This is a genomic window from Citrifermentans bremense R1, from assembly GCF_000426865.1.
Lineage (GTDB): Bacteria > Desulfobacterota > Desulfuromonadia > Geobacterales > Geobacteraceae > Geomonas > Geomonas bremensis.
On the sequence record NZ_AUGE01000017.1, the window covers coordinates 1 to 57,671 of the forward strand.

Genomic DNA, 57,671 nt, shown 5'->3' on the forward strand with positions numbered 1-57,671 from the left:
CCCAGTGTTCCCAGTGTTCCCAGTGTTCCCAGTGTTCCCAGTGTTCACAGCGTCCACAACGTCCACAACATTCCTCCTCTGTTGACACGGCCCCGGAATTCCTCTACTGTGCCATGGTGTGTAAATTTTGTACTCAGAGGAACAGTTACCCGTCATGGACCAGCAACTGAAAAAACTGGGCGACCGCATCGTCTCTTTCGGCAAGGAAAACCTGGACGAGATGCTGCACCTGGTCGGCGAAGGATCCCGGCTCGTCTCCGAGCAGGAACGCGTGCGCATCTACCTTGAGGATCTCACCAACGGCGCCCTTTCCTGTGCCTTCTCCTGCGGCAGCTTCGCCACCGAAATAAGGCAGGAAACCTTCCCCATCATCTCCGCCGAAGCCGCGGTTTCCCGCACCTTTGTTACCCAGCAGGTCGCGCAGTACCAGAACCCCGCCGAGACCGGTCTCCCGCTGGACCAGGAGTTCTCGCGGCGGTTCCAGATCGAGGGGACCACCATGCTCCCCATCACCAGCCTGGGCAAGTCGATCGGCGTCGCCTGTCTGGATGGCGGGACGCTCTCGCAGGAGAGGATCGACACCCTTATCCCGTTTCTGGCGCGGGCGGGCGAACGAGTGGACCAGGCCAGGAAATACCATCAGCAGTTGCTATTGGCCCGGCGCGTCGAACTTTACAAGCGGCGCGAAGCCGCCGGTTTCATGGTGCGCTCCGCCGTCAACCTGATCGACGGGCTCACGCTCGCCTCGGTGCTGGTCCCCGTCAAGGGGGCCATGGAAGTGCTGGCAAGCCACGCCCAGGATCCGGACCTGAAATACCGCTACGACAACGTGGGAGGCATCGATCTCAAGCATGGCACCTCGCTCGTTTCCCGCTACGTCAACGAAGACGGCGTGGTCACCGACCCGAGCCTTTTGAAGCCGATCTTCTTCCCCGACCTTTTTGACCAGTCCATCCAGCGCCGCGCCCTAACCGAAGAGATGGGGCTGCGCACCCTGTACATGGTGCCGCGGGTAGAACCCGAAACGCGTCGCATCATCTGCCTGATGAACTATTTCACCCGCGACGTCACCAGCTACACCGACTTCGAGATGGGACTTCTGCAGACCCATGCCGAGATGGTGGAGAGGGTCATCAACGAGGTGGGGGGTGAGCATCTCGAGATCAAGGTGCTTTCCGAGATCTCCGACCTGCTCCAGGAACCCAACGAGGGGCTGCACGGCTTCCTCACCAAAGTCCTCTCCAAGGCGACCGAGCTGATCGGCGCCGACACCGGCAGCATCGCCATCGTCCAGGAGCGCGAGGGGGTGAAGTGGCTGGTGGTTGAAAACGAGGAAGGGACCATCGTCGGGGCTAAGAACAAGGAATGGCTCAAGAAGAAGATCCCCCCCTTCAAGATCGGCGGTGCCGACCTTCCCCCCGAGGAGCGTAGCCTCACCGGCTACGTCGCCTGGACCAAGGAACCGAAGATCATCGAGCAGGTGGCCGACCAAAGCCAGCACGATGGGTTCCACCGCCCGATGAACGAGCTGATCCAGAGCGAGATGGCGGTCCCCGTCGTCAGCGACGACGAGGTGATCGCCGTCATCTGCCTCAACTCCCTGCAAGACGGGTACTTCACCGAAGAGCACAAGCGGATCCTGCAGATCATAGACCGGCTCACCTCGCGCCACATCTCGGACATCCAGCGCATCGAGAGGCTGCAGTCCGAGGTGAACAAGCTGCAAAGCGACATCGCCTACAAGGACCCGAAAGTCTCCTCCTACCGCCTGGGGAACATCATCGGCAACAGCCGCAAGGCGCAGGAGATCGTCGCCTTCATCAACACCGTGGCGCAGCCCTTATCCAACCGGATCGGCTTGTGGAGCAAGCACATATTGCAGGAGGCGACCATAGGCCTTCCCTCCATCCTGGTGCTGGGGCCTACCGGCGCCGGAAAGGAATTCTTCTTCAACAACCTGTACAACAAGCTCAACGAGCTTTACCGGCAGCAGATCAACCCCGAGGGCGAGCTTCCCGTGAAGAAGACCAACATCGCCGCCTACAGCGGGGACCTCACCTACTCCGAACTTTTCGGCCACATCAAGGGCGCCTTCACCGGCGCCTACAGCGACCGCAAAGGGATCATCGAGGAGGCCGCCGGAGGGATCGTCTTTTTGGACGAGATTGGCGACGCCGACCCGAAGACCCAGGTCCAGTTGCTTCGTTTCCTCGACAACGGCGGGTTCGTGCGTCTGGGCGAGAACCGCGAGCGGATCAGCCGCGTCCTCTTGGTTGCCGCCACCAACAAGGACCTGAGCAAAGAGATCGCCATGGGGAACTTCCGCGAGGACCTCTTCCACCGCCTGACCGAGCTCTCCGTCGTGGTGCCGTCACTGAACGAGCGGCGCGAAGACATCCCCGACCTCTCCACCCACTTCCTGGGAAAGCTCTACCGCACCTACAGAAGCCGCGAGGAAGAAGCGCGCGACGACGAGCCGAGCCTCTCCAAAGACGCCAAGGACGCCCTGGTAAGCCACAACTACAAGGGGAACATCAGGGAGCTGCGCAGCATATTGTTGCGCGCCCTCTTCTTCAGAACCGGCAAGATCGTCACCGGCGAGGACATAAAGAAAGCCATCAGGGACGGGATGCGCGAGCAGATGGCACCCGCCGCGGAAAGACTTTCCGAAGAAGTCGCCGGGGGGATACTCGCAGAAATAGAAGCAGGGAGCGATTTTTGGGAAGCCGTGTACCAGCCCTACTCGCAGAGCCAGATTTCCCGCGACGTGGTGCGGCTGATAATCGAGAAGAGCCGTGTGGCCGCCGGCAAGAACATGCCCGAAATCGCCAGGTATCTAAAAGCCATCACCGGCGATCCCCAGGTGGATGAAGAAGAGAGGAAGCGCTTCTTCCGGTTCAAGAACTTCCTTTACAAGACGGTGAAGATTTAAGCGATTTTAGAAGGATTGCAGCCAGCACAACAGAGCCCCCTGTCATACAGCGACAGGGGGCTTTGCTTTTTTGCCGGCCCCGCCCTGCAGAACACTAGTTGCGAAGGCCACTGCAGGAACCACCCTTAAGCACGGAGTTGGGGGAATGCTCGTATAGCACCTCTTACTGACCAACTGAATGCACATGCAATACTTAATTCATTATTTCTAATTTTTTCAATCATCAACATCACACTGCGCGGGCGTGCAGTAGTTACATTTCATGACCTGACACCTCCTATGAGTAACTCTATACTCGCACCCAAAGCGCCTGTGTCATATTTGTTTTGGTGCTGACTTGTGCTTGCAATTGCGCTTGCTAAAATACTCAACGTTTATCCAGGAACTTTTCGATTTAATCCTGTCATTCAATTTGGCGTGCCTTGCAGTGTCGCATCAAAAAGGATTCCGATCCAGAGTAAGGGAACCATCGGCAGATTGCAGCTCAAGAGAAAGGAAACCGAGGCAGCTGCGGCGTAGGCAGTGCCTTCCCATCAAAAAGTGTTGCTCCATCACACCAAACAAGGAGATTACGCATGAGACTTTCTGCAACGTTGGCCGGATTCATTCTGCTCGCTGCTTCCACCGCCTTTGCCGGCGCCCCCAAGACCTATCAGGTAACCGGTCCGATTCTGGAGGTGAAAGACGACACGGTCGTAGTTCAAAAAGGGAAAGAAAAGTGGGAGATTGCCAAAGATAAAGACACCAAATCCACCGGCGACTTGAAGGTCGGAAGCAAGGCAACGGTTACGTACACTATGAAGGCCGCTTCAATTGACGTCAAAGGTGATGCCAAGACCGCCAAGAAGAAATAGCTTTAATGGCTTGGTCGGGACAACATAGGTAGCACGAACGAACTCACAGATTCTTATCTGAACAAACTGTAGGAGGTTCCCAATGAATAGGTGTTTGACCAAAGGTTTGTTGAGTCTTGCTTCAGTAATTTTAGCTCTCGTACTTTCACTAAACGGAGCCAGTGCAGCCCCCAAGGCCCCGGCTTCTGCCAAAGCGAAGGGGGAGATAAATCAGCCCGCCACTGCAAAAATCGATCTTAATAGCGCGTCACAGGCTGAGCTGGAGAAGCTGCCCGGCGTAGGTTCCGTCACAGCGAAAAAGATCATTGCCGGAAGACCGTATGCCTCAGCAGCCGACCTTACCAAGGCAGGTGTTTCTGCCAAATCTATTGAAAAACTCACCCCGCTGGTAACGGTCGGTGCGGCTCCTGCCGCAACTCCCAAGACCGTGGCACCCAAGGCAGCAACTTCAACGGCCAAGCCCGCTAAAACAGTTCAGCAACCGCCCGCCGACAAGAACATGGTATGGGTGAACCCTGATTCAAAGATATATCACCGGTCAGACAGTGCATGGTACGGCAAGACGAAGAAGGGAAGCTACATGTCAGAAGCCGATGCTGTAAAGGCTGGATATCGCGAAGCCAAGAAGGGGGCGCAGAAGTGAACCAAAGGTCATAACACAACCAAAAGGTGAGGAGTTTACTATGGGACTGTTAGACGAGTTAACCAGCAAAGCGCAGAGTCTGTTCGGTAGCTCTGAAGGGAAAAGTCCGGAGCTTTTGAGCGGTATTATGGACATGATCTCAAACACCCAGTCGGGCGGATTAAACGGGCTGGTCCAGACGTTCAAGGATAACGGCCTGGGCGACATAGTATCATCATGGGTCGGGACAGGCGAAAATCAGCCAGTCAACGCGGACCAGATCAACAATGCCCTTGGCAGCGAAACGATTCAGAATCTTGCTGAGAAGGCAGGAGTATCGAGTACTGAGATGAGTTCCATGCTTGCTGAGCAGCTCCCAGGATTGATCGACAAACTCACCCCGAATGGCGCCATTCCGGAAGGTGGTTTGCTCGATCAAGGGCTGCAGTTTATCAAGGATAAGCTGGCCTGACATGACTCTTCCGGCAATAGCAAAGGAGCCGCCTCAATAGGGCGGCTCTTTTGGTTGTAGCTGCCTTCATCAGGGACAGAGCGGAGGGACAGAGCTGGACGTTGTTGAGTTGATTGAGTTGCTTGCTTTATGGGCTAAGATCGTGACTTCCTCTACAGCAAAACGACTGTGCTGCATGCAATTGGTTGAACAAACTCGACGAACTCGTCCCCGTCCCCCTCGTCCCCCGTCCCCCTCGTCCCCCGTCCCCCTCGTCCCCACCTCAGTGTCCCTATGCCATCTTTGTTATGTTTTTACAGTCCGGATAACCAGTGCAACCATAAAAGTCACCAAACCGACCAGCGCGAACCTTCATCGGTTTGCCACACTTATCACAAGCAGGAGGCGGGACGTTCGATTGACCTGTCGATGCTGATTTTTTCCGGACAGGTTTATCGTAGTTCTCTTTCCAGTCGCAATCTTCGCAATCCCAATAAGGGCCATACTTACCCTTACGATATGAAGACCGTGAGTCACACATAGGGCAACGCGGGTTTTCAGCTTTTGACGATATCCCGTCGGCATTGTCTGCCTTAACACTACGATCTAGTGCCAAGAACGCTGACATCTGAAGACAGATAGCCTTGCCTTCGAGACGTGTCATAACTTCATCAGTACGGTTTGTATGTGAGAGTGCATTCAGTGAACCGTGCCACAGGATTTCATCATCGATAATCACTACCTTCTCATGGATTTCACCTCTGGTATCTACAAGGCACCCCATGCGCTCGAGGCCATCAAGAGCAGCCTTACCCTGTTCAACAGGGATGCTGCCATTGCTTTTTGGTGGTCTGGTTATACAGCGTATCATAACGCCTTCAGCCCTTTTTTGACGAAACACCGATTCATATGTAGCAACCCGTTGTTCCGTTACGAAGCCCGAATATACGGCAATGCTCTTTTTGGCTCGCTCAAAATCTACTGCACACACCTGGTCGAAGCTGTTCTGGTCGAATAGCCCGAACTTTTCAGCATCTACTGACAAATTGAACGGTCGTCCCAGACGGCGCAAGTCCTCCATGACTGGGTACATCGCCAGAACATCAAGGACATCTACGACTGTACCGCGCCCCTGCATTTCAGAAAGGATATCCCTGAGAATTGCGTGGCTCGGCAGCTTCTTGTCGAGATATGCCAGATTAGCAAAGACAATAAGATTGTGCTGGGCCCTGCTTACGGCGACATTGAAGAGCATGGCACCTGAGTCATCATGATGGTCAGCATCAAGGAAGATTCCGGCCCGCTGTTCACCATGGCTATCCGGTATATCTATAATCATCACCTGTTTTTCATCACCTTGGTAACGGTGCACGGTACCGGCCTCTACTGTTTCTTTTAACCGTGAGCCTTCGAACACCCGCTGTAACACTTTAGATTGAGCGGCGTAAGGAGTGCACACACCCACACGGTTGGTTCTCTCGCCGTTGTTTTTAATTTCAGTGAGATGGTCGCATGACTCGAAGAAACTGCACAAGTTTCTGATTGCCAAGGCGTTCATAAGGTTATAGCGTGACTTGAACTGGTCACGGTTTACAAAGGGCCATATTGAAGAGGTGTCGACTATGGTGAGCGGGGTATTAAAAGGCGCAGGCGGCTGGCGTTTTGTTGACTCCCTTTCAGAGGCTGTCAGTAGAGCGCCCTTGTACATGCGGTGGGAAATCAGCTGACATATCTGGTCGTCCATGCGGTACTGCTCTTTGAGCATTGCCACACGCTTGCAGGTTTGCTCCTTATGCATCTTTTTGTCAATCTGACAGGCTCGGAAGACGTCGCCACCAATAGTGTCATGAATGACTTTTTGCTCCGTCTGGACGATAGGAGCAAGCTGTCTGAAGTCGCCAGAAATAACGACCTTCTCTTTGGCTAAACCAGCAGCGTTAAAGAGTGCTGGCAGCATCACCATTGATGCCTCATCAACGATAACAACATCAAATGAGCTGAACATTTGCGGGCTAAGGTAAGCCTTGGTAACTGTGGCTCCGACTATCAGAGCCCTGTCCAGAATGGATTTCCTGATGTCTTCAAGCTGCTTGTTAATATCAGATATTTCTTCTGAGATAGGGCGTTTCTGAACTTCAGCCTGTTCAAGTTGTTGCTCAACCTGTTTACGGTCGACGCCAGCCACTTTTTGTTTCTCTAGTGAGATAGCATTATCTATTTCATTGGTGCGGCCTCTAAACCCAACAAGCTTTTCTCCGCAAGCAATAAGCTCTCGCTCCTTACTCAGAAATGCTGTACCGGTATCTCTGATGTCCTTCTCAACAACATCGAGTGAGCGCATAAAAACACGCCGAATTGTGCCAGCGTTCTGAATATTCTGCCTCTCTTCGACAAGCGTCTTTTGTTTGTCCTCAAGAGTCTTTTTCTTTTCAGTAAGTGAACCGTACTCCGCCTGAACTTTCTGAAACGATGCGGTTGCCTGGCTCTTATCGACGTTTAGCCCGTCAAGAACCTTGAACATCTTCATCAGTTCAGTGGCACGTGATACCTGAGCGTTTATCCGGTCGAGCTGTATTTCCAGCACGCCTTTTCGCTCTATGAGCAACTGCGACTTTCGTTCAACAATCCCTTCAAGAGTAATATGGCTTGACCAGTCATTTTTAAGTTCAGTGTGAGCAATCTGTCCAACACGCAAAATCTGACCTTCCGTTAAGGCCAGATGGTTCTGCTTTTTAAAGAGCTTGCAGAGCTTAAGCAGAACCTGGTCGACTGCTTGATTCGTGTTCGAGCAGAGCAATATCCGCTTCTGTCCGTCTATCAAAGCGTGGCACAAGGCACTGAGTGTCATCGTCTTGCCGGTTCCGGGCGGTCCCCATAAGTAGAAGACCTCATTGGCGACAATCTTGGCGATAGCTTCCTTCTGATAAGCGTTAAGCCCTTTTAGATAATCGGCTGAAACAAAAGCAGGTGCCAATTCATCGCCGGTATTGGTTATCACGGCTTCTGCCAACCTTACGTTGAATGAGGCAGCTTCACCTTTGATTATCTTTTCCAGACGAGCACGAAGCGCCTCAAGCATGGCAGTATTATCAATCTTGACGATACAGGCAGCAATACGTGGACCAAAGTCATCCTTGAGCGATATGACGATTTTATTGCCCAAAAACGAAACGATGCGCCCTTCAGATTGAGAACCACCGATGATAACGACAACTGCAGCACCTTCAAACAGCTCAGCATCCTCGTTATATGGGAACTGGTAGCCGTGCTCCTTGCCATCAAGCTGCATATGAGTACCGTCTTCGAGGACGACCTGCTTGTAGGCAGTTTTCTGCTTCCGCATTTCAGCGACAAGTGCCTTGAGGCAGGCCTCATAGCGATCAACGGTGGAGGCGTCTTTCTTAAGTTCTAGTTTAAACACGGTTTTAAGCTCGAACACCCTTTTGCTCGGTACATCATCAAGCTTGCCTGGCTTACGCATCTTGCCCATACGACGCTCACGAGGTGGCTCTTCCTCCGTCTTCTTAGCCCCAGCACTTTTACTACCTGAAGCGGTTTTCGGTTCAGAAACCGGCTCAGCTGGTTTACTTGCCTTTGGCGGCGGCGTAACTAAATCCTTAAACAGGCTTTCCTGCGCAGGTTCTGGCTTAGGTGATTGTGGGGCTATACCTGTTGTAGAGGAGGAAGTGTGAGTTTTTGTATCGGTCGAAGTTGTCTTTGCGCCAGAGAGCATGTCCTCTACAACAGCGCGGAGTGCCTTCATCTGGCGAGTTGTGCGGAACTGAAGCTCAGCAAGGATATCCTTGAGAACCTTGGAATTACCCTTGTTATCTTCTACGGCTTGTTTTAGTTGTTCGCCTGAGAGGTTGATGTACTGTCGGGACATATGTTTAGCCTTGTTATAGAGAACAGATTAGCCGTGGAACGCAGAAAATACCTTAATGGATGAGCAACTAACACGGTTGACAACTGTAGTTGAAGCATTACGCATTTTTATCGTTTTTAAATATCCCTTTCTTGCTTTTCGTACTTTGACGCGAAAGAGAAAACGTCAAACGCCTCTTCCCGTACCCGCCACCGCCTCCACGAAATACCAACACTCAAGTTTTTTCCATCTTTTTATGCCTTTGGCCAACGCCTTTGCGTGACCGGCGGAGCGCCCGACGCCTTTCAGCTTTCTCCCGCTCTTTTAGGTGGACCCCAGTAGGGACAGAGCGGGACGTTGTTGAGTTGATTGAGTTGCTTGCTTTATGGGCTAAGATCGTGACTTCCTCTACAGCAAAACGACTGTGCTGCGTGCAATTGGTTGAACAAACTCGACGAACTCAACTACGTCCCCCTCGTCCTTATACCTCCACAGAATACTCAAGGATTAGATTTTGTAAATTTTACAGACGCGACCCCTGTCTTGCCCCTGTCTTGCCCCTGGCATGACAGCCTAATCCCCTTTATACACAAGAGTCTGCTTGCATCTTGGGTAGTTCATGCATCCCCAGAAGTGGCCCCCAGCACTCCGGCCTTTCGTAGACTCCCTAAGAGCCATTTTGACATCACACTGAGGGCATGTCGGAGTGCTGTAATCACCTTCAAGGGCGACATTCAAGAGGTGCTGCTGTTTATCCTCGGATAATTTTCGAATCAACTCTAAAAATCTCTGCCCAGATACAAGCGTCATCTTACCTTTGCCAAACTCCTCGGCCTCACTTGTGAATTCGCCTGAAGTAATGACCATGCCCATCTTAACCCGGTCAGCCGCCATCACACCGAAAAGCTCTCGCACGACCTTGATGCCGACTTTGTAGGTATTCCATGCTTTGCACTGAACAATGCCAACAGCTTCCGGAGTTGCGGCTTTGTGGACACGAATATCAACGCCACCGTCCGCCCCTGTCTTTGTTTCGACTGCAACATAACCGTTCATGCTCAGGAATTCTTTTGTGACCTTCTCGAACCGCCGCCACTCGATGACCTTGAGAACCGTATCGTCCCATTTAGAAGGAGTGGGCTTTACGAATTGCGGCGTGACTGGCCCTCCAATATCGAAGTTGTTTATGGTCGTGCTTGGCTCACAGGAGCTCGACGGTACTCCACTCCTTACCGGCTCAGAGCGGTGACTTTGGCGTGTAGAACTTCTAACGGGGTACGGCAACGGCGGCCCGTCCTTCTTCTTCATTTGAACAATAAGATAGATGACCAACCCGACTATGCCGACGAGAACCAGGACAGAAAGGGTTATAGCAACGGCAGAGGACAACTGGTTCCTGAAGACCGGATTTATCATAGCGAGGAAAATCAGGACGCCAACGATCCCCGCTAGAGCTTCTGCAGGCGATTTTTGATTACGTCGTCTCGCCATGTCAGGCGTTGATGCTGTTTTTGAGCATCATGCTTGGCTTAAAGGCAAGGATTCTACGGGCCTCGATGGTAATTTCTTCTCCTGTCTGCGGGTTCCTGCCGCGACGGTCGGCTTTCTGTTTAACCGTAAAGTTCCCTAAACCGTGTATTTTGAGGTTTTCGCCGGATTCAAGAGTGCTCTTCATCACGTCGAAAACCAACTCCACCATTTCAATAGCGTCCTTCTTTGAAACCCCTGTCTTACCTGCCACCCGCTCGACGATTTCCGCTTTGGTCATTTCGCCCTGCTCCTTTTGAAATCTACATAACGCCATGATGGCCATTTAATTCTGTATTAAATCAATAAAATTAGGATCTTGGGCCAACGCTGTTCACAAAACAACCCGCCAATGGTTCACACCAAAGACCTGCCCATTTCGTTCAGCCATGTTCAACAGAAATTGAGCAATATTTACTCCACCGTCTTCGATATGGGAGCGGCAGGTGTCGTATATATCAGAAACTTCGTTGTTCACTTCTTCCTTGTACCTAGGGAGCAAATCGAGTTCTCGGTAGTGAGATTCAATTAGGTTCCATAGGTCGTCATCAACGATATCCGGGTGTCTAGCTATTGAAAAAACTGCGCCGACCGCCAAGGATCTCGGAGCGGTTTGCAATTGAACATGCAAATATTGCACGTCAGGAATTGGGTCCAAATAATAATTAATACGGGCGCAGCGGGACGCAGGTAAGTTATGTAAGTTGTTTCCGCCCTGGAAAGAAGGATGCCTCCTTCGTATGCGCCCTTCTCAACCTTTTGTGAGAGCTCCCCGCTTTGGGCGCTCATAACGGCTGTCCCGCCGATTGACGAGATGAACTAGACACTTCTTCCGGCAATCCCTTTTACGGCACCCAGTATATCGGCGGGTAACACGAAGTTTTTCGTGTTCGGCGAAGCGGAGAGCTTTTGTATGGCATTCACATAGCGGTCGCCCAGGAGGAAAAGGGCGGGGAGTTCTTTGTCGCCTACTGCTACGGCAATGTCCTGGATGGCCTTGGCGGAAGCTTCGGCTAGCATCATCTGGGCTTCGGCTTCTTTCTTGGCTGCTTCGAGCTTGCCCTCGGCTTCACGGATCATCGCTTCTTTTTTACCTTCTGCTTCCAATATCATGGCGCGCTTCAACCGCTCGGCTGTCGCCTGCTGCTCCATGGCTTTCTGCATGGACTCGGACGGCTTGATGTCTTGTATCTCTACTGACTTCACCAGGATGCCCCAGTCGGTGACGTCGTCGGAGATGATGTCCTTCAGGCGGGCCTTGATGATGTCCCGCGAGGAGAGGGCAAGGTCCAGTTCCATCTCGCCGATGATGGCGCGCAGCGAGGTCATGACGAGGTTCTGGATGGCGTACTCGTAGTTGCTGATGCCATACACTGCCTTCACGGGATCAACGATCTTGATGAAGGCGATGGCGTTAGCTACGATGACTGCGTTGTCCTTGGTGATGGCTTCCTGTGCGCCGATTTCCAGCGGGATGTCCTTGGTGGTCAGACGATAGGCGACGATGTCGACGTAGGGAATAATGAAATTGAGACCGGGCTTAAGTGTGGAGTGATACTTCCCGAGACGCTGCACGACGAACTCGAACCCCTGCGGGACGAGCCGCACGCCCATGAAGATGGTCACTACCACGACTGAAAACAATATTGCGAACACTACTGCTGCTGGCTCCATCACTTATCCCCTTTTGCTATTTTTTCGACCTTCATGACATGTCCTTCCACGTCGACTACCCGGACGCGATCTCCAACCGCTAAAGGATCATCGGCCACACACGGCCACTCGTCCGCTCCCATCAGCGGCAGATGGAACTTTACCGTTCCCTTGTCGTATTGCTGGGCGCCACGTATTACCAGCCCCGTCTCGCCTATCACGGCTCCCTTTGACGATCCGGCCTTGGTCCTGTCGAGGCGGGTATTGAAAAAACGGAACCAGGCAAAGGTGAGCAGTGCCGATGCCACGGTCCAGATGAGAATTTGAACGGAAAGGGGACAACTCGGAAGGGAGGCCAGGACGATGCTGACAATAACAGCGCCGAGACCGAACCAGATGATGGTGAAGGAGGGAATGATTAACTCGAGCCCAATGAGAATTAGCCCCAAGATGAGCCAGTGCCACCACACAATGTTCACAGAAGCCTCCGCAACGATTGAAGAAAAACTACTATCGCTGCGGCAGCATACCACCGGCATTAATGACAAACAACCCAAAAAGCTGTCAATGGAATCAGGCGGGAGGAAGGTGGCCTAATCTGCCGTATCCGCGTTATCCGCTAAATCCGTGTGCGATGCCGTTAGCTTGTATGTCTAACCAAGGCAAATCCCATGGCGCTCACCCATTCATACAGACACCGGGCCTTGTCGACTACCCCGGAAAGTGACCGCGTAAGATCAAGGGCGTGACGTCTCTCCATGCGACAGTCGTTGCTGCATTACTGCATGTCCGATCTGCCACGCTTCTTCCAACGACACTATGCTTGCTTCGGGATGCCGAGACAGCCACGAAGCTGCAGCTTCAGCGGAACTGATGAAGTGCACCCCACTGCAAAAGCTGTTACGGACGTTGCAACAGCCCGCTTTCGTTGAAGGCGCCACCATCGAAACGGTAACTCCAGCCGGAGACGGATCGACGACTCCCGTCGGAGTTGCCGTCATCCGTACCGGGATGCCCGTTACCGGGCAATGCGATTCCACCTGCGCTGCCTGTTCCAGCGCCACGGGATACATGAGGGCATCCAGGGCACACCAGGTGTAAAGCTGATTGCCGCAGACCGTAAAGGAATGCGGCGTAGGCATGAGCGACAACCCGCAGGCCACCACGTCGCCTTTCTCGTCGTACACCGTGTCGGCAAAGGACGCCAACGCACCCTCGACATCGGAGAGAGAACTGTTAAGAGCGTTCGCAATAGTGGTGCGGGATACAGGCCGCCCCTTCGCCAGAGCACGGAGGAGGAACAGCCAGACCCGTGGGTGGTCACAGTGCAAGCCAGCCAGTACATCGTGTAAAGTGCCTCCTGCCATCGTCCCTCCCTCTCCTGGAAAGCTGCCATTATTCATTCAGTTCCCTTATTGCCTTGTTCACACCACGAACGCCGAAAAGGCAGCATCGGGCCAGTGGAACTGATAACTTACCACGCCCCCTGCCCTATGAGTCACGCTGAGCTAAGACATAAAGACGTGTGCAATGAGCATTTTATGCCTTAAGTGACTGTGTCATATTTGTACAGGCGCTGGCTTGTGCTTGCAATTGTTTCTGATAAAGTAATTTTCGTTTTCGGGTATGCCTGGACATAATCTGCACCGCAGTAATTAATCATCACACCACACAAGGAGATTACACATGAGACTTACTGCAACGTTGGCCGGACTCACTCTACTTGCAGCTTCCACCGCTTTTGCCGCCCCCAAGACCTATCAGGTAACCGGTCCGGTTCTGGAGGTGAAAGCCGACACGATCGTTGTTGAAAAAGGGAAAGAAAAATGGGAGATCGCCAAGGATAAAAACACCAAAACTACGGGCGATTTGAAGGTCGGAAGCAAGGTGACGGTTATGTACACCATGAAGGCCGCTACCATTGATGTCAAAGGTGAAGCCAAGGCTGCCACCAAGAAGAAGTAGCTTTTTACGGCTTTAGTCGTGACAACCCGGGGAGCGCCAGGGGGCAGAGTTGGAATCTCTGATCCCTTCGCTCCTTGGGTGGTCGCAGTGCAAGCCGCCCTGAACATAGCCACCCCCTCCTTGAAAGTTGCCATTATTCATTCGGTTCCCTTATCTTGTATCGATCAGGTTGATCGAAGAAGGTCATGTCGGCATAGCCGGCGTAGATCCTCCCGGAATGGGGGACGCCCTGAGGAATGAAATAGCGATCCCCCTTCACGTATGACCGCTTTACCCCGTCAATCACCAGCTCGATCCTCCCCTCCAAAACAACACCCCACTGGCTTTCGTGCGAATGCTCAGGCAACTCCACATCCTCATCGAACTGCATGAAGATGATTTGATGGCTGTCCGCTTGGGAAAGATAGGCCGTTATGCCCTTCAATGGAATGTCGGCTTGCGGCAGGTTTCTTACAGGATCAGGAAAGAGTTCCGACACAGACTGTCTCCTTCGCTCAAAGGGGTGGGAGTTGCTGGGGCGATTATCCGGCCCACCTCTAGCTGCGTGGATAAGGAAGATCGGAGCGCCTTTTTCTTTTTCTGGTGCTCCACCCAACATAAATGGCATGCCGATATACTTATCTGGTGCTCCGTTTAACTTAGATGGAGCGTCCTTCAACAAAATCGGACCCCCATTTTATTTGTCTGGAGCTCCATCCAACATAAACGGCGCGCCGACTATCTAATGTGGTGCTCCGTTTAGGTTAGTCGGGACTCCATTAATTACTTTCGTGTCCCACGAGATAACTAAACCGGAGCTCCAGTTTTACTTTCTGGCGTGCCGCATAACTCAAACGGAGCGTCACCTTCGCCAACCCATGCTCCATTTCAGTAAAACGGAACTCCGACATTGCACATCGGCATGCCACTTACTGAAACCGGTGCTACGTTGCAGCCCATGCGAGCTCCCATTTCCCCCGACTGACCTCCTGGCTGTATCCACCCGCCCCCTCCAACTTCTTAAATGGCACTCTGTCAAAGTTAGTTGGAGCATCAACATTTTTATACGACACCCCGCTTAGCTTGATCGGAGCACCACTTTAGTTTGAATGGACCTCCATATTTGTTACACGGCCCTCCATATTTGTTAAACGGCGCTCCATTTAAGTTGCTCGGCTATCCATCTTGCTTAGTCGGCTCTCCGTCTAACATGATCGGACCTCCGGGTTCGGTTGAACGGACCTCCGCTTTAGTTAAAGCGGACCTTTGTTTTGGTTGACGGGCTCTTCGTTTCGGTTAAATGGCCCTCCGTTTTACTTGAACGGCGCTCCGGTTTAGTTGAACAGCCCGCCGCTTCGGTTACACGGCGCTCTGTTCCTGTCGAACGCCCCTCCGCTTCGGTTGAACGGGCCTCTACTCTTCAGCATCGTACCTCTCGCATTATTGAACGGCACATCAGATGTAGCGAGAAGACGTTGACACTTGCCCCTGATTCTGCAGTGTCGCGATTGCGGCAGACTAGCACGCGTGCTTGAGTGATTCAACGCAAATTAATATGCATCAAGGTGGTAGATTAATAAAAGCGGTGGGAAAAAGTGTGAAGGGGGTAAAGGAGGAAGAGCGTTGAACAACTCTCCGCTTCGGTTGGCTAGTGCGAGGGGGCGTGGGGTTGCCTCGGAAGATGTGGGCTAATTCGGCAAAGTGAAGTAGAAAGTCGCCCCCTTTCCTACTTCTCCTTCAGCCCAGATGTCCCCACTGTGGCGATGGATTATGCGCTGAGCGGTCGTAAGCCCGATCCCTTCGCCCTCGAACTCCGCAGTATGCAAACGCTGGAAGGCAATGAACAGGTTGTCCTTGTACTGCATGTCGAACCCTGCGCCGTTATCTTTGACATAAAAGACCGTGCTGTCGCCTCGCTTTGAACTGCCGAATTCGATACGCGCTGTTACGGTTTTGGAAGTGTACTTCCAGGCATTTCCAAACAGATTTTCCAGCAACTGTTGCAACAGCGTCCGGTCCCCCAGTATCCGCACATCCTCTTCCACAAAGGTTTTCACGGTCCGCTTCAACTCCGTCTCCTGGAGGGCGGTCAAAATGGACGCGGCCATCGCGCTCAAATCCACCGGTTCCAGTTTCAGCGCCGCCCTGCCTACCCGGGACAGTTCAAGCAGGTGGTCGATCAATCCCCCCATCCTGTTTGACGCTGAGCGAATCCGCACCAGGTAGTCCTTCACAGGGGCAGGCAGTTCATTCGCGAATTCCTCCATGACAATGGCGCTGAAGCTGTTAATGTGGCGCAGGGGGGCGCGCAGGTCATGGGAAACCGAGTAACTGAATGACTCTTGTTCCCTCATTGCTGCCTCTAAATTCGAAGTTCGTTCGGCAACCCGGCTTTCTAATAGATCATTTGCCAATATCAAATCTTGTTGTTTCTGCAAAAGCTCCTCGTGCAACTCTTGACGGTCCGTTACGTCCATAATCATGGCCTGTTTGGAAACAATCTTATTGTTTATCCTTATAGGGGCATTAGACACTTCGTACCAACGGTTGTCTTTGGGGCTCTGGACCACCCAACGATGGCTTTCGCCTGCGAAAATACGCTCATTTTTGCACCACGGGCAGATAGCATCAAGCCCGTGCAGAGCTTCATAACACAATTCGCCAAGGGCGTCGTGGCCAATACGCCGCTTCATGGCTTCATTGAGAAACTCGATCCGGTAATTGGCCGAGCAAATGTATATGAGGCCGTCGAACGCTGTCACCATAGCGCGGTAATACTCCTCACGCTTCCTGAGGCTCTCTTCCTCCCACCGCCGAAGTACCGCAACGGTCACACTGTCTGCCAACAACTCTACAAGTGCAATAAACCCTTTGGAGAATCGGTCTTTGCGTCGGTCATTAAACTGTATTAGTCCAATGATGTCTTCATTATGGTGCAGGGGAACCAGGGCTACCGATTCGTATCCATCGGCGCTGCACCTGTTGCGGGTTCCTGACTGCCTGTCCTCTTCGGTAGTACTTTCGAGCAACTCGCTAGTACTGTTTGTCCAGAAACTGCCATTTGGGGTAAAGAACGATTTATTGGCATCAAACCGTCCACACAGGATGTTACCGCACATGCATTCCAGAACTGGATGGCCGATGTCATCCCTTTTTACCTGGCCGGCCAAGTCTTTCGCGCACAGATAGTTCTCAGCGTTCACGAACTCCGATGGGAACCCCACCGTTTGGAAATAGGGGTAATCCTCTTCTTCGCGTAGCCGGACAGCGACCGCTTCACATCCAGAAAGTTCCTGAAAGAAGGGTAACAACGTCGACATGACCTCTTGGGAGGATTTTCCCGAGGCGAGTAGGTGCAGCAATCTGATCGACGCCAAAAGGTGGCGCTCGTCAAGTTCGCCTCTCATCTTGAGATCTTGTAACAACTCTTCTGTGGTCATTTTCTGTGGTCGCCTTGTCTCCAGCATTAGATGCTAACAAACACTTCCCAGCCGGTTCGACCTCAGGTTGAGAGTGCGGTCACGGGACAATCACACTATCACGCATAGTTGGGGGATATCAATTAGTATTTAACAAGGTGGAGTTTTGTAGAGGGAAACTGTGCGAAGGAGGCTGATGGGGGGGGAGGTGCACGATTAGGCAATAATTCAGAAGGATTGGTCTATCTCTTTTTCCATCACTTGCAGTAGAATCTTCCGACTATAGGTCATAAGAAGCGAAGCTCCAACGGAGGCTTACATGGACAAGGGGAAAATGGAATCAAGCGGAAGCTATGACAGGACAACCCTCACCCGCCGGGAATTTATCAAAGGGGTCGGGATAGGGGGTGGCGCACTTGTGCTGCTCGGACAATTCGGGGTCCATTCGGTAGCCTGGGCGCTTGCGGGAGACCCAGCCCTGAACATGGTGCTGATCGATTACGCCAAGTGCACCGGGTGCCGGACTTGTGAGGCCGCCTGTTCGTCGCGCAACCGGCCCGTGTCGCTCAAGGGGCAGGAACTGCCGGGACTTGGCAACCCTCGCTATGCGAACATCCGTGTCCACAGCTTCAATCCAGACGTGGACGTACCCAACGTCTGCGCCATGTGCGCCGATACCCCATGCGTGAAGGCGTGCCCGGTCGAGCCGGACTCCAAAACCGGCAGGCGCGCCCTCTACCGGGACAACGTTACACACACAATCCACAACGATTCCGCCCGGTGCCTCGGCTGCCGGAGTTGTGCGAAGGCCTGCGCCGCGCAGAGGACGGGGGTAATTTCTCCCGACCCGGCAACGGGCAAGCCTGAGCGCATGTGCACGCTCTGCGGTGGCGACCCGCAATGCGTCAAGCGGTGCCCCTTCGGCGCGCTCTCGTATGTCGAGGTCAGGCGTGACCGAAAGTTTTACGGGCTAGGTCCTGAAAAAATTGCGGCTGAACTGGCCAAAACCTGGTACGGCACGGCCGACTTCGGAGGGTTAAAATGAGCGGGAAACCGGGTTATCACGGCAAGATATTGAACATAGACCTTTCCACCGGGAAGATTGAAACGGTGCCCGTCCCCGCCGAAGACTTCGATAAGTTCGTGGGCGGGCAGGGACTGGGCATGAAGATACTCTGGGACCGGCTGAAGAAGCCGGGCGTCGACCCGCTTTCTCCGGAGAACCTGCTCATGTTCATGCCGGGGCCGTTTTCCGGGCTTCCGGTCCCGTCCTCGTCCAGGACCTGCGTGGTGACCAAATCCCCTATCACGTCGCCTTTGAAATCCGACTACACGCACCCGTCCACCGTCACCTACTCGAACATGGGAGGCTTTTTCGGACCCGAAGTCCGCTTTGCCGGCTATGACGGCATCGTGATCACCGGGAAGGCGCGGGTGCTTTCCTATGTCGTGATTGACGACGACAAAGTGGAGATTCGCGAAGCCGCCAAGTTCAAGGGGATGCGCACCGATGCCTTCGACCGGGCGTTCCTGGCGGAACTGGGGGACCGGCGATTCAAAACGGTATATATCGGCCCTGCCGGGGAGAATCTCGTTCCGTATTCCAGCATCCTGCATACCGCAGGGCGGGCAGCAGGCCGGGGCGGTACCGGCTGCGTCATGGGTTCCAAGAATCTGAAAGCCATTGCGGTGCGAGGCACGGGACAACCGACTGTCGCCGCTCATAAAGCGTTCCTTGCCGCGCTTGAAAACGCCAGACGCGCCCTCAACGGTTCCGCCTTCGCCAAATCCTGGGCGGAGCAGGGGACGGCGCGGGCCATCGTCGGCAACAGCAATGCCGGTACCGAGGCGGTTCGCAACTATCGCGAAGGGACTTTCACGGAGTCTGACAAGATCGGCGGCGATGCCGCCCGGCGCGATGTCTGGGTAAAGGACATAGCCTGTTACTGTTGTCCGCTCGCCTGCAAGAAAAGCGGTATGACAAAGGGTAAACACGGCGGGGTCGTCCACGACGGACCCGAGTACGAAACCGGCGTGATGCTCGGTTCGAACCTGATGATTTCCGATATGCCCGGACTGCTGAAGGCGATCACCACCATCGACGATCTCGGCCTGGATCAGATCTCCACCGGCAACGTCATCGGCTTTCTCATGGAAGCGTACGAGCGTGGGTTGATCAATCGGAGTTTTCTCGACGGCATCGACCTCAAATGGGGAAGTGTCGATGCGACGCTGGCGATGATCGAGAAGATTGCCGCCAAGGAGGGGGTGGGGGCTCTCGCCGCCGAAGGGGTGCGGGCCCTTTCCTGGCACATCGGCAAAGGGAGCGACAAGTTTGCCATCCAGGTGAAAGGGCTTGAGCTCGCTGCCCACAACATCCAGGCAAATCAGCCCCGGGGGCTTTCCTACGTGACAGCGTCGCGGGGGGCCTGCCACATGAGCGGAGACAACATTGCCATGCAGAACAGGCGGGCCATGATGGATTCAACCGGCATGTGCTTTTTCCCCACCTTCGAACCGACGCTGGAAGAACCGATGTTAGCGCTGCTCAGTGCCATAACCGGCCGGAAATTCGACAAGGCAGAGTTCGAAAAAGTGGGCGAGCGGATCTTCACCCTGGAAAAGCTGTTCAATTACCGCGAGGGGTTTCGCCGCGAAGACGACCGTCTCCCGGACCGTTTTTTCGAGGATGCCTTCACCGTTGGACCGAAAAAGGGAGCCGTGCTCGACCGGGAGAAGTTCGAGAGCATGCTCACCCAGTATTACCAGGATCGCGGATGGGATCCGGAGACCACCCAGCCCGGCCAAAAGAAGCTGAAGGAATTGGGGCTTGATTCCATTTAGGCTGATTCGCCGGTCTGCGGTGACTTATGCCAGTTCAACTTTCAGGTTTTTACCGAGAGCAAGGGCCCCTCTTTCGAGGGTTTGAAGGGTGACGGAGACATTGGTGGGATCAAGAAGTCGGTCGAGGGCAGTACGGCTGGTATGCATCTTCTCCGCCATGGCGGTTTTTGACAGGTTTGCCTGTCTCATTTCCAGTTCAATTTGATCTATCCCTGCAGTTTACTCAGCACGAATGAGAGGAGGAAACCGGCGGTGGTTATCAGGCCTACGATGGCGCCGCCTTCTTCGAATGCTTCGGGCATCATGGTGCTGGCTAGCATGGTGAGAATCGCGCCTGCTGCAAATGCCTGGATGCCACCGATGATGTTTCCGGAGACGCCGGCCAGCAGCATGTACCCCACCAGCGAACTGGCGGCTGAAATCGCCACTACCGCAGTCCAGACCAAAAGTATGAACTTCCTTGAGTGCCCGGCTTTCTGCATCCCGGAAGCTGAGGACATCGACTCGGGGATGTTGCTGAGGAAGACGGCGACAACCATGACGACTCCAACGGTCCCCCCCTTGAGTAGGCTGACTCCGATGGCAATGGATTCGGGTATGCCATCCATGAGGGCACCCAGCAGAATTGCCATGGAGGATCCTCCTGCCTGCTGCCCTTGGGACCGCTTCCGATGTTTGCCACCGTTTTTCTCGATTATCTGGTCACCCACGTAAAAGAGAATGGCACCGAGGGAGAGTCCGATGGAGGCGGCATCGAAGCCTCCGCTGCGGAATGCTTCGTCCATCAACTCGAAGGCGACGGAGGAGACGAGAACGCCGGCGCCGAGCGCCATAACAGATGAGATGACCCTCTTCGATGTCGGGACGTAAAGGCCGATGACGGCCCCGATGAGAAGGGAGCACCCTCCGACCAAGCCCCAAAACCCTGCCGCCAGCGCACTGTTTCCCATTGATACCTCCTTGCCCTGCGGGAGTCATCATCGGCAAGTTCAATATCCGCCAAAGACTGGGCCGGCGTCGAACCTGCGCTTCCAGTCGTCGTAGCCGATGACGTAGTTGTAGCCGCAGACGGTGGAGAGCTGACGGTTGCTGATGATGTCTTCTATTACTCTTCCCCCTGCGATGGTGAGATCGGCTGGACCGAACGGGTTGTATTTCAAGCCGTCGCCATCGAGAAAGACGTAGTCGCAGATGAAGAAAACGTCCTCGAAGATGTAGCAGGTGAAGCCCGGTGTATGCCCCCCGATATGGAAGGCCTCTATACCTTTGAGGACGAAGTTCTCTTGGAAGGTGGTGTCGAAGCTGAAGGGGCGGCAGATGTCGTGGGTGGAGTCGAGCTGGTGGATGCGCACCTCTGCCGCGAAGCGATCGCGGTAGAGATTGGAAGCGCCGAGGAAGTGGTGATGGGTGAAGAGGATGGTTTCGGCCGTTGTAAGCGAGGCGTCGAAGCATGACGGGCAGTCGATCCAGCACGCACCGTTGCCGGTCTCTATCCGGTAGGCGGCATGCTCGATGCCGAGGGCGGGCTGTGAGTTCAGCCTCGACACCTTTTCGTTCACCACGGTCGAGGAGACATGGAAGCGCGCGGAGCACTCTTCCGCGGTTATGAAGTGCTTTGCCGAGGCGCCGCAGAAAGGGCAATGGGCGGGATGGAACCCGATCATGTTGAAGCCGCACACCAGGCACACATGCTGTTCGCGATTCATAGAGGCCTCCGTTACAGGGAAAATGCAACAGGGCTGATTATCGCACCGCGAATGCAAAGGGCAACCAGGCTATGTACCGGTTGGGCAGAGCTTCAACTGCATGAATGTCGATCGGCCGGTTCTGCCTGACAGTCCCCCCTCCCCTCGCGGGAGGGGGAGCTTGGAGAGTCCCCTGTTAGTTGAAGAAGAACCGGACTCCGAAGGTGGTGGAGAAGTTGGTCGGATCGTAGGAACCGCTGTGAAAGCCGTCGTCAGTGATGTCTGCATCCGGCGCCAGCACGACCTTTGCTTCGGCGGTCAGAGCGACGTGCTTCTCAACGAAATAATCGAGACCTCCGCTCAGATGCACACCCAGCGTCGTGTCGACATGGCGCCTTCCCCCGAAATCCGAATCGAAGTCAGAAGAGATGATGTCCAAGCCCGCTCCAAGATAGGGAACGAGCCTTCTGTCACGCATGTTGGTGAAACGGTACTGGCCACCGAAGGAGATATCGGTGATGTCGAAGTCGCCGATTTCCGAATCGAAGGAAGAGTTGGTCACATCCAACTCGGCGGCGAAGTGATCGTCGATGCCGTAAAGAAGACCGCCCCCCACGACTAAACCGGTGTCGGTGTGGTTCGTTCCGAAGCCGAATTCAGCTTCGTTATCGGACGGGACGATAAACCCGACCTTACCCGTCACGCCCAACCTCCCCTTGATGCTGTCCGCCATCGCAGCGCCGGGAACGAGGGAAACCAATGCCAACAAAACTGCAAGAATTATAAATTTTTTCATCGTACTTCCTCCTTTGATTAGCTCAGAGCGCACAGAAACAACCTGTGGCCTGAGGCATGGAACAAAAAAAAGCCGGGCCACCTCTAATATCGGAAAAGATATTTTCGGCGACCCGGCTGTCTCAGTGAGACCCTATAGGCTTTCCGTCCCATCCTCGCGGAAGGTTTAGTATTGTCGTATATCTGTTGCAGTCACAAGCGGCGATATAAATACCCCAATGAGGAAATCTTGTCAAGGGGCAATGACCGCTCAATATAAAAGTCCCCCTCCCGTCGAGGGAGGGGGAGAGCAGCGCTGCGGACGGCGGGAAATGGCGCGGCAGTCAGCGTAACAGCCAGAGCGTGAGCGGAAGGGTGAAAAAGGAGAGGCAGGTCTGAACGGTGATTATCACGGCCATGCTGTCATGGTCTCCCCCCATCTGCCTGGAAAGGATGTAGGCCGATGGTGCGGTAGGCACACTGAAAAGAAGTACTGCGACTCCGGCGGCAACTCCGGACAAACCGGTAGCCGCCGCTAACCACCAGGCGATGACGGGTTTGCAGAGGAACTGAATCCCGCAACTTGTCAAAAGGGGCTGCCAATGCAGGGCTAGGTTACCCGGCTGGTATGCGGCCCCGACCGCCAAGAGCCCGACGGGAAAGGCTGCCTTGCCGATAAGGACCAGCGAACCGTCCATCGCCGCCGGCAGTTTCACCCCCGAGGCGTTCAGCCCGATGCCCAAGGTACATCCCCAGATCAGCGGGTTCCGCACCAGGTCGCGTGCTAACCGCTTGAGGTCGAAAACGCCGTGGCCGACTGCCACGGAGAAGGCGGAGACGCACAGAACGTTGATGATCAGTATCATGAACCCCGCCCCCAGAGAGGCAAGAAACAGCCCCTCCTTCCCGAACAGGTTTTCTGCAAGAGCCAGCGCTACGAAGGTGTTGAAGCGCACCCCGCCCTGGAACAGCGAGGTGAAGGCAGCCCCCCCCATATGCCGGCGCGTGAGCCAACCAAGCATCACGAACAACACACTGGCGAGAATCGCGCCGCCGACCGTAAGAAGTATATTCAACCAGGGAGAGGAGCCGATCTCTTTGCCGGCGAGGCTATGAATCAACATTGCCGGCATCAGGAGATAGTAGGTGAGTTTTTCTGCGGAAGGCCAGAAAGAGGAGGGAATGAACTCAGTGCGCCTGATGAGAAAACCTAAGAGTATCAGCGCTAGAACAGGCGTCAGTGCATTTATGATAACGGTCATACTCGTACCTCTTCATGTTGGACTGTGGAAAGAGGGTAGCATGACGTTGTCTTGAGAAAAAGTTGATAGTTCTTATGCGAGCCTTGAGTTTTACTTGAAGTTTACTTGCTGCGACAACTCGTCCAGAACCGCCCGGGTCAAGGGCTGGCGCGGATGTTGCCGCTTCTGGTACATGCCCACGCGCCGGCTTAACTGCGGGGTGCCGAAAGGGGTGAGGGTGAAATGGTTGGCGACCTGCTCCAGGCGCGATTTGCTAAGCGGCACCACTGCTATCCCCAGCCCTTCTTCCACCAACGCTAGGGCCATTTCCAGCGAATCGAATTCCATAACCTCGCGCGGACGGATGCCTTGCAGCATCAACTCATGATCTACCATGGCGCCCGCCCAGGCCATCTTGTCGAAACGCACGAAAGGAAAGCGCTCGAACAGCAGCGTGACGTCGTTGATGCGGGCCTCCTTGGGGGCAACCACGAAGAAGGGTTCTTCATCATAGGGAATCCATTCGTATTGCGGCGGCACGGCGTAGGGGGGCTCTGTCGTCAAGGCGGCGTCAAGGTCGCCCTCCTCGACTTTGCGGACCAATTCGATGGAGAGGCCGGAAACGAGTTTGACTTGCATGTCCTGGTAGCAAGTTCGAAGCCGCCCGAGTGCGGGGGGAAGCGAGCCCGTGATCACGGTAGGGACCGCCCCCAGCGTCAGCAGCCCCTGCACGCCGCCAAGCGGGGATAGGCGGGCTTTCATTTCATCGTAGATAAGCAGGACCTCTGAAGCCCGTTCGACAACGTAACGGCCGTTCATGTTGAGCTTGGGACTGCGGCCGGTCCTCTCGAAAAGCTGCACGCCGAATTCGTCCTCTAACTTCTTTACCTGCAGGCTTATAGCCGACTGGGTTAGCCCCAATTGGTCGGCGGCGGCTGCAAAGGTGCCTTTGCCGGCAATGGCGGTGAGGATGCGAAGGCTGCGTAGAGACACGATTCTCTCCTTTACGGGCTCAATCTCTCGCTTCAACGAAGAGGTGGGAAAGCCGGCTCTTCAAAGCGGCGAGATCGAGTTCGCGCAGGCCGAATTCCTGGCCCAGGACCTGAACCACTTCATCGAACGTGGTTAATTCCCGTTCGGTCTCTCTGCCTGCGGCTACCGTGCGAAAGAGTCGATCGCGCAGGGTTACCCGCCCGCTATCGGTCACCAGAGCGGCAACCAGACCTTGGGTGAAATACGAGTTGGGGTGGGTCGATGTGTAATGATTGGCTGGGATGTAGTCCTGGGAACGCACCGGGCAAGGGAGCAGGCTGTACATATTTTTCCATTCTGCATGGACAAGCCGGGACAGCATGGTTTCCCCGTTGTCGGTCGCATCCAATCGGAAACGGTCAGGACCTTGTATGGCGACCGCTCCGGTGACCCACGGCAACGGCTCTCTCAACGTCCCTCCCCCGAAGCCGACATCGCAAAGGTAGGGCCGATCTTCCACGAACACCCGCAGCGTCATATGCGTCAGCAAAGGCGCCGGTGCGCCGCTGGCCCATACCCGCCCGATCAGGCGCTCGATCCTGTATCCAAAGTCTTCAAGCAGATGGGCGAGGAGGCCGTTCAACTCGAAGCAGTAGCCGCCTCTCCCCTGCTCAACCACCTTGGCAAAGATATCGCCGGGTTCGAGGCTGATGCTCTTTCCTTCCATAACCGCCACGTTTTCGAAAGGGACCGTTTTGGTCATCGCAGCATGCAGCGCCTGAAGGCGCTTCATGGGGGAGTCCGGGAGGGATTGAAGGCCAATTCTTTGGAGGAAATGATCAATATCCATGTGCGTCTGCTTTCCTTATTTCAAGCTTTGTATGTCTCCAGGTGTCGATTCAGTCTTGCTCGTATGGTTGGTCGGCGTTGGCGAAAGGAGATACTTTTCACCGCCGATTTCGATGCCCGGCCAGGAACAACCCGTGGCTGCCAACATTACCGATATCAATACAAATCTTTCAGGGAAATTGAAAGACATATTGTTGTCTCCTTGTGGGCATCAGCGCCTGGACGCAGCGATGTGAATGCCGAAGTCGGCTAAGGTTTCCTAGACGATCCACCGCTATGGTTCACTGAGGGGGAATATGGAACTCGATGCGGTCCTGCGGGTCGCTGCCGGGCTCACAGACACGGAAGGAGCGGCGGGGTTTGCGGTTGCGCAGGTATTTGCGGAACTTCCATTCGCGGTACATCTCAAAGCAGACAAAGAGGAGAACGGCGGCAATCGCATAGATCATGGGAACTCCCACCCACCTTCGGGCACCCTCTCCCAGAGGGAGACGGGACTGGGAAAAGATCGGCAAGTGGGATTGAAAAGGGGAGCCTTGCGGCTCCCCTTTTGATTGACTACATCTTGGTGACGGTGAAATCCACGCGGCGGTTCTTGGCCTGGCCGGCTTTGGTCTTGTTGTCGGCGATGGGCTTGCTGTCGCCGAACCCTTTGGCGGAGAGACGCTTGGCATCGACGGCTTTCTTGTCCACCAGGTACTTCACTACGGCATCGGCGCGATCCTGGGAAAGCTTCTGGTTGGCCTCGGGCTTGCCGACGTTGTCGGTGTGGCCGTCAACCTGTACGTGGAAGCCGGGGTAGTCGGTCATGATTGCCGCGATGGCGGTCATGGTCTTGTCGCAGGAAGGATCGATCTCGGCTTTGCCGGTCTTGAACTTGATCGGGCCCTTTTCGTTCTGCACCTTCTTGAGCTTCTTGGTCACGGCACTGAGTGCGCCTTCCTTAGCGCTGGCAGCAACGCCCTTCCCTGCTTCTTTTCCCAGGCCCTTGAGAGCGTCAAGCCCTGCATAGGCAACACCGGAAACCATCAGCGACAGTACAGCAGCAATAGCAACTTTTTTAAACATACACCCTCCTTTGTTGTTAGCCGGCTTTAGGCTTGCCAAAGCCCACCAAATATTATCCGGCATCTCCGCTGAGTCAATGATGCGAGAAAGAAAGATGCGTCGGATAGCAAGACGGCAACTGCTTAAACAAATCAAATAAAGGCATGTTATTGCCTATGCTGCGCTCTTTGTCAATGGGATTCAGTCTTGATTCACATCCCGTTTCTCCCCATCTCCACGTACTTCTTGACGGTGCGCCGGTCCAGGCGGGTCCTGCGGGCTACCTCTTCATAGGTGCCGAAGCCGGCATAAAGGGACAAGCAGTAGGCGGAGAGCAATTCCTCGGCGTTCATTGAACCTTCGGCTATCTCCTGTGAAAGCCGGCCTGCGGCATCCTGCTTCGGGACCTCTCTTTTCATTCCTTGATAGTGTCCGGTGAGGATGATCCTCTTTATTGCCTGTTCCAGCTCCCGCACGTTGCCGGGCCACGCGTAATGAGGCCCCAGGTCGCGCTTCAGAATTTTTTTCACCTGATGCTTTTCCCGCCCCGGCATCTCCCCGGCAAGACGCGAAAGAAGAACGCCCAGCAGGTTATCCAGTTCCTGCGGGTCCTCTTTCAGCCTCACTCTGAGCGGCGGCAGGGTGATGACGTCGGAACAGAGGCGATAGTAGAGGTCGTCGCGGAACTTTCCGCTTTCGAGCATCTCGTCCAGCGAACGGTTGGTCGCGGCAACGATGCGCCCGCTGAAGCGCCTGGCCTCGTGGCTCCCCACAGGGAAGAAGATCCGCTCCTGCAGCACCTGCAGCAGTTTTATCTGCACCGGGACACTCACGTCGCCTATCTCGTCCAGGAAGATGACGCCATGCGGGGCGCAGCGGCTGAAGAGCCCTTCGTGGTTGTCGACGGCGCCGGTGAAGGAGCCCTTCTTGTGCCCGAAGAGTTCGGATTCCAGCACACCTTCGGAGTACTGCGACAGGTTTATGGAGACGAAGTTGCGGGTAAAGCTCTCGGTGAAAGCGTTTCTGGCGACGTCGAAGGGAATGAACCCGGAGCGCCCGATGGCGGCGGCCGCGGCCCCCTTGCCGGTGCCGGTTTCCCCTAAAAGCAGTATGGAGAATTCCTCCATCTTGTCCCAGAGGCCCGCCTCGAACCACCTTATGTCGTGGGTGAAGACGCAGTCCCAGAGATGCCGGCGCAAGGTCTTCATCGAGGGGGAAGTGCCCACCAGCCCGTTCTTGATGAAGTAAAAGGCGCGGCGCAACTGGTAGAATACGGCGAAGACGCGCACCGCATCCTGGTCGCCTATGCCGAAAGCGGTCAGTTCCCCAAGGACGTGCCGGGCGAAGGGGACGCGGCACTGCTTGTCCCCCTCCTTCAGTTGGGTCTTTATCAGCTCGTCGAAATGTTCCAGGTAGCGGTGGAAGACGTGGAAGAGGCAAACCCTGCGCATGACCTCGCGCCGTTGTCCGTCCAGGTTGCGCAGGTCGGCTACTCCCCTGTCGCGCAGGCTCTGCAATTGGGCCTCGATACGTGTCACTACCGCATGCAGGATCTCGTCGGCCGACGAATCAGGTGCGGCTCCGCTTATGGCGAGATCGAGATCATCCCTTGTTTCGCCAAATGGATTGGCAAATGCGGCGCGCGCCACTGTCTCTAAAAAGGTCCACTCTTTGTCTGTAGCTTTTGAGGATTTCATGCAGTGAATGTACTGGCTATGTACATTGAATGTCAATGAGGTTTTGGGAGCGGCTAAGTAGACTATGACACTCATTGCTGTAAAACAGGGAGTTACACTGTCAGAGTAATAAAAGCATCTATTGGCATAGTCCCTGTAATAGTGAGTGCAGATAACGAGATGGAAAGGCGGCCAAAATGCCGAACGACACGAGAAAGAACATCATCGACATCCACTGCCACACGGCGGGGATCGGGGCGGGAGAGAGCGGCTGCTTCGTGTCGCCTGCCTTGATGGGAAGTTGGAAGTACCGGTTCTACCTCCGCGCTTTCGGCGTTACGGAGCAGGAGCTGAAGCGGGAGGGGGACGGCTTGGTGATGCGCCGGACTTCGGAGCGCCTGGCGCAATCGGAGCGGGTGGCATCCGCGGTCATCCTCGCCATGGACGGCGTGGTGGACGCAAGCGGGAACCTCGACAGGTCGCGCACGGAGATGTTCATCCCCAACGAGTTCGTGGCGAAGGAAACGGCCAAGTACCCGAACCTCCTCTTCGGCGCCAGCATCAACCCGCTGCGCGTCGACGCCATCGAGCGGCTGGAACAGGCCGCCCTATCCGGTGCGGTGCTGCTGAAATGGCTCCCCGCCATCCAGCACATCGACCCGGCGGACGAAAGGCTGATCCCGTTCTACCTGAAGCTGAAGCAACTGGGACTGCCGCTTCTCACCCACACCGGGAAAGAAAGCTCTTTCACCAGCGCGAAGGAACAGCTGGGGGACCCGGAGCGCCTGAGGCTGCCGCTCACTCTCGGCGTCAGGGTGATCGCCGCACATACCGCCAGCAGCGGGAAAAGCCACGGGGAGGCCAACCATGAGCGCTTCCTGCGCCTGTGCCGGCAATTCCCCAACCTCTACGCGGATATCTCGGCCCTTACCCAGATAAACCGCCTGGGCCATCTGCAGCGGATCCTCAAGCAGACCGAGCTGCACGGCCGCCTCTTGTACGGAACGGACATGCCGCTTTTGAGGACGCCGCTCGTCACCCCTTTCGCTTACCCCCACGTGCTGCCGTTTCGGCGCATGGTGGAGATTGCCAGCATTGACAACGTGTGGGACCGGGACGTGGCACTGAAAGAAGCGCTGGGGGTGCCGGATTTGGTCTTCAACAACGTGCAGTGGATGAACAGCAAAGATGACCCGCGATGATAGCCGGCAAAGTTAACGCGGGAGTCCGTTCCCTCACCCCGACACTCCCAGAGGGAGAGGGAGAATGGACGGCAGCCGGTAGAAAACCCTGCTTTGCAGCAACCCAACGAGGTATGACATGACAGCGAACTCACGCTCCAACCCGCTTGCCTGGCTCAACGCGACCCAGTTCCTCGGGGCCTTGAACGACAACATACTGAAGCTTTTGATCATCTTCTTCCTGATCGGCACGCGGGACGCGGCCGAAGCCGGTGCGATAACGGCAGGAGTGGGCGCGGCTTTCGTGCTCCCTTTCCTGATCCTGTCGGCCCCGGCCGGTAGCCTCGCCGACAAACTGGCGAAGTCGAGGCTCATCTTCGGGGTGAAACTGTTCGAGGCGGCGGCGACGCTTCTGGCAGTCATCGCCTTCGCCCTGCGCCTTGAGCCTCTCCTCTACCTGGTTGTCTTCCTGATGGGTTGCCACAGCGCGCTCTTCGCTCCGGCCAAGTACGGGATCATTCCGGAACTGGTCCCCAAGGAAGGGCTCTCCCGCGCCAACGGGCTGATCGAATCTTTCACCTTCCTGGCCATCATCGTCGGCACAGCGCTCGCCTCGGCACTCACCCAGGCGGCAGGTGGGCGCTTTTGGCTGGCGGCCTGCGCCTGCCTCGCGGTGGCACTCACCGGGGTTGGCTCTGCAAGGTTGATGGGACATACGGTCCACTGCGACGCTTCCCGCCCGGTTGCCCTCCTCCCCACCCGCATACTTAAGACGGTGAACGAAATGCGCCGCGACCGCCACCTCATGCTGGCGGTCATCGGGCTCGCCTGGTTCATGTTCATCGGGGCCTTCGCCCAGCTGAACCTGATCGGCTACGGGATGGAAGAGCTCGGGCTCAGCGAGGCGCAGAGCGGCTACCTCTTCCTTGCCGCGGCCTTCGGCATCGGCTTGGGCTCGCTTCTCGCCGCGAAGCTCTCGGGAAGGGACGTCGAGTTCGGCATCGTGCCGCTGGGGGCTACCGGCCTCACCCTGGCGCCGGTGCTGCTGCACGCCGTCCCGGGCAACCTCGCCGCGAGCCTCGTCATCATCGTCGGTTTCGGCGTTTCGGCGGGGGTATTCAGCCTGCCGTTGCAGACCTTCATCCAGCTTCGTGCCGACGATTCCAATCGGGGGGAGGTGCTCGCCGCCTCCAGCTTCATCAATTGGGTGGGGATACTGGCAGCCTCCGGGCTCACCTGGCTTTTCAGCAGCCCGCTGGGTATGAGCGCGGCGCAAGGGTTCAGCATCGTCGGCGCCATGACCCTGCTCCTCACCGCCCTTTCCTTCCGGGCGCTCCCGGACTTCCTGCTGCGCTTCATAGCACTTGTGACCATGCGCATCTTTTACCGGATCAGGATCATCGGCAGAGAGAACCTCCCGGTGGAAGGGCCGGCGCTCCTCATCCCCAACCACGTGACCTGGGCGGACGCCCTCCTCCTGACGGCCACCAACCAGCGCCGCATCCGCTTCGTCATGGAGCGGAGCATCTACAACACGCCGGTCTTGAACGCCCTGTTCCGGCTCATGGGGGTGATCCCGGTCTCCTCCACGGACGGCAAGAGGGAGATGCTGCAATTCATCAAAAGCGCCCGCGCGGCACTCGACGAAGGGTACATGGTCTGCATCTTCGCCGAGGGCGCGCTCACCCGCAACGGGATGCTGGGCGAGTTCCGCGGCGGCTTCGAGCGCATCGTGAAAGACAGCGGCCACCCTATCGTCCCAGTCTACATCGGCGGCGCCTGGGGGAGCATCCTCTCCTACGCGCACGGCCGGCTTCTCTCCCGTCTGCCGGCGCTTGCCCCCTACCCGGTCACCATCCTCTTCGGGACCCCGATGCCGGCCAAAAGCCGCGCGATCGAGGTGCGCCAAAAGGTGGCGGAACTCTCCTGCGACTACTTCGAATCGAAGAAGGAGCAGCGCCGCCCGTTGCCGGAGTACTTCATCCGCACCGCGCGGCAACAGTGGAACCGCAACGCCGTCGCGGACAGCTCAGGCAAGAACCTTAGCTATGGCCGGACACTCGCAGGGGCTGTTGCGCTGGCGGGGAAAGTGGAGCGGGAGTTGGACACCGCGGAGCATGTAGGTATTCTGCTCCCCCCTTCGGCGGGTGGGGCGCTGGCAAACCTGGCAGTCTCCCTATTGGGGAGGGTCCCGGTGAACCTCAACTACACCGCGACGGAATCATCCTTTCGTTCCGCGATAGAGCAGTGCGGCATCAGCACGGTGATAACCTCGCGCGCGTTCCTGGAGAAGCTCCCCGCGCTGCCACGGCTTTCCGGAATGATTTACCTGGAGGACCTTGCCCCCGCCATCTCCGGTTGGGACAAGCTGACGGCCGTCCTGAAGGCGCGTCTCTTCCCCGTCCGCTTCATCTGCCGCAGCGGCGAATTCCATCCGGACCGGGCCGCGACCGTCATCTTCTCGTCCGGCAGCACCGGCGAACCGAAGGGGGTGATGCTCAGCCACCACAACATCATGTCCAACATCGAGGCGCTGCGCATGGTGTTCCGGGTCGACCTGAACGACAACGTCTGCTCCGCCCTCCCCTTCTTCCATTCTTTGGGATTCACCGGGACGCTCTGGTTCCCGCTGGTCTCGGGCTTTTCCGCCGCCTATCACCCCAACCCCATGGAAGGGGAGAAGATCGCCGCGGTCGCGCGCGAGCACAAATCAACGCTGCTCCTCGCCACGCCCACTTTCCTGCTCGCCTATCTGCGTCGCGCGAAAGTCGAGGATTTCGCCACCCTGAGGCTGGTGATTACCGGGGCCGAGAAGCTGAAGGTTAAGGTCGCCGATGCCTTCGAGGAGAAGTTCGGCGTGCCCCCCATGGAGGGATACGGGGCAACCGAGCTTTCGCCGGTTATCACCCTGAGCCTGCCTGACGTGGAGATCGACGGGGTCAGGCAGCATGGCTCGAAAGAGGGGAGCGTGGGGCATCCGATTCCGGGCGTCGCCATCAAGGTGGTGGATCCGGAGAGCGGGGCCGTATTGGAGCCGGGAGCGCCGGGGATGATCCTGGTCAAGGGGCCGAACGTGATGTCGGGGTATCTCGGGCGCGCCGACAAGAGCGCGGAGGTGCTGCGGGACGGCTGGTACCTGACCGGCGACATCGGCGTGATGGACGAGGACGGTTTCATCAGGATCACGGACCGTATGTCCCGGTTCAGCAAGATCGGCGGTGAGATGGTGCCGCACGGGGCAATCGAGGACGAACTGCACACGTGCCTGGGGCAAAGCGGCGTGGTGGCGGTGACCGCCGTCCCGGACGAGAAGAAGGGGGAAAAGCTGGTGGTGGTTTATACCAGAGGGGCCACCGACGCCGGGACGCTGCAGCGGATTCTTTCGGAGAGCGAGCTGCCGAACCTGTGGAAGCCGGCGCGGGATTGTTACCTGGAAGTGGAAAGCCTCCCGATGCTGGGGACGGGGAAGCTGGATCTGAAAGGGCTGAAGGAGCTGGCTGAACAACAAGGCATCGCACACGGATGACGCGGATGACGCGGATAACGGCGGATTAATCTCGGCTTTATCCGCGGTTTATCGGATTTTATCCGCGTCATCCGCGTGCGATGCCCTTGGGTCGGTTTTACCGGATGAAGTGGGTGTAGACCTTATCCTCTTTCTCCGGTGCCGGGACGGCTTCTTTGCCGTGCTGCACCAGTTTCATCATCCACGCCATGTTCTTGCCCAAGACGCGCATGATCTGCATCCCTTCTCCGTCCTGGAGCACTTCGCCGGGAGCCCTGCCGTGGATCACGTTCCAATAGTTGGAGGTCGCCACCAGCATCTCGGAGTAGTTGATGAAGTGGTTCAACTGGTCGGTGGTGGTCACCCCGCCTGAACGACGCACCGCCACGACGGAGGCGGCTACTTTGTGCCGGAACAGGCCGCCGTTGACACCGCCGACGAAGAAGGCGCGGTCGAGAAACGACTTCAGGGTCCCGCCGATCCCGGCGTAGTGCACCGGAGAACCGAGGATGATGGCGTCTGCGCTCTTCATCTTCTGCACCCACTCGTTCACTTCGTCGTCCTTCAGCGCGCACTGCTCGTTCTGGTGCTTCGCGCACTGCATGCAGGCGATGCAGCCGCGGATGGTCTTGTTGCCGACATGGACGATCTCGGTCTCTATCCCTTCCTTTTCCAGCTCGGCGGCGACGAGCTTGATGGCGTGATAGGTGTTTCCTTCCCGGTTAGGGCTTCCGTTGAATGCCACCATCTTCATATTGTGTTCCTCCATTCGGGTTGTATTCCCGGCTTTTTTTTGTATTGAGATGGGCTTTATACGACCATTCGTATCACATGGTCAATAGGAACTTATTGGGACGCTGCCGGCAAGCGAAAAGGGGGACAGGTAACTTTTTTACAAAAAGTAGCCTGTCCCCTTACCGTTTCTTGAACCCCTCCTTGACCTCTTTGAAGCAGGACGGGCAGATGCCGTGGCTGAAGTGCGCATCGGAATGCTCGATTATGTAGTGCTCCAACTGCTGCCAGCTCTCCTCGTCGGTGCGTATCTTCTTGCAGTAGGAGCAGATGGGGAGAATCCCTTCCAGGGTCCGCACCTTGGCGAGGGCCTCTTGAAGCTGCGCCACCTTGGCCGCCAGTTCGAGCTGTATCTGCTCGCGTACCCGTACGTCTTCCTCCAGCGCCTTGTTGGCCGACTCCAGCTCCGCAGTCCTTTCCCGCACCTGCTCCACCAGCCTGTCCTTCTCCCTGCGCAGATGACGGGAGAGGTCGTTGAAGGTTGCCGTGAGCTCTTTCAGTTCCTCCGCCCTCGACAACTGGGGGATATCCTGCCCCAGCTTGCTTTCGTCGCGCAGTATGGCGTCGGTCCGGTCTCGCAGGTCAGTGAGCGGGTTCAGCAGCATGCGGTTCATGGCCAGGAACTGCGCCGCAGACGACACCCCGAGGATGGCTAAGAGCAGCAGGCAGAGTTCGAAGGAGAGCTTGTTGGCGTTGGCGTACGCCTCCTGCAGCGGGATGCGTATCGATATGGCGGAGACCAGTTCGCCGTCCTGACGGCTGAAGCTGCGCTCGGGGCCGTACCTCGCCACCATGTCGGCAGGCGCCGCGGCCGCGGTGCTGTGGCAGAGCAGGCAGCTCTTTTCCATGCTCTCGCCGCGACGCATCACCACGAAGAAGGGCTTCCCGTCGATTTGCCGGACAAAGGACTTCACGGAAAGGCCAGCGTCTTTCCTGATCTCCTCCAGGAAAGCCCGTTCCACCGGATCTGCTTCGTTGCGGGGGCTGCGGGCATTGATCGCACACTCCTTGTAATAGATGTCGCTCTTGGAGAAGGCCTTGTTGTAAAGGTCGATCTCGCGCACCGCGTAGGTGGAAGACATCCACACCGGGTCGAAGTATTCCTTGGGGCGATATTTGTCGGTCAGGTGAAAAAGCTGCGGTTTCAGCTGATTGGAAAAATAGCTGTGGATGGCGAGGTTACGGTCCAGGATCAGCCTCGCCTTTTCCTGGGCCTCCACCAGCGCCTGGGCACGCTGCTGATAGTTGACCGTGAGGATTATGGCCGCGGAGACCATGAGAAACAGGGACACATGCAGCGAAACGAACATTCTGCGAGTCGTGGTCCTGAGCATAGTTGATGCCTCCGCAGCCTTCCCTTTTACTTGACTACACCCGCTGCAGTACCCGTGAAGGTGGACGTGCCGGCGTCGCTGCGGCCGGCGGCGACCCCGGTGAACTGCACGTTGCCGTGCGGGCCGACCGCTCCGCTGTTGCCGTTGCACTGGAGGCTCCCGGACCACTTGCTGTTGGTCGCATCCCACTGCTTGACGGTGAAGGTGGGGGAGAATCCGGAGGCGTTGACGCCGGAGCCGGCCACCTGGGTCAGCGTCGCCGCGGAGCCAGGGGTGGGGACGCTCACGTAGCTCCCCGAAATGCTGTCGGTGGCGAAGAGCTGGGGACGGCCGGTGGCGACCGGCGCGAAGAAACGGACGTTCTGGAGCGCGACGCTGTACTCGCTGTTGCCGCCGGAGAAATCCGCCTTCCCTACTTCCACCGCAGGTATCTTCAGCTTGTTCAACGCGCCTGGGTCGCTGGCGACCATGGACAGGAACTTGCTGGTCTCAAGCCACATCCCCGAGGTCATGGACTGCAGCGTCACCGGGTTGAAGGTCCCCACCGTCTCCCCGATGAAGATCCCGGTCTTCGGCGTCGCCGTGGGGCTCACGTTCACCATCTCGTACCATGCAGCCCGAACCCCTGCAGCCATCTGCCCGGCGCCCGGGTTCCACATCTGCCCCACCATGGTCCCCACCATGGTCAGGTTGGGATCGGGAAGGACGAAGTCGATGCTCCACGGTGTGTTGGCAGGCGGCCCCGCGCTGTAGGGGGCGTAAAAGCCGAACTGCCCGATGCCCCATTGCGGAGAGTTCGCCAGGAAGCTGCGGGTAAAGGTGTCGGCGCTCCCCCCGCCTAGCGTCACCCCGTTGCCGGTAAAGGAGCTGCCGGCGCCAAAGTTGGTCGTAGCCGTAATGATGCTGCCGGCGCTGTTGAGTGTGGCCGCGGTCACGGCAGGGGCCGCTTCGAGCTCTACCGGGAACATATCGCCATCGTTTTGCCAGATCTTGCTGAAGGGGTCGAGGAAACCGGAGAATTTCCCCTGCAGCACGCCGGCTCTGCCGGCCGGATCGATGTAGAGGGCGCTGGCTACGCCGATGATGCCGGGGTTGCCGGGACTCCCCCCCGCGGTGCTGACCCCGCCCACCATGTGCCCGTGGTAGGCGCCGCCGTCGGCGGTCAGGGCCTGTCCGGAGGGAACGTCGAAGGAGCTGATGGGCGCAGTGAAGATGTAGTCGGTATTGGTGAGTGCCTGGCTCGGGGTGAGGAAGCCGATCCCCTTGAAGTCCGCGGTGAGAAGCGGCGTGGAGCCCCACAGGGACATGCCGCCCATGACGCCGTTTACGGTGCCGTAGGAGGTAAGCGCCCCGCCGGAGTAGCGCTTGAGGTCGCCGACGATCTTGTTGAAGAAGGTGACCGGGTGCGCAATGCCTGCGGCGCTCCCGCTGAAGGTCGTGCCGCTGACGGTGCCTACGGCTATGCCGTCGAATTCGCTTCTGAACGAGGTGCCGGTCTCACCGATCGCGTTGACGTTGCCAAGCCAGGTATTGCCGGCGGTGCTGACACCGGCAACCCAGAGGTTCCCCATGACATTGCTGACGCTGGGAGAGGCTGCGTCCATGAGGGAGAAATTCTGGTTCTGCAGCGACCCGCTGAAGCTGCCGCTGACGTTCTGCGCCACCCAGAGGGATATCGGGCTGGCAGTCCTGTTGTAGAACTTGAGGATGCCGAAGCTGACGCTCCCCGTGGCGTTGCTCCCGGACAAGGTGAAGCTGTCGGCCCCAGCCAGGGACGGAAAGCCGAGACCGGCGGCCAGTGTCGGGTTGGCGAGGAAGCGGTTCACGTCGATGTAGACGCCGGTGGTGACGGCGCCGAAGGTCGTGGCATTGGCGCCTGAGTTCACGCTCCCCGTGAGCGTGCCGGTGAGGAGCCTGAGGCTCCCGGCAGCAAGGTCGCCCCATACGCCGTCGGCCTTGCCGGTGAGGGCCCCTTGTTGCCAGTTGCCTAGGGAGACCACCTTGACGGCGTTCTCAAGGTTGAAGATGCCGGCGGCGTCCACCGTGCCCCACTCCCCGTTGCTGGTCAGCACCAGCTGGCTGCCGCTCCCCGCGTAGGAACCGAAGGATTCCCTGGTCCAGATGCCGAAGCTCGGGTCAGCCGCCAGGTGGGCGATCTGCAGCACGTCGCCGCGGTCGGCAACGGTTCCGCTGTAGTTGAGGGCGGCATCGAAGAGGAAGCCTTCAGCCTGGTTTTTCCCGCCCATGTTGCCCGTCAGCACCGGACCGGTGAGCTCGACCATGGTCGTTCCCGTCTTGGAGTTCCACCAGTCGGCGGTGAAAGACGTGGGGACTAGGCTGCTCGTCGGGGTCATCTCGGTCAGGGTCAACGATCCGGTGCCGCTGACCTTGCCGGTCGCCGTGCCACCCGCAGCGCCCCCCTGCATCAGGCCGATCTTTCCAGTCGGGTCGACGTAGATCCCGCTCAGGCTGGTGTCGATGGTTGTGCCGGTTGCTGCGTTATCGATGGACCTCCCTCCGAAGTAGCCGAAGAAAGCGCCGCCGTCGGTCGTGGTTTGGGTGGCCGTGCTGTCGGAGAAGAAGCGGCCGAACCAGTAGTGATCAGGCTGCTGCAGAGGGAGCGTCGGATAGCTGCCGGTGAGGCTTATGGCAGCGTTCTTGGTGGCCCAGGGCGAGGTCGTGCCCGAGATCACCGGGGCGAAGCTTGGGTCGCTGACGATGGTGAGCAGGTTGGAGGCAGGATCTATTACCGAGAGCCGGGACATAAGCCCGCCGGCGAGCGTGCCGCTGAAAACCGGCGGTGTGCCGCCGGTTGTGCCGCCTGTGGTTCCGCCGGTGGTGCCGCCAGTAGTGCCGCCGGTAGTGCCGCCGGTCGTTCCCGTTCCATCAGCCGAGATAGTAGAGCCGCTTGTCGCAGCCTGGATGAACTGCTCATTTGCCTGGGTGCTGGCAGTTGTCACCGGCACCACGACGTTCGTAGTAGAGGTGGTGGTCGTCGTTGTAACCTGTGTGACAGGTGCCGGCGCCGGCGATGCGCTCAGCGCGGTGGTCGCCAAGGAAGGATCGATGAAGCTCGAACTGAATCCGGTGCCGGCGGCGGTGCTGGTCGACGTCGTAGTGGTCCCGAGGCTGGCGGTGGAGCTCGAAGTGGTGGTGCTGCCGGCAGTAGTCGAAGTAGTGGCGCTTTCTCCGCCTGTGGCCGTGGTCGAGCTGCCCGAAGTCGCGGTGGAGCCGCTTGCCGTAGAGTCGCCGCTGGTGGCCGTGGTGCCGGTATCGGAACCTGACCTAGTGCCGGAAGCGCCTTGAGAGCCGGACGATCCCGCATCGCCGTTTCCGGCGGGGGCGGGTGCCGCGCCCTGCGGCTCGCCGCCTTGCTTCCCGGTCGGGTTGACGTCGCTTTGGTGGCTGTTCATCTCCTTGTCGGAAACCGGCCGCGGCGGCGTCGGCGCGCTGCGCTTGGTGACGGTGGTGGCGGTGCCGGCCACGAGGGTGACTCCCTTGGAGGGCTGGGAGAGGCTCGCGGTGTGCACCACCCCCTGCAGAACCGCCACCCCGGTCACGTTGGCCTGGTGATAGACGTAAAAGGAGGTGCCGCGCACACCGGCTATGGCATTCGGGGTCCGGATCTCGAAGGTGCGCGCCGCGCCGCCGGCCGCCGCGGGAACGACCGTCGCCTGCACCTTGCCGCGGGGAAGGGCGAGCTTGCGGTTGGAGGCCGAATATTCGCCGACGTCGATGCGGCTTCTCTGGGCGATCTTGACGACGCTCCCGTCGTTGAAGGTGAGTTCGGCCCGGGCATTGCTCTTGGTGCGGACGAAGTCACCTTTCTGCACCGCCCCCCCAACCTTGGCGGCTACCGCCGGGAGCTGGCCGCCCGGCATGATGTCCACCGCACCTTCCACCACGGTGAGTTTTCCCACCACCTCGGCCAGTGCGGCGCCCGGGACCCCCAGGAACAGCAACGGAAGCAGCAGCGAGATCAGGACCAGCCTGCGCTGCACAGGGAAGCGAAGCTTCCAGTTGCTCTCGCGCTCGGAAGCTGGAGCCTGGGAACAAGGGAAGGTGTTGTTGCGCTCCCAAGCCCCGATTTCGGGATGGGAAGAATCGTTGTTACGTTCCGAAGCCGGGGCCTGGGGACGTGAAAAGTTGTTTCTGGCACTGATCATGGCTCTGTCTCCTAAAAACTGAACTCAATTCCCGTGCTGAAGGTGTTGCGGCTGTAGTCGTACACCTTGATGTTTGATTCCGCCTTGGTGTGCGAGTACTGGGCCAAGAGCGCTAGGTTCCTGTTCAGGTTCCAGCTGAGGCCGGCGGTTCCGAACCAGGTGGTATCCCGGCGCTGGACATCGAAGACGGTATTGGTCTTGAAGTAGTCCTGGGTGGCGACCTCGCCGGAGAGGTTCAACTTCAGCGCCGCGGCGAGCGGGATCACCCCATTTGCCGAATAGCGGTGCCCCCGGTTCTTCCAGTTCACCCCCCTGGCGTCGTCGTAGCTGAAGTCGTAGCGCAGGGCGGCCATCCCGCCCAGCTCCCCGTAGCTGAAGATGTATCCGGCGGAGGCGCCCCCTATGTTCGCGTCGCGGTCCTCGTCCTGCACCAGCGGGTCCTGCAGCATGTCGCGGCGGGTGAAGCTCGCGCCTGCCTGCAGAATATGCTGGGGCGCTGCCTGCCAGGACCAAGTGGGACGGACGGTGGCCAGGGACTGATACGCCTTCTCCTTCAGGAGCACGTGACTGAGGCTGATGGGGACCGAGAAGATCGAATTGCCGAAGGAGTGGCCCAGGTTGACGGTGAGCGAGTTGATGACGGTGCTGGGATTTTCTTCAGCCGTGTCGGTATCGCCGTACTTGGTGCTCTGCACCAGGTATTGGGCGCTCAAGGTGTAGTCGTTTTCCAGAAGCGGCGTGTAGTCGAGGCGGAAGTTACCCATGAAGGCGTGGTCGCGCTGACCGGTCGGGTTGCCGATCTGCGCCCTAGCCCCAGGGTTCGACGGGCTGGAGATGGCGTTGTCGTCGTAGAGGTAGTTGAGCCCCAGGGTCAGGTGCAGCGGCTGGTAGCTATCCAGGATGCGGGTAAAGGACTGCTCGTATTCCTTGGCGTACCCCGCTATCTCCGAATTGGGGTCGGCGGCGACCACCGCCCTCAGGGCGTCCCGGGCCCGGGTCAGCTTGCGCGAACCCGCCATGACCATGGCGATCTGGAGTTGCGCCGACTGGGTGAGGGACGGGTCGAGCCGCTTCGCCTTTTCGAACGCGGCGACCGCTTCCTCGCGTTGGCCCAGCCCCGAGAGGATGATCCCCTTAAAGAAGGCGCTCCGCGCCGGGTTCACCCCCTCGCTCTCCGAGCGGTTCGCCCACTGGAGCGCCTTCTCGTCATCCCCCTGCACATGCCAGGCGTCGGCCAGCTCCAGGTAGGAATCGAGCACCGGGGGCTTGAGCGTCGCCGCATCGGTCAGATCCTTGATGGCGCCGGGTATGTCCCCCCCCTGCTTGCGCGCCATGCCCAGGTAGAAAGCGGCAAGCGACGATTTAGGCTCTTCGGCGCGCGCCTTCTGCAAGAGGGCCAGCGCCTCCTCGAAGTTCTCCACGCGGTACTGGATGATCCCCTCATCGAGGGTTGATGCCTGCGCCGGCGCTGCGCAGGTGAATGCGGCTATGAGCGCCGCGGCGGCCAGGGATGTTTTGGTCACGTTTATTCCCTCCTAAAATCAAACCGTTGGTAAGGAGCACATCTGAGGAAATCTGAGAATATAAATCTGAGAGAACCGAAACGGAAGGTTAAGACAGTTCTCCGTCAAGGCAGTTCTCAGAAGTCCTCAGATTTTCTCCTTGCTAATGGTTTTGGGGTTGGGCTTTTATTTTTCCGTCAGCCTCACAGGTTCCATCGCCTTGCACTCGACGATGACGGCGGGAACGGTTCCATTGGTAACGGCCGTGTACAGCGTCACCGGCTGCTCTTTCCCCTTGACGATCACCCGGCTGATGCCGCTCAACTCGATGCCGGAGAGCGTCCCAGCCTCGATGGCGCCTCTGAGCTTCTCCACCGTCTTCCCGGTGATGAGGATCCCCGCGTCGAACCTGCGGGTCAGCGACTCGACCCGGCTCGCCAGGTTCACCTCGTCGCCGATGACGGTGTAGTCCATCTTCTTCCCCTCGGCGCCGATGTTCCCGACGATGACCTCGCCGGTGTTGATGCCGATGCCGCAGGAAAGCTTCGGTTTCCCCTCCCGGTCCCACTTCCCGTGCAGCTCCGCGAGCCGCGCCTGCAACTCCAGCGCGCAGCGCACCGCTCGCTCGGCGTGGTCGGCGCAGGGAAGCGGGGCGTTCCAAAAGACCATGATGGCGTCGCCGATGAACTTATCGAGGGTCCCCCCCCACTTGAGGATGACGTCGGTCATCTCCCCCAGGTACTCGTTCAACAGGGCGACCACTTCCTCCGGCGCGTGCTGCTCGGAAAAGGTGGTGAACCCCCTCACGTCGGAGAAGAGGATGCTTATCTCGCGCTTCTCGCCGCCGAGCCTCGCCAGCGCCGGGTTGTCGATCAGCTCGTTGACGATGGTCGTGGTGACGTAGCTTGAGAACATGGCGCGTATCCTGCGGGCGCGGCGCTCCTCGACCGTGTAGTTCCAGGCGGTCACCGACATGAAGAGGCAAAGGACGTTCCCCATCGGGCAGGCGAGGTTCACCCACACCCCGAAGCGGCTGAATAGGACGATCCCGGCGGCCGCGATGGCCGCACCGCCCGCCGCTACCGCCACCGCCCCCCACAAAAGGCGCAGGCGGCTCAAGAGCAGCGCCATGACCGACCCCGTCAGGAGCAGGAAGAGAAGGTCCTCCCCCTTTGTCGCTTTCACCAGGAACCGGTTCTCCAGGATGGAAGCGGCGATGGTCGCCTGTTTCTCCACCCCGGGCATAACCGCCGTGAATGGGGTCACCCTTAGATCCAGCATGCCGACGGCGGAGGCGCCGATGAAGACGATCCGGTTGCCGAACTCTTTCGCGCCCACTTTGCCGTCGACGATGTCGGCGATGGAAATGTGGCGCAGCGTCCGCCCCGGCCCGTAGTAGTTGATCGGCATGCGCCCCCAGCGGTCGGTGGGGATCACCGTGTTGCCGACCGCGATGGAGCTGGCGGCGTGCACCTGCAGCTTCTCGGCGGAGACCCCCTTGAAGAAGGCGGCGCTCTTGAGCCCCAGGGACGGGTAGAGGAGGCCGTCGTAGGCGACCACAAGGGCCTCCCAGCGCAGCGTCCCGTCGAAGTAATCGGGCAGCATGCTGATGTGCGCCAGCGACATGGCGCTATCCCGAAGCGGCTTCACCGGCAGGATCGGTACCCCGCCCGAGGTTATGGGGGGGAAGTTCCGGTACAGCTCGGGTTGGAAGATTGACGTAAGCGCCGACGGCTCCAGGTCCGGGTTGGCGCGCCCCTTGGAGGCGGTCTCGAAGTCGAAGACGATGGGAAGAACGACGTTGCCGGCGTCGGCTATGGCACGGGAGAGGATCCGGTCGTCCTCGTCGCTTTCGGGAAAGATCACGTCGAAGGCGATCACCGCCGCCTCGGCCCGCGCCAGCTTGTCCACCAGCCCAGCCATCACCTCGCGGCTCCAGGGCCAGCGCCCCAGCCTCGCCAGGCTTTTCTCGTCGATGACCGCTATCACCACCTGATCCGGCGCCTTCACCGGGCCGCGCAGATGGAAACGGAGGTCGTAGAGCTTCGCCTCGGTGATCTCCAGCGGGAGCGGATTCTCAACCAGCAGCAGGCAGAAGAGCGCGGTCACGGCGCAGCCGATAAGGAAGCGGATTGTGGCTGAGCTGAGATGACGACGCGATGGGGCAGCGAACGTTGAACGTTGAACGTTGAACGGGTTTCTCATAAGGGGTGCGCCCCGGGAAGGTGTCGCCTCTTCTCTGCGAGCAATTCCTTCAGTTCATAATCTATCTGCCGATGAGCTATACCTGTAACGTTTCGGAATTCTCCTTTTAAAACTTTAAGGGCAGCAGTGAAAAATGTAATTAATATACGCCAATCCGAACGAGAAGCCTCACTGAGAGAGTGCCGCTCCTAAAGAGGAACCATCTATGCCAGATGCAGATCAGCTCAAAGAGCAACTCGAGCACCGAAAAAGGTTCATGGAGAAGATCAATGAGATTCACTCCTCCGGCAACCTGAACACCATACTGATACAGCTGAAGGACAGCATCGCAGATCTGTTCAAGGCGGAGCGGCTGACTATTTATGTGATCGACCAGAAGCAGAAGATGCTCATGTCGAAGGTGAAATCGGGGGAGGAGATCCAGCAGATCACCGTCCCCATCGGCAACAACAGCCTCGCCGGTTTCTGCGCGCTCTCCGGAACGCTCCTGAACATCAGGGACGCCTACGACTCCCACGAGCTGAAGATGATCAGCTCGGGACTGAGCTTCGACGTCACCTGGGACAAGAAGAGCGGCTTTCGCACCAGGCAGGTGCTCTGCGTCCCGATGAAGTTCAACAACCAGATGATCGGCGTGATGCAGCTCATCAACAAAAAGGCGGGCGACGCCTTCGACGATACGGACCTAAACTACGCCACCGAACTCGCCACCTCCCTTTCCATAGCGATCCACAACATCTTCCGGCTGGCCGCCTCGGCCAAGCTGATCCGGAACAAGTCGCGCTACAACTACCTTTTGGACAAGAACCTCTTGGAGGAGGCAGACATCCAGAAGGCGACGGCGCACCCGGACATTGCCGCCATAGGCCTCGACCACGTGCTGATGCGGGACTACAACATCCCGCGCGAGGAGATGATCAAGTGCCTGAGCCTCAACTTCGGCACCGAGTTCGTCTCCTTCGATCCGGACCTGCCGCGGCTGGACGACGTGCTCAAAAAGACCAAGCCCGACCGCCTCAGGAAGGAGCGCTGGGTCCCGGTGAAGATCGATCACAGCGTGCTGCAGGTGGCGATGGAGGACCCGACCGACTTGGCCAAGCAGGACCTGATCAAGTTCGTTTTCCAGGAGTACAAGAGGATCAGCTTCGTCGGGGCCTTCAGGGAGGACATTGGGAAGTTCATCGACCACTACTACCATCTCGCTGCAGGGAGCTCCGAGGGGCCGACCGCCAGCATCTCCGACCTGTTGAGCAAGCTGGACAACGATGAGGACCCGGCCATCGAGCAGGAGGTGCAGAAGGTCTCGGAGCAGGACAGCGTCATCGTCCAGCTGGTGAACAAGATCATCTGCGAAGCCCACGAGAAAAACGCCTCCGACATCCACATCGAGCCGGCACCGGGGCGCGAGGACGTGACGGTGCGACTGAGGGTAGACGGCAGGTGCGCGGTGTACCAGCGCATCCCCTACAAGTACAAGCACGCCCTGACCTCCAGGATCAAGATCATGGCGGGGCTCGACATCGCGGAGCGCAGAAAGCCGCAGGACGGCAAGATCGACTTCAAGAAGTTCGGCCCGAAAGACATCGAGCTCAGGGTGGCGACCCTCCCCAGCGCCGGGCAGCTGGAAGACGTGGTGCTCCGGGTCCTCGCCTCGGGCGAGCCGATCCCCTTCGACAACCTGGGACTCACCGAGCGCAACCGGCAGCTGTTCACCGACTGCATCAAGAAGCCGTACGGGCTGATCCTGGTGGTGGGACCTACCGGCAGCGGCAAGACCACGACGCTGCACTCCGCGGTCTCGGTGATCAACACGCCGCAGACCAAGATCTGGACCGCCGAGGACCCGATCGAGATCACCCAGAAGGGGCTCAGGCAGGTCCAGGTGAACGCCAAGATCGGCTTCACCTTCGCCACCGCCCTGCGCGCCTTTCTGCGCGCCGACCCGGACGTCATCATGGTGGGGGAGATGCGCGACGAGGAGACCGCCTCGATAGGGGTGGAATCCTCCCTGACCGGCCACCTGGTCTTCTCGACCCTCCATACCAACTCGGCGCCGGAGACGGTGACGAGGCTCCTCGACATGGGGCTCGACCCGTTCAGCTTCTCCGACGGGCTTCTTTGCATACTGGCGCAGCGGCTGGCCCGCAGGCTCTGCAGCGCCTGCAAGGAAAGCTACCGCCCGACGGAAGGGGAGCTGAAAGAGATCATTACCGAGTACGGCGAGGCGGAGTTCGGGGCGCTCAAGATGGATCCGGACGCCATCACGCTTTCCAAGGCCAAAGGGTGCGCCAAGTGCAACGGCTCCGGGTACAAGGGGAGGCTCGGCCTCCACGAGATCCTCGATTGCGGGGACCAGATGAAGGCGCTGATCAAGACCAAGGCCGAGGTGGCGGAGTTGAGGAAGCAGGCGATCGCCGACGGCATGACCACGCTCAAACAGGACGGCATATTGAAATGCTTCCAGGGACTCACCGACATCCACGAGGTGCGGCGCGTCTGCATCAAATAAGTCAGATACTGAGCCTGAGCCTGCTTGTCTTTTTTAAGTCGATGCGGTATAAGGGCGTGTCCGTCAACGAAATCCCAGCCGGCACACCACCTATGATCAAAAACCACCTCACCCAAAAAAGCCTGTTGCTGCTGGTGGCCTGCGTCACCGTGATCAGCATCGCGTTCACGGGTATGCGCGTGCCCGACCTTTCGCGCCCGCACCGCGCGAAGCCGACCAACCGGGCCTTCATCGAGAAACAGTTCAAGAACTGCCAGGAGGAAGTGAAGAAGTCCTTCGACCTCTTAGCCCTCCCGGTGAAGCACTCCGTGCCGCGTGCCGATGTCCGGTACGGCGTTCATTTCCTGGCCGCTTTCGACTGCACCGGCATCAACCCCCTTTTCCCCAACCTCTCCCGGGCTCCCCCCACCCACTGCTCCTGATTCACCGCTATTTAAGTATTAGTTACACAGCCTCTGACGAGGGAGCAGTGCGCGCTGACGTGCGTCATTGCGCCAACAAAGGGAAATCCCCCCTGCCCCCCTTCGCAAAGGGGGGAACGCGATAGCCACGCACATGCTTTGAGGAAACTATGGGCTGTCTCCTCGGCATTCCCTGATGAAACCTCGCGATTCATCGAAGAATTCCGGGGACATGGGCTATTTGCCCCTCGAGCGCTGCAGAAGGGCCAACAAATATCCGCATCAGGGGTGCTTTCCGCGGAAAGCGGAAGATATACCAATCAATATCCAATCCAAGGAGAAAACGAATGAAAACCAATAAGACCCATATGAAGCTGCTCGTTCCCGTCCTTTGCGCCGGCATGTTCATCTACGGCGGCTGTGCCAAACAGCAAACCGTGAAGGCAGACCAGCCTGTCGCACCGTCGGCGACCACCGCCGCTACCGCCGCTGCCGCCCAGCCGGCAGCGAAAGCCGCAGCCGCGCAACCCGCCGCCACGCCGCTTCCCGCCACGAACATCACCAGCGACTCCATCCCGCCGCAGAGCCAGCAAACGACTGCCGGCAAGGCCCAGGCCGGCGCTTCCCAGGCGGCCGCGCTCGAGACCATCTACTTCGATTTCGACTCCTCCCTCTTGAGCGACACGGCCCGCGCCACCTTGGCGGCGAACCTGGAGAAACTGAAGGCGAAACCGGGGGCCGCGCTGCGGATCGAGGGATACACCGACGAACGCGGCTCCGACGACTACAACCTCGCCCTGAGCGAGCGCCGCGCCCAGAGCGCGAAGAAGTACCTGCAAGCGTTGGGCTTCCCCGCCAGCAAGCTCTCGGTTCTGGGTTACGGCGAGGAGAAACCTGCGGTCAAAGGTGAAGGCGAGGAGACCTGGGCCAAGAACCGGCGCGACGAGTTTGTCATCGTCCGATAGCAGCGGCAAAGCGGGGGGGCCGCAAAGCAAAGATGGCAGGGTCCCCCACCCCTAAGGGAGGGGGGATTTTCTCTCTTGCCGGTATGTAAGTCAGCGGTAGCAGTTGCGGCAGGGGTTCCCAAGCTGAAAAAGGGACTGGCTCCGCCAGGTGCCTGTCCCCCATACAGCTTGGGAGCCAGGATCCCTGCCCCAGCACACTTTGCTGCGCGGCTGAAAAAGAAAGAGGTCACATGAATTATCAAAAAAACAACAGGATCTACCGGCCCGCGCTGCTGCTCCTGGGCCTTTTATCCTGCGGCTTTACCTGGGGTACTCCAGCCAAGGACCCCTGCGTCGAGGCAGGGGAGGCGGTCCAGGAGATCACTCGGCTGAGCTCGGCCGACGAAAGGCTTGAGGCTGAGAAGAAGGTCGAAAAACTCTGCGCCGGCGGCGGTGCCGCACATTACCTGAAAGGGCTCGCCCTTGAGGCGGCTCAACGAAAGGAAGAGGCGGTTGAAGAGTACCGAACCGCCGTGAAACAAGAGCCCAAGCTTGCCGAGGCGCACGGCAGGCTTGGACTGTTGCTTTTTGAAAAGGGAGCGCGTGAAGAGGCATCGGTGGAACTGTTCGAGGCATCGAAGTCGAAAGCGGATCCAGCCTACGCGAGGGCCTTGGGAGACATCTTCCAGGCAGCGCAGCTGTACGCCCTGGCCCTTTCGCAGTATCAACAGGCGCTGCCGCAATCTGGCAACGACGCGAAGCTGCGTGTCGGCATGGCGCGCGGCTATCTCGGGCTCGGCGATCGTGCCAAGGCACGGGACCTGCTCGTCGAGGCGCTAAGGCTCGATCCGGCGAGCCTTTCGGCGCGCCTGGAACTGGCCGAGATTTACCAGGGGGACAAGCGGTACCAGGAAGCGCTGGAGCAGCTGCGCCAGGCAGGCACGGCCCATCCCGGGGACCGCGACATCCACTTCCGCCTGGCCCGCCTTTTGGACCTGATGGGAGAGGCGAAGCTCGCCGACGCGCAATACCGGCAGGCCGGAATGGAGCGGGCGTCAAGCCCCGAAGACCACATGAAAAAAGCAGCGCTGTACCAGCAAGGTACCGCGTTCCTGAAGGCGGCGCGTGAGTACCAGGCCCTGCTTTTGAAGCAGCCGGACGCGCCGGGGGTCCGCGAGAAGCTGGGGGATGCACTGCTTGCCGCGGGGCATGACGGCGAGGCCATAGCCGCCTACGGGGAAGCGTTGCGGCGCAAGGAAGGATCGAGCGCCGTCCTCTACAACCTGGGAACCCTCTATGAGCGCAAGGGAGATCTCGACCAGGCGATGCGCAACTTTTCCGAGGCGATACGGCTCGACCCCGAAAACGGCGACGCGCGCAGAAGGCTTGCCGATATCCACTCGGTACGCGGCGATTCGGACGCCGCCATCGCGCAGTACCGGGAACTCGTCTCGCGCCACGGGGACAACCCCCTGAGCTACTACAAGCTGGCCCGCCTCTACGAGCAGGACCGTAAATACAGCGAGGCTATCGCTGCATATGCCAAGGCCATCGAGCTCGACAAGGACAGCGAGGTCGCCCACCAGGGGATCGCGCGGCTCTACCTGAAGCGGAAACAGCCTGAGGAGGCGGAAAAGCACCTCGTCGAAGTGCTGAGGCTCGACCCGAAACACGCCGAGGCAAGGGAGCTCCTCATCTCGCTGTACGTCAAGGCGCGGCGCTACGACGACACAGTGAAACTTCTGAAAACCTCGGCCGAGTTGAACCCCGAAAGCGCCAACGATCAATACCGGCTGGGTGTCATTTACGCCTTCCGTGGGATCAACGACGGTGCGCGGGAGCAGTATCAGAAGGCGCTCGCGCTGAAACCGGACCATGCCCGGGCGCTGAACGCGCTGGGGAAGCTCTATCTCAGGATAGGCGAGAAAGAAAAGGCGCGGGAGGCGTTGGCGGCGGCACGCAAAGCCGACCCGGACCTATTGGAGCCGGTTGAGCTGCTCAGCAAGCTGGACCTCAAGAAGCAGCAGAAGAAGCAGGAGTACAGGAAACATCACGCCAAGAAAACGAAGGGGAAGAAGGTCTCGAAGGAGCACAAAGGGAAGTCGAAAAAGAAAAAGGGCCGGAGATAGAATGCGCAAAAACCTTATGGTGCAACTGACCCTCTTAGCCAGTGTCCTCAAATGGGCCTCCTTCGCCTCGGCGGTGGGGGTTCTGGTGGGATGCGGCACCGCGGCCTTCCTCCGCTCCCTGGCCTGGACCTCCGACCAATACGCCCGTTTCCCTGACTACTACCTGCTCCTTCCCGTCACGCTGGTCGCCAGCACGCTCCTGGTCCGCTGGCTCGCGCCCGAAGCCGCCGGCCACGGAACGGAAAAGGTGATCGAGGCGGTGCATCAGCGGATGGGGAGAATCCCGCTCATGGTGGTGCCGGTGAAGCTCGCGGCCACGGTGATCACCCTGGCTGGGGGAGGCTCCGCCGGCAAGGAGGGTCCCTGCGCACAGATAGGCGCCGGCCTTGCCTCGGGCTTCGCCTCGCTGCTCAGGCTCAACGACGTCGACCGGCGCAAGATCGTGATCTGCGGCATCAGCGCCGGATTTGCCACCGTCTTCGGGACCCCGATAGCGGGGGCGCTTTTCGGCGTCGAGGTACTGGTGCTGGGGCAGCTCTTTTACGACGTGCTGTTCCCCTCCTTCGTGGCGGGGATCGTCGGCTTCCATGTCGCCACGCTTTTGGGGGTCAGCTACCCGCATCTGGCAGTGACCATCTTCCCTAAGGTCACCGGCTGGAATTTCGCGGAGATGATCATGCTGGGGGTCTGGTGCGGCCTCATCGCGCTCATTTTCATCGAGATCATGCAGTGGGGGCACCGCCTGTTCGCTCGCCTTTCCTGGCACCCGGTGGCGAAGGCGCTATTCGGGGGGAGCTTGCTGGTACTGGTGGGAAGGTTCGTATCGCTGCGCTACCTGGGGCTTGGCGTGGACTCCGTAGAGGCCGGGTTAAACGGCGCGGTGCTCCCGATGGGCTCCACCTTCATGAAGATGTTGACCACCTCGATAACGCTTGGCTGCGGCGGGAGCGGCGGCGTGGTCACCCCTATCTTCTTCATAGGGACCGCCGCGGGGAACCTCTTCGCGGTGCTGCTGCACGAGCCGCTGGTGGCGACATTTTCGGCCATTGGGATGGCCGCGCTCCTTGCCGGAGCGGCAAACACGCCGATCGCCGCCTCGGTGATGGCCATGGAACTCTTCGGGGCCGCCATCGCCCCGCACGCCGCCATCGCCTGCATGGTAAGCTTCCTCATCGTCGGATACCGCAGCATCTATCCCAGCCAGATCCTGGGAATCGAGAAGAGCGGCTCGCTGAAGGTGGAAACAGGCAAGCCGATGTCCCAGTTCAACCCCGAGATGCTTGAGAGTGCGGCGATCTCGTTGCCGGGCTTCGTTCTCAAGGGAGTGAAGGTGATCCGCCGCCGCAGCTTCGAGAAAAAAAGAAAGTAAAGCCCCCGACTCCTACCCGCCCCCCGCAATCTGTGACCGCCAGCTTCCCCCTGATCCTCATGGGAGGCTGGCGGTTTCTTCCTCATTGTTTCCGCCTATCCCTGTTTTTGCCTGTTTCCCCCTCCGGCTTCGGCATTTGGACAAATGAATAACCCCGGCCGGCTGGATTAATAAATTCACATAAGGTATTCTATCTGTCGTTCCCGGGACGGCCAAGGCTGCCGCTGTAGTGCCGTCGCGCGGCAAAGCGGCACCCTGTCGGGATCCCAAGAGACGGAAACGGAGGTAGCGATGACTGATTCGAAGACGAGAAACGTGGTGATTACCGGGGCGTCGGCGGGGCTCGGGCGCGCCATCGCCCATGCCTTCGCCAGCGAGGGCGCCTGCATCGGGCTCATCGCCAGGAACCGGGAGCGGCTGGAGGCGGCCCGCGCCGAGGTCGAGCGGCTGGAGGGAAAAGGGATCGTACTGGTAGCGGACGTCGCCGACCCGCATCAGGTGGAGCAGGCGGCGGCGCGGATGGAGCAGGAATTCGGCCCCATCGACGTCTGGGTCAACAACGCCATGACCTCGGTCTTCTCCCCCTTCGACCAGATGACGCCCGAGGAGTTCCGGCGGGTGACCGAGGTGACCTATCTGGGAGCGGTGCATGGAACCATGTCGGCGTTGAAGCGCATGCTGCCGCGGGACCGGGGGATGGTGCTCCAGGTGGGATCCGCGCTTTCGGACCGGAGCATCCCGCTGCAGTCCGCCTACTGCGGCGCGAAGCACGGCATGCGCGGCTTCACCGACTCGATCCGCTGCGAGCTGATCCACAGCAAAAGCCGGGTGCACCTGACCATGGTGCAGCTTCCCGCCATGAACACCCCCCAGTTCGCCTGGGTCAAGTCGAGGCTCCCCAACAAGCCGCAGCCGGTCCCCCCCATCTTCCAGCCGGAGGTAGCCGCCGACGCCATCCTCTGGGCCTCGCACCAGCGCCGCCGCGAGATTTACGTCGGTATGCCGACGGTGAAGGCGATGTGGGGGAACAAGCTGGTGGCAGGCTTCGCCGACTGGTACCTCGGGAGGACCGGCTACCGCTCGCAGCAAACCGGAGAACCGGAAGACCCGAACCGCCCCTCCAACCTCTGGGAGAGCGTGCCCGGCCCCTTCGGCGCGCACGGTAGCTTCGATGATCGGGCCAAGGGAAGTTCGCCCCAGGTCTGGCTGGTGCAGAACAAATGGGCCCTCTGCACTATCGCAGCGGGGCTTGTCGCCGGGGCGGCGCTCGGCGCGAGAGCCAAGCGCAACCGCTAGGTGGCTGGTGACGGCGCAAATGGTGCGCCGCGGCATGGGAGGCAGAGGCCATGTACAAAAAGATCAGCGACTACGGGATCATCGGCAACATGCACTCGGTCGCCCTCGTCGGCAACGACGGAGCCATCGACTGGCTCTGCCTGCCGCACCTGGACTCCCCCAGCGTCTTCGCGGCGCTTCTCGACGCCGACGACGGGGGCTCCTTCTCCATCACCCCCGAGGGGGAGTGGGACTCGGTCCTTGGCTACCTGGAGGATTCCAACATCCTCGCGGGGCGCTTCCGCACCCGCAACGGAAGCTACACCTTGACCGATTTTATGCAGGTGCCGCCGCCGTCGGACCGGGAGCCGCAACCGCACGAGTTCCTGTTGGTGCGCCTGCTGCAGGTCGACCGCGGCCGGGTCCGGGTGAAGGTCAGCTTCGACCCGAGGTTCGATTACGGCAGGGGGAGGCCGGAGTTCACCATCCTCCCCGGGCAGGGTGTCCTGGCCGCGTCGGGGAGCGAACAGCTGCGGCTTTGCACCTCCGGCAAGCTTACGCTTAAAAACGGGCACGCGGAAGGGACCTGGGAACTGCGTGAGGGGGAGCGGATCGCCCTGCAGCTTTATTACGGGAGGTCGGAGCCGGACCGGTTTTCCGAGCTTGATGCCGAGAGGGTGCTGGTGGAGACGCTCGATTTCTGGCGCAACTGGCTGTACGGCAGCGGCACCGGATTTTTCAACGACCTGGGGCCGCACCGGGAGCAGGTGATCCGCTCGCTATTGACGCTGAAGCTCTTGACCTACCAGCCGCGCGGCACCATGGCCGCGGCGGCGACAACCTCACTCCCGGAGACCATCGGCGGGGTGCGCAACTGGGATTACCGCTATTCCTGGGTGCGCGACACCTCCATGGCTCTCGCCGCGCTCTTCGAGGTTGGGCACGTGAACGAAACGGAGCAGTACCTCGACTGGATCGAGAAGGTCATCGTGAAGAACAAGCAGAACGAGCTGCAGGTGATGTACCGGATGGACGGCTCCTCCGATCTGAGCGAATTCGAACTGCGCCACCTTGAGGGGTTCCGCGGCTCCAAGCCGGTCCGCATCGGCAACGGCGCGGCCCCCCAGAAGCAGTTCAGCATCTACGGCCATGTGCTGATCGGCGCCGACCACCTGGTGAGCCTCAACCGCGAGGTCACCGAAGAGATGTGGCACGGGCTCTGGCTCATGTGCGAATTCGCCAAGCATCACTGGCGGGAGCCGGATTGGAGCATCTGGGAGATGCGCAGCGATCCCAGGCACTACGTCCACTCGAAGGCCATGTGCGGGATCACCCTGGACCGTGGCTTGAGCATCGCGGCGCGGACCGGGCACCAACCCGGCGACGATTGGGAGCGGACGCGCGACGAGATCCGCGACGACGTGATGCGGCACGGCTGGAACGCACAGCGGCAGGCCTTCGTGCTCCATTACCAGACCGACGCGCTGGACGCGAGCTCCCTGCTCATGTCCATGAACGGCTTCATCCCCTACGAAGACCCCCGCATGCTGGCAACGGTCGAGGCGATCCGGCTCGATCTCTCCTACAACGGCTTCACCTACCGCTACCACGCCGACGACGGGTTGCCCGGCCAGGAAGGGGCCTTCCTCGCCTGCACCCTGTGGCTCATCGCCAATCTGGCCAACCAGCACGAGTTGGAGGAAGCGGAGCTGCTCTTGAACAAGGTGGACGAGGTAGCGGGCTCCCTGCACCTTCTCGCCGAAGAGTACGATCCCATCTGGCAGGAACAGCTGGGGAATTTCCCTCAGGCCTTCAGCCACGAGGCCTACATCACCGCAGTCACCGCCATCACCAAGGTAAGCGGCGAACTGCGCCGCAACCCGAAGCAGCAGCAATACCTGCTGTTGCAGGATGAAGAGAACGAGGTGGAGGCGGGCTTCGATCCGGTCCTTCTAGCGGAGCTGGTAGACGAGGTAGTGCGGGAGGGGGGGGACCATCCGGGTTACGGGAAAGACAGCGGCGGCCTCGCGGAACGGGTGGGGAAAGTGCTGGCCCAACTGCGGTGGTTCGATCTGGCGCGCTTGCAAGAGCGGCAGGAGAAGATCTCCTTCTGGTGCAATCTATTCAACCTCCTGGTCCTGCACTGGGTGCTTTCCCTGCAGGTGAAGGAATCGGTGCGGGAAGTCCCCCGTTTTTACCGCCGCCTCGGCTGTCGGATAGGGGAGGAGCTGTTCACCGCCGACATCATCCTGCACGGCATCCTGCGGGGAAACCGCCCATCTCCCGGCTGGCTCACCCCTCCCCTTCCGGCCGGCGATCCCCGCCTTGCCAACTCCATCCGGCTCAGCGACCCGCGCTTTCTCTGCGCCATCTGCACCGGGACGGCTTCCTCGGCGCCTATGGCCCCGTTGCGCCCCGAGAGCCTGGACGCTGACCTGGACGGCGCGGTACGGAGGTTCCTGGAACGGGAGGCGAAGGTCGATGCGGAGCGCAAGGTGCTGGTGCTGCCGCGGATCTTCAAGTGGTACGACGACTTCGGCAAAAGCCCCCACGACGTAGCGGTCTTCGTCGCCGGCTTCCTCGGGGAGGCAGCCGCCCGTCCCATCCGGGAGCATCCGGAATCCTACCAGCTAGAATATGCGGGGTTCGACTGGAGGGTGCCGACAGGTAGAGCGTAAAAAAAGGGGACAGGCTACTTTATTTTTTTAAAAAGTAGCCTGTCCCCTTTTTGTTGGATGGGTCATTTTGCCGGAGCAGGGAGGAGGGCGCGGGTGAAGGCTAGCTGCAGCAGTTCCGCCGTGTGCAGCGCCCTTTTCCCGCACCCCTGCTGTATCTGGGTGCGGCAGCTGAAGCCGTCGGCTACGATGTAGGTCTCCGCCCCCGCATCCCTCACCGCCGGCAGCAGGTTGGCCTCGGCTATCTTCATGGAGATTTCGTACTTCCCGCTTTCGAAACCGAACGATCCCGCCATGCCGCAGCACCCCTTTTCCGGCTCTTCTACCGAAAGCCCCATCTTCGCCAACAGCTCGTGCGCAGCCTTCGCGTGCAGGCTCAACACCGATTTCTCGTGGCAGTGCGCCTGAAGCAGGACCTTGCCCGGGAGGTCTGGGGGCGTAAGCCCTTCATGCTGCACGAACTCGCTCATGAGGAAGGTGTGCGCTGTCAGCCGCTTCCCGTCCTGGTGTTCGGGGAGCAGTTCCGGAAGCTCGTCGCGAAAGACAGCTGCGGTGCTCGGCTCCAGTACCACCACCGGAATCCCGCGGCGCACGTACGGGCTCAACAGGTCGATCACCTCTTCCAGGCGCTTCAAGGCGTAGTCGAGCATCCCGTAATCCATCGGTGGGCGCACGGCCGGCGGGTTCTCGTCGGGGACGCTCACCCGGTAGCCGAAGCGCTCCAGCACCTCAAAGGCGGCGTTAAGTATTTCTGGGTAGAAGCAGTCGTTGAAGATATCGGGGTAGAGCACCACCTCCTTCCCCTTTTGCTCCGGCTGCTTCTCCTGGCGCCGGTAGGCTGAGGTGAAGCTCTCGGGAGCGAAGGTGGGCATGCTCCGCTCGAAGGCGATGCCGCCGATCCACTTCACCGCCCCTGACAAAAGCGGGGCGTGGCTCACCAGGTTGGCCAGCCGCGGCATCCCCGCGCCGAGCCGTCCCCAGATGCCGAAGAGCCCCATGGAATAGGCGGGGCGGGGACGCAGGCGGTGATTGTAGTAATGGTGGAGAAACTCCGCCTTGTAGGCGGCCATGTCGACGTTGACCGGGCACTCCCCCTTGCATCCCTTGCAGGAGAGGCAGAGTTCCAGCGCGTCCAGCACCTCGGTGCTTCGCCAGCCGTCCTTGATGAAATCGCGCCGGAACATCTCGAAGAGAAGGTGCGCCCTCCCCCTCGTGGTGTGCTGTTCCTCGCGTGTCGCCTGGAAGCTCGGGCACATGAAGGCGTTGTGGGTCCGGCGGCACTCCCCTACTCCGACGCAACGCAAGGTCGCCCTGGCGAAACTGGTCTCGTCTGTGGGAAAGCGGAAGCGGGTCTCCGGCTGCCAGGGATCGTAATTCACCCCCAGCCTCAGGTTCTGGTCCGGGTGATACGGGTCCACCACCTTCCCCGGGTTCATCTTCCACTGCGGATCCCACAGACCCTTGAACTGCCGGAAGGCCTCGATCAATTCGTCGCCGTACATCTTGCGCAGATAGAGCGCCTTCGATTGACCGTCCCCATGCTCGGCGGAAAAGGAGCCGCCGTAGCTGACCACGAGGTCGGAGGCGTGGTCGAGGAAGGAGCTGAAGTTGGCCACCCCTTCCGCGGATAAGAGGTCGAAGGAGATGCGGCAATGGATGCAGCCGTCGCCGAAGTGGCCGTAGAGGGAGGCGTTCAGCCCGTGCCGGTCGAGAAGCTTGCGGAACTCGCGCAGGTAGGCGCCGATCTTCTCAGGGGCCACCGCCGCGTCCTCCCAGCCGGGCCAGCTAAGGGGGAACCCGGGGACGTTCGCCGTCGCGCCGAGCCCCGACTCCCGCACCTCCCAGATCATCTTCTCTTCCTTCTCGTCGAAGAAGAGCTTCATGCTGGGCGGGTCTTTCAGCTTCTTGAGCGCCTCCATGGCGTCTTTCGCCTTCCGGTCCGACTCCTCCTCCGTCTCGCCTCCGAACTCCACCAGGAGCCACCCTTTCCCCTCCGGCAGCAGTTGGATGTCCTCCGGGTGCAGCTTCTTTATCTTCATGAAGTGGATCAGGAGATCGTCCAGCCCTTCCAGGCCCACCGGCTCGAACTTCAGGATCTCAGGCACGTGGTCGCCGGCGGAGTAGACGTCGGGATAGCCCAGCAAGAGGATGGAACGGGCGGGGGGGCTGTGCACCAGGCGCACCTTCGCCGCCAGGATGGTGACGCAGGTCCCTTCGGTCCCGACGAGAGCGTGCGCCACGTTGAAGCCGTTCTCCGGGAGCAGCTCGTCCAGGTTGTAGCCCGAGACCCGGCGCGGGATCTTCGGGTACCTCTCGCGTATCCTCTTAGCCTGCCGGTCCCGTATCGACTTGAGCCCCGCATAGATCTCCCCGCGCCGCCCACCCTGGGCGATGATCTCCTCCAGTTCCCGGTCCGTCGTCTCTCCCACCGTCATCCGGACCCCGTCGTAGGTGATCACGTCGAGTTCCAGGATGTTGTCCACCGTGCGCCCGGCCATGACCGAATGGACGCCGCAGGAGTTGTTGCCGATCATGCCCCCCAGGGTGTTGTGGGTGTGCGTGGCGGGATCGGGCCCGAAGGTGAGGTGGTAGTTTTCGGCCTGTTCCCTGAGTTGGTCCAGGATCACCCCGGGCTCCACCCAGGCGAACCCCTTCTCTGGGTCGAGCTCCAGAATCCGGTTCAGGTATTTCGAGTGGTCGATGACGACGGCCACGTTGCAGGTCTGGCCGCAGAGCCCCGTGCCGCCGCCGCGGGATACCACCGGCGCGCCGTGACGGTGGCAGATCTCCAGGGTCTTGACCACCGCCTCGGTGGTTCTGGGGAGCACCACCCCGATGGGGATCTGGCGGTAGTTGGAGGCGTCTGTCGCGTAGAGGGCGCGGCTTCCGACGTCGAAGCGGACCTCGGCGTCCACCGCGTACCTGAGATCGGCCTCCAGCGCTCCCGGGTTCAGTTGGGTCGCGACGAATATCTCGTTCTCCTCAGGCTGGGGCATGGCAGGACCCTCCTTTGTTTGATCGTGCGCGGGGTCAGACCCTGAAGTGGCGGGCCTCCCCCTCCCTCAGTTCGATCCCGAGGCCGGGGCGGCCGCGGTCGGGCGCGAGCTTCCCCTCAACCGGCTGGATGAAGCCGTCGAAGAGCATGCTCTCGATCCTCGCATGGTCGTGGAAGTATTCCAGGTGCCGCAGAGAGGACGCGGCGCAGCAGGGGTGGATATGCAGCGAGGGGGCGCAATGCGCCGAAAATGGTAGGTGATGGCTTTCGCAGAGAGTCGCCGCCTGGAGAAAACCGGTGATGCCGCAGCGCGTGGCGTCCGCCTGCAGCACGT

General features: G+C 59.0%; 40 protein-coding genes and 1 riboswitch (1 of these 41 running past the window's edge). Of the genes, 16 read left to right on the top strand and 24 right to left on the bottom strand.

The window, feature by feature from the left end; translation table 11 throughout:
- Positions 1–154 precede the first annotated feature (154 nt).
- The 4 genes from K419_RS0111550 (at position 155) to K419_RS0111565 (ending at position 4,880) form a co-directional block, all read left to right on the top strand.
- On the top strand, positions 155–2,932 hold the full coding sequence (locus K419_RS0111550; protein WP_026841732.1) for a GPMC system transcriptional regulator: 2,778 nt from the start codon (positions 155–157) through the stop codon (positions 2,930–2,932).
- A gap of 575 nt (positions 2,933–3,507) precedes the next feature.
- Entirely contained in the window at positions 3,508–3,786 is a 279-nt protein-coding gene (locus K419_RS0111555; RefSeq protein ID WP_026841733.1) for a hypothetical protein, read from the top strand.
- An 82-nt stretch (positions 3,787–3,868) separates the two neighbouring features.
- Positions 3,869–4,429 (top strand): ComEA family DNA-binding protein, encoded by a 561-nt coding sequence (locus K419_RS0111560; protein ID WP_026841734.1) that lies wholly within the window; start codon positions 3,869–3,871, stop codon positions 4,427–4,429.
- Between the two features lie 40 nt (positions 4,430–4,469).
- Entirely contained in the window at positions 4,470–4,880 is a 411-nt protein-coding gene (locus tag K419_RS0111565; protein WP_026841735.1) for a YidB family protein, read from the top strand.
- A gap of 271 nt (positions 4,881–5,151) precedes the next feature.
- Here K419_RS0111565 and K419_RS21985 read toward each other — a convergent pair whose 3' ends face one another.
- The 6 genes from K419_RS21985 to merB form a co-directional block, all read right to left on the bottom strand.
- The gene (locus K419_RS21985) at positions 5,152–8,745 is read right to left on the bottom strand and encodes an AAA domain-containing protein (RefSeq protein WP_084154214.1); all 3,594 of its coding nucleotides are present in this window, start codon (positions 8,743–8,745) and stop codon (positions 5,152–5,154) included.
- Between the two features lie 552 nt (positions 8,746–9,297).
- Positions 9,298–10,215, bottom strand: coding sequence for a restriction endonuclease (locus K419_RS22790; protein ID WP_051293000.1), 918 nt, complete (start codon positions 10,213–10,215; stop codon positions 9,298–9,300).
- 1 nt (position 10,216) lies between these two features.
- A complete protein-coding gene (locus tag K419_RS0111580) occupies positions 10,217–10,492 on the bottom strand; it encodes an integration host factor subunit alpha (RefSeq protein ID WP_026841736.1) in 276 nt (91 codons plus the stop codon).
- A 578-nt stretch (positions 10,493–11,070) separates the two neighbouring features.
- Positions 11,071–11,925 carry an SPFH domain-containing protein gene (locus K419_RS0111590; RefSeq protein ID WP_026841738.1) on the bottom strand — a complete coding sequence of 285 codons (855 nt, stop codon included), beginning with the start codon at positions 11,923–11,925 and terminating at the stop codon, positions 11,071–11,073.
- Positions 11,925–12,383 carry an NfeD family protein gene (locus K419_RS0111595; protein ID WP_026841739.1) on the bottom strand — a complete coding sequence of 153 codons (459 nt, stop codon included), beginning with the start codon at positions 12,381–12,383 and terminating at the stop codon, positions 11,925–11,927. The genes K419_RS0111590 and K419_RS0111595 overlap by 1 nt, the downstream gene beginning before the upstream one ends.
- A gap of 258 nt (positions 12,384–12,641) precedes the next feature.
- Positions 12,642–13,271: an organomercurial lyase MerB gene (merB, locus tag K419_RS21995; RefSeq protein ID WP_051293003.1), complete on the bottom strand. Its 630-nt coding sequence runs from the start codon at positions 13,269–13,271 to the stop codon at positions 12,642–12,644.
- 319 nt (positions 13,272–13,590) lie between these two features.
- On the opposite strand from merB, the gene K419_RS0111605 reads away from it, so the two are divergent.
- Entirely contained in the window at positions 13,591–13,869 is a 279-nt protein-coding gene (locus K419_RS0111605; protein WP_026841740.1) for a hypothetical protein, read from the top strand.
- Positions 13,870–14,002: 133 nt separating this feature from the next.
- Here the strand turns inward: K419_RS0111605 and K419_RS0111610 are convergent, their stop codons facing one another.
- Complete coding sequence (locus tag K419_RS0111610; RefSeq protein WP_026841741.1) at positions 14,003–14,347, bottom strand: cupin domain-containing protein; 345 nt, start codon at positions 14,345–14,347, stop codon at positions 14,003–14,005.
- A 1,189-nt stretch (positions 14,348–15,536) separates the two neighbouring features.
- Positions 15,537–17,288: a sensor histidine kinase gene (locus K419_RS0111615; RefSeq protein ID WP_026841742.1), complete on the bottom strand. Its 1,752-nt coding sequence runs from the start codon at positions 17,286–17,288 to the stop codon at positions 15,537–15,539.
- A gap of 298 nt (positions 17,289–17,586) precedes the next feature.
- On the opposite strand from K419_RS0111615, the gene K419_RS0111620 reads away from it, so the two are divergent.
- Both K419_RS0111620 and K419_RS0111625 read left to right on the top strand, forming a co-directional pair.
- Entirely contained in the window at positions 17,587–18,312 is a 726-nt protein-coding gene (locus tag K419_RS0111620; RefSeq protein WP_026841743.1) for a 4Fe-4S dicluster domain-containing protein, read from the top strand.
- A complete protein-coding gene (locus K419_RS0111625; RefSeq protein ID WP_026841744.1) occupies positions 18,309–20,111 on the top strand; it encodes an aldehyde ferredoxin oxidoreductase family protein in 1,803 nt (600 codons plus the stop codon). Before K419_RS0111620 ends, K419_RS0111625 begins: the two co-directional genes overlap by 4 nt.
- A gap of 206 nt (positions 20,112–20,317) precedes the next feature.
- On the opposite strand, the gene K419_RS0111635 is transcribed toward K419_RS0111625, so the two are convergent.
- The 9 genes from K419_RS0111635 to K419_RS0111675 form a co-directional block, all read right to left on the bottom strand.
- Complete coding sequence (locus tag K419_RS0111635; RefSeq protein ID WP_026841745.1) at positions 20,318–21,061, bottom strand: ZIP family metal transporter; 744 nt, start codon at positions 21,059–21,061, stop codon at positions 20,318–20,320.
- A gap of 39 nt (positions 21,062–21,100) precedes the next feature.
- Positions 21,101–21,817 (bottom strand): hypothetical protein, encoded by a 717-nt coding sequence (locus tag K419_RS0111640; RefSeq protein WP_026841746.1) that lies wholly within the window; start codon positions 21,815–21,817, stop codon positions 21,101–21,103.
- Positions 21,818–21,992: 175 nt separating this feature from the next.
- On the bottom strand, positions 21,993–22,562 hold the full coding sequence (locus K419_RS0111645; RefSeq protein WP_264175614.1) for a porin family protein: 570 nt from the start codon (positions 22,560–22,562) through the stop codon (positions 21,993–21,995).
- A 133-nt stretch (positions 22,563–22,695) separates the two neighbouring features.
- Positions 22,696–22,772, bottom strand: a riboswitch (cyclic di-GMP riboswitch).
- A gap of 142 nt (positions 22,773–22,914) precedes the next feature.
- Positions 22,915–23,832: an AEC family transporter gene (locus tag K419_RS0111650; RefSeq protein WP_026841748.1), complete on the bottom strand. Its 918-nt coding sequence runs from the start codon at positions 23,830–23,832 to the stop codon at positions 22,915–22,917.
- Positions 23,833–23,922: 90 nt separating this feature from the next.
- A complete protein-coding gene (locus K419_RS0111655; RefSeq protein WP_026841749.1) occupies positions 23,923–24,804 on the bottom strand; it encodes a LysR family transcriptional regulator in 882 nt (293 codons plus the stop codon).
- Positions 24,805–24,823: 19 nt separating this feature from the next.
- Positions 24,824–25,633, bottom strand: a complete 810-nt coding sequence (locus K419_RS0111660; protein ID WP_026841750.1) for an arylamine N-acetyltransferase family protein — start codon at positions 25,631–25,633, stop codon at positions 24,824–24,826.
- Between the two features lie 280 nt (positions 25,634–25,913).
- Positions 25,914–26,081, bottom strand: coding sequence for a hypothetical protein (locus tag K419_RS23545; RefSeq protein ID WP_156912205.1), 168 nt, complete (start codon positions 26,079–26,081; stop codon positions 25,914–25,916).
- A 109-nt stretch (positions 26,082–26,190) separates the two neighbouring features.
- Positions 26,191–26,700, bottom strand: coding sequence for an OmpA family protein (locus K419_RS0111670; RefSeq protein WP_026841751.1), 510 nt, complete (start codon positions 26,698–26,700; stop codon positions 26,191–26,193).
- A 191-nt stretch (positions 26,701–26,891) separates the two neighbouring features.
- Positions 26,892–28,376 carry a sigma 54-interacting transcriptional regulator gene (locus K419_RS0111675; protein WP_026841752.1) on the bottom strand — a complete coding sequence of 495 codons (1,485 nt, stop codon included), beginning with the start codon at positions 28,374–28,376 and terminating at the stop codon, positions 26,892–26,894.
- A 176-nt stretch (positions 28,377–28,552) separates the two neighbouring features.
- Here K419_RS0111675 and K419_RS0111680 point away from each other — a divergent pair, with 176 nt between their 5' ends.
- Positions 28,553–29,557: an amidohydrolase family protein gene (locus tag K419_RS0111680; protein ID WP_026841753.1), complete on the top strand. Its 1,005-nt coding sequence runs from the start codon at positions 28,553–28,555 to the stop codon at positions 29,555–29,557.
- 118 nt (positions 29,558–29,675) lie between these two features.
- Positions 29,676–33,062, top strand: coding sequence for an acyl-[ACP]--phospholipid O-acyltransferase (locus tag K419_RS0111685; RefSeq protein ID WP_026841754.1), 3,387 nt, complete (start codon positions 29,676–29,678; stop codon positions 33,060–33,062).
- A gap of 97 nt (positions 33,063–33,159) precedes the next feature.
- On the opposite strand, the gene K419_RS0111690 is transcribed toward K419_RS0111685, so the two are convergent.
- From K419_RS0111690 to K419_RS0111710, 5 genes are all read right to left on the bottom strand, one after another.
- Entirely contained in the window at positions 33,160–33,795 is a 636-nt protein-coding gene (locus K419_RS0111690) for a flavodoxin family protein (protein WP_012528739.1), read from the bottom strand.
- Between the two features lie 160 nt (positions 33,796–33,955).
- On the bottom strand, positions 33,956–35,167 hold the full coding sequence (locus tag K419_RS0111695) for a Tll0287-like domain-containing protein (RefSeq protein WP_026841755.1): 1,212 nt from the start codon (positions 35,165–35,167) through the stop codon (positions 33,956–33,958).
- A 26-nt stretch (positions 35,168–35,193) separates the two neighbouring features.
- Positions 35,194–39,333 (bottom strand): FecR family protein, encoded by a 4,140-nt coding sequence (locus K419_RS0111700; protein ID WP_026841756.1) that lies wholly within the window; start codon positions 39,331–39,333, stop codon positions 35,194–35,196.
- A gap of 11 nt (positions 39,334–39,344) precedes the next feature.
- Positions 39,345–40,856 carry a tetratricopeptide repeat protein gene (locus K419_RS0111705; RefSeq protein ID WP_026841757.1) on the bottom strand — a complete coding sequence of 504 codons (1,512 nt, stop codon included), beginning with the start codon at positions 40,854–40,856 and terminating at the stop codon, positions 39,345–39,347.
- Between the two features lie 165 nt (positions 40,857–41,021).
- Complete coding sequence (locus K419_RS0111710) at positions 41,022–42,944, bottom strand: CHASE2 domain-containing protein (protein WP_226377689.1); 1,923 nt, start codon at positions 42,942–42,944, stop codon at positions 41,022–41,024.
- Positions 42,945–43,245: 301 nt separating this feature from the next.
- Between K419_RS0111710 and K419_RS0111715 the strand changes: the two genes are divergently transcribed.
- From K419_RS0111715 to K419_RS0111745, 7 genes are all read left to right on the top strand, one after another.
- The gene (locus tag K419_RS0111715) at positions 43,246–45,549 is read left to right on the top strand and encodes a GspE/PulE family protein (RefSeq protein ID WP_026841759.1); all 2,304 of its coding nucleotides are present in this window, start codon (positions 43,246–43,248) and stop codon (positions 45,547–45,549) included.
- Positions 45,550–45,641: 92 nt separating this feature from the next.
- Positions 45,642–45,971: a hypothetical protein gene (locus K419_RS0111720; protein WP_026841760.1), complete on the top strand. Its 330-nt coding sequence runs from the start codon at positions 45,642–45,644 to the stop codon at positions 45,969–45,971.
- A 326-nt stretch (positions 45,972–46,297) separates the two neighbouring features.
- Positions 46,298–46,915 (top strand): OmpA family protein, encoded by a 618-nt coding sequence (locus K419_RS0111725; RefSeq protein ID WP_026841761.1) that lies wholly within the window; start codon positions 46,298–46,300, stop codon positions 46,913–46,915.
- A gap of 230 nt (positions 46,916–47,145) precedes the next feature.
- Complete coding sequence (locus K419_RS0111730) at positions 47,146–49,023, top strand: tetratricopeptide repeat protein (RefSeq protein WP_026841762.1); 1,878 nt, start codon at positions 47,146–47,148, stop codon at positions 49,021–49,023.
- Between the two features lies 1 nt (position 49,024).
- Positions 49,025–50,392: a chloride channel protein gene (locus K419_RS0111735; RefSeq protein ID WP_026841763.1), complete on the top strand. Its 1,368-nt coding sequence runs from the start codon at positions 49,025–49,027 to the stop codon at positions 50,390–50,392.
- Positions 50,393–50,683: 291 nt separating this feature from the next.
- Positions 50,684–51,688 carry an SDR family oxidoreductase gene (locus K419_RS0111740; RefSeq protein ID WP_026841764.1) on the top strand — a complete coding sequence of 335 codons (1,005 nt, stop codon included), beginning with the start codon at positions 50,684–50,686 and terminating at the stop codon, positions 51,686–51,688.
- Between the two features lie 50 nt (positions 51,689–51,738).
- Positions 51,739–54,345 (top strand): glycoside hydrolase family 15 protein, encoded by a 2,607-nt coding sequence (locus K419_RS0111745; protein ID WP_026841765.1) that lies wholly within the window; start codon positions 51,739–51,741, stop codon positions 54,343–54,345.
- A gap of 62 nt (positions 54,346–54,407) precedes the next feature.
- Here the strand turns inward: K419_RS0111745 and K419_RS0111750 are convergent, their stop codons facing one another.
- Both K419_RS0111750 and K419_RS0111755 read right to left on the bottom strand, forming a co-directional pair.
- Positions 54,408–57,338, bottom strand: a complete 2,931-nt coding sequence (locus K419_RS0111750; protein WP_026841766.1) for an FAD-binding and (Fe-S)-binding domain-containing protein — start codon at positions 57,336–57,338, stop codon at positions 54,408–54,410.
- A gap of 34 nt (positions 57,339–57,372) precedes the next feature.
- Positions 57,373–57,671, bottom strand: partial view of an enolase C-terminal domain-like protein gene (locus K419_RS0111755; RefSeq protein WP_026841767.1) — the final stretch only. The gene runs 793 nt beyond the window's last position; only the last 299 of its 1,092 coding nucleotides appear in the window; its start codon lies off the right edge, out of view; the stop codon is at positions 57,373–57,375.

Bases quoted from the DNA above. Each gene is read 5' to 3' on its own strand.
- K419_RS0111590 (WP_026841738.1), bottom strand. From the start codon at position 11,925: ATGGAGCCAGCAGCAGTAGTGTTCGCAATATTGTTTTCAGTCGTGGTA.
- K419_RS0111720 (WP_026841760.1), top strand. From the start codon at position 45,642: ATGATCAAAAACCACCTCACCCAAAAAAGCCTGTTGCTGCTGGTGGCC.
- K419_RS0111685 (WP_026841754.1), top strand. From the start codon at position 29,676: ATGACAGCGAACTCACGCTCCAACCCGCTTGCCTGGCTCAACGCGACC.
- K419_RS0111640 (WP_026841746.1), bottom strand. From the start codon at position 21,817: ATGAATCGCGAACAGCATGTGTGCCTGGTGTGCGGCTTCAACATGATC.
- K419_RS22790 (WP_051293000.1), bottom strand. From the start codon at position 10,215: ATGGCGAGACGACGTAATCAAAAATCGCCTGCAGAAGCTCTAGCGGGG.
- K419_RS0111565 (WP_026841735.1), top strand. From the start codon at position 4,470: ATGGGACTGTTAGACGAGTTAACCAGCAAAGCGCAGAGTCTGTTCGGT.
- K419_RS0111695 (WP_026841755.1), bottom strand. From the start codon at position 35,167: ATGCTCAGGACCACGACTCGCAGAATGTTCGTTTCGCTGCATGTGTCC.
- K419_RS0111675 (WP_026841752.1), bottom strand. From the start codon at position 28,376: ATGAAATCCTCAAAAGCTACAGACAAAGAGTGGACCTTTTTAGAGACA.
- K419_RS0111670 (WP_026841751.1), bottom strand. From the start codon at position 26,700: ATGTTTAAAAAAGTTGCTATTGCTGCTGTACTGTCGCTGATGGTTTCC.
- K419_RS0111635 (WP_026841745.1), bottom strand. From the start codon at position 21,061: ATGGGAAACAGTGCGCTGGCGGCAGGGTTTTGGGGCTTGGTCGGAGGG.
- K419_RS0111750 (WP_026841766.1), bottom strand. From the start codon at position 57,338: ATGCCCCAGCCTGAGGAGAACGAGATATTCGTCGCGACCCAACTGAAC.
- K419_RS23545 (WP_156912205.1), bottom strand. From the start codon at position 26,081: ATGATCTATGCGATTGCCGCCGTTCTCCTCTTTGTCTGCTTTGAGATG.
- K419_RS0111580 (WP_026841736.1), bottom strand. From the start codon at position 10,492: ATGACCAAAGCGGAAATCGTCGAGCGGGTGGCAGGTAAGACAGGGGTT.
- K419_RS0111555 (WP_026841733.1), top strand. From the start codon at position 3,508: ATGAGACTTTCTGCAACGTTGGCCGGATTCATTCTGCTCGCTGCTTCC.
- K419_RS21985 (WP_084154214.1), bottom strand. From the start codon at position 8,745: ATGTCCCGACAGTACATCAACCTCTCAGGCGAACAACTAAAACAAGCC.
- K419_RS0111700 (WP_026841756.1), bottom strand. From the start codon at position 39,333: ATGATCAGTGCCAGAAACAACTTTTCACGTCCCCAGGCCCCGGCTTCG.
- K419_RS0111625 (WP_026841744.1), top strand. From the start codon at position 18,309: ATGAGCGGGAAACCGGGTTATCACGGCAAGATATTGAACATAGACCTT.
- K419_RS0111620 (WP_026841743.1), top strand. From the start codon at position 17,587: ATGGACAAGGGGAAAATGGAATCAAGCGGAAGCTATGACAGGACAACC.
- K419_RS0111715 (WP_026841759.1), top strand. From the start codon at position 43,246: ATGCCAGATGCAGATCAGCTCAAAGAGCAACTCGAGCACCGAAAAAGG.
- K419_RS0111690 (WP_012528739.1), bottom strand. From the start codon at position 33,795: ATGAAGATGGTGGCATTCAACGGAAGCCCTAACCGGGAAGGAAACACC.
- K419_RS0111725 (WP_026841761.1), top strand. From the start codon at position 46,298: ATGAAAACCAATAAGACCCATATGAAGCTGCTCGTTCCCGTCCTTTGC.
- K419_RS0111680 (WP_026841753.1), top strand. From the start codon at position 28,553: ATGCCGAACGACACGAGAAAGAACATCATCGACATCCACTGCCACACG.
- K419_RS0111745 (WP_026841765.1), top strand. From the start codon at position 51,739: ATGTACAAAAAGATCAGCGACTACGGGATCATCGGCAACATGCACTCG.
- K419_RS0111735 (WP_026841763.1), top strand. From the start codon at position 49,025: ATGCGCAAAAACCTTATGGTGCAACTGACCCTCTTAGCCAGTGTCCTC.
- K419_RS0111740 (WP_026841764.1), top strand. From the start codon at position 50,684: ATGACTGATTCGAAGACGAGAAACGTGGTGATTACCGGGGCGTCGGCG.
- K419_RS0111730 (WP_026841762.1), top strand. From the start codon at position 47,146: ATGAATTATCAAAAAAACAACAGGATCTACCGGCCCGCGCTGCTGCTC.
- K419_RS0111560 (WP_026841734.1), top strand. From the start codon at position 3,869: ATGAATAGGTGTTTGACCAAAGGTTTGTTGAGTCTTGCTTCAGTAATT.
- K419_RS0111660 (WP_026841750.1), bottom strand. From the start codon at position 25,633: ATGGATATTGATCATTTCCTCCAAAGAATTGGCCTTCAATCCCTCCCG.
- K419_RS0111615 (WP_026841742.1), bottom strand. From the start codon at position 17,288: ATGACCACAGAAGAGTTGTTACAAGATCTCAAGATGAGAGGCGAACTT.
- K419_RS0111550 (WP_026841732.1), top strand. From the start codon at position 155: ATGGACCAGCAACTGAAAAAACTGGGCGACCGCATCGTCTCTTTCGGC.
- merB (WP_051293003.1), bottom strand. From the start codon at position 13,271: ATGGCAGGAGGCACTTTACACGATGTACTGGCTGGCTTGCACTGTGAC.
- K419_RS0111605 (WP_026841740.1), top strand. From the start codon at position 13,591: ATGAGACTTACTGCAACGTTGGCCGGACTCACTCTACTTGCAGCTTCC.
- K419_RS0111650 (WP_026841748.1), bottom strand. From the start codon at position 23,832: ATGACCGTTATCATAAATGCACTGACGCCTGTTCTAGCGCTGATACTC.